The 40,410-nt window shown below is 42.0% G+C and carries 38 protein-coding genes and 4 pseudogenes; 22 read left to right on the forward strand and 20 right to left on the reverse strand.

What is annotated here, in order from left to right; translation table 11 throughout:
- The 3 genes and pseudogenes from MiAbW_RS20205 to MiAbW_RS15355 form a co-directional block, all read right to left on the reverse strand.
- Window positions 1–242, reverse strand: a pseudogene (locus MiAbW_RS20205) (IS1/IS1595 family N-terminal zinc-binding domain-containing protein); the annotation flags it as partial.
- 192 nt (window positions 243–434) lie between these two features.
- A pseudogene (locus tag MiAbW_RS20590) lies at window positions 435–557 on the reverse strand (DUF4926 domain-containing protein); the annotation flags it as partial.
- A gap of 169 nt (window positions 558–726) precedes the next feature.
- On the reverse strand, window positions 727–1,242 hold the full coding sequence (locus tag MiAbW_RS15355; RefSeq protein WP_151696812.1) for a single-stranded DNA-binding protein: 516 nt from the start codon (window positions 1,240–1,242) through the stop codon (window positions 727–729).
- Window positions 1,243–1,327: 85 nt separating this feature from the next.
- On the opposite strand from MiAbW_RS15355, the gene MiAbW_RS15360 reads away from it, so the two are divergent.
- From MiAbW_RS15360 to MiAbW_RS15380, 5 genes are all read left to right on the forward strand, one after another.
- A complete protein-coding gene (locus MiAbW_RS15360) occupies window positions 1,328–2,323 on the forward strand; it encodes an amino acid ABC transporter permease (RefSeq protein WP_151696813.1) in 996 nt (331 codons plus the stop codon).
- A 223-nt stretch (window positions 2,324–2,546) separates the two neighbouring features.
- Complete coding sequence (locus tag MiAbW_RS15365; protein WP_002754350.1) at window positions 2,547–2,924, forward strand: hypothetical protein; 378 nt, start codon at window positions 2,547–2,549, stop codon at window positions 2,922–2,924.
- Window positions 2,925–2,989: 65 nt separating this feature from the next.
- A complete protein-coding gene (locus MiAbW_RS15370; RefSeq protein WP_151696814.1) occupies window positions 2,990–3,850 on the forward strand; it encodes a shikimate dehydrogenase in 861 nt (286 codons plus the stop codon).
- Between the two features lie 29 nt (window positions 3,851–3,879).
- On the forward strand, window positions 3,880–4,923 hold the full coding sequence (locus tag MiAbW_RS15375; protein ID WP_151696815.1) for an AI-2E family transporter: 1,044 nt from the start codon (window positions 3,880–3,882) through the stop codon (window positions 4,921–4,923).
- A gap of 67 nt (window positions 4,924–4,990) precedes the next feature.
- A complete protein-coding gene (locus MiAbW_RS15380) occupies window positions 4,991–5,977 on the forward strand; it encodes a DMT family transporter (RefSeq protein WP_151696816.1) in 987 nt (328 codons plus the stop codon).
- Here MiAbW_RS15380 and MiAbW_RS15385 read toward each other — a convergent pair.
- The gene (locus tag MiAbW_RS15385; RefSeq protein WP_151696817.1) at window positions 5,954–7,183 is read right to left on the reverse strand and encodes a class I SAM-dependent methyltransferase; all 1,230 of its coding nucleotides are present in this window, start codon (window positions 7,181–7,183) and stop codon (window positions 5,954–5,956) included. The genes MiAbW_RS15380 and MiAbW_RS15385 overlap by 24 nt on opposite strands.
- Before the next feature lie 229 nt (window positions 7,184–7,412).
- Between MiAbW_RS15385 and MiAbW_RS15390 the strand changes: the two genes are divergently transcribed.
- A complete protein-coding gene (locus MiAbW_RS15390) occupies window positions 7,413–8,270 on the forward strand; it encodes an MBL fold metallo-hydrolase (RefSeq protein WP_151696818.1) in 858 nt (285 codons plus the stop codon).
- Window positions 8,271–8,563: 293 nt separating this feature from the next.
- Here the strand turns inward: MiAbW_RS15390 and cobM are convergent, their stop codons facing one another.
- The gene (gene cobM, locus MiAbW_RS15400) at window positions 8,564–9,352 is read right to left on the reverse strand and encodes a precorrin-4 C(11)-methyltransferase (RefSeq protein ID WP_151696819.1); all 789 of its coding nucleotides are present in this window, start codon (window positions 9,350–9,352) and stop codon (window positions 8,564–8,566) included.
- Between the two features lie 234 nt (window positions 9,353–9,586).
- Here cobM and MiAbW_RS15405 point away from each other — a divergent pair, with 234 nt between their 5' ends.
- From MiAbW_RS15405 to MiAbW_RS15415, 3 genes are all read left to right on the forward strand, one after another.
- The gene (locus MiAbW_RS15405; RefSeq protein WP_151696820.1) at window positions 9,587–12,205 is read left to right on the forward strand and encodes a replicative DNA helicase; all 2,619 of its coding nucleotides are present in this window, start codon (window positions 9,587–9,589) and stop codon (window positions 12,203–12,205) included.
- Window position 12,206: 1 nt separating this feature from the next.
- Window positions 12,207–13,784, forward strand: coding sequence for a glycosyltransferase family 39 protein (locus MiAbW_RS15410; RefSeq protein ID WP_151696821.1), 1,578 nt, complete (start codon window positions 12,207–12,209; stop codon window positions 13,782–13,784).
- A 182-nt stretch (window positions 13,785–13,966) separates the two neighbouring features.
- Window positions 13,967–15,283 carry a family 10 glycosylhydrolase gene (locus MiAbW_RS15415; RefSeq protein ID WP_151696822.1) on the forward strand — a complete coding sequence of 439 codons (1,317 nt, stop codon included), beginning with the start codon at window positions 13,967–13,969 and terminating at the stop codon, window positions 15,281–15,283.
- Between the two features lie 270 nt (window positions 15,284–15,553).
- On the opposite strand, the gene MiAbW_RS20210 is transcribed toward MiAbW_RS15415, so the two are convergent.
- The 6 genes and pseudogenes from MiAbW_RS20210 to MiAbW_RS15445 all read right to left on the reverse strand — a co-directional run bounded on the left by MiAbW_RS20210 (window position 15,554) and on the right by MiAbW_RS15445 (window position 22,838).
- Window positions 15,554–16,048, reverse strand: a complete 495-nt coding sequence (locus tag MiAbW_RS20210) for a hypothetical protein (protein ID WP_238707307.1) — start codon at window positions 16,046–16,048, stop codon at window positions 15,554–15,556.
- A 363-nt stretch (window positions 16,049–16,411) separates the two neighbouring features.
- Window positions 16,412–17,969: pseudogene (locus MiAbW_RS15425) on the reverse strand (AAA family ATPase).
- A 70-nt stretch (window positions 17,970–18,039) separates the two neighbouring features.
- Window positions 18,040–20,664: an alanine--tRNA ligase gene (alaS, locus tag MiAbW_RS15430; protein ID WP_151696823.1), complete on the reverse strand. Its 2,625-nt coding sequence runs from the start codon at window positions 20,662–20,664 to the stop codon at window positions 18,040–18,042.
- 71 nt (window positions 20,665–20,735) lie between these two features.
- The gene (locus MiAbW_RS15435; protein WP_151696824.1) at window positions 20,736–21,578 is read right to left on the reverse strand and encodes an Rpn family recombination-promoting nuclease/putative transposase; all 843 of its coding nucleotides are present in this window, start codon (window positions 21,576–21,578) and stop codon (window positions 20,736–20,738) included.
- Window positions 21,579–21,754: 176 nt separating this feature from the next.
- Window positions 21,755–21,949, reverse strand: a complete 195-nt coding sequence (locus MiAbW_RS15440) for a DUF2949 domain-containing protein (protein WP_002732568.1) — start codon at window positions 21,947–21,949, stop codon at window positions 21,755–21,757.
- A 367-nt stretch (window positions 21,950–22,316) separates the two neighbouring features.
- Window positions 22,317–22,838 (reverse strand): DUF192 domain-containing protein, encoded by a 522-nt coding sequence (locus MiAbW_RS15445; protein ID WP_151696825.1) that lies wholly within the window; start codon window positions 22,836–22,838, stop codon window positions 22,317–22,319.
- A gap of 293 nt (window positions 22,839–23,131) precedes the next feature.
- On the opposite strand from MiAbW_RS15445, the gene petM reads away from it, so the two are divergent.
- From petM to thyD, 3 genes are all read left to right on the forward strand, one after another.
- Complete coding sequence (gene petM / locus MiAbW_RS15450; protein ID WP_002731506.1) at window positions 23,132–23,245, forward strand: cytochrome b6-f complex subunit PetM; 114 nt, start codon at window positions 23,132–23,134, stop codon at window positions 23,243–23,245.
- A gap of 105 nt (window positions 23,246–23,350) precedes the next feature.
- Window positions 23,351–23,710, forward strand: coding sequence for a photosystem II reaction center protein Psb28 (gene psb28 / locus MiAbW_RS15455; protein ID WP_002753287.1), 360 nt, complete (start codon window positions 23,351–23,353; stop codon window positions 23,708–23,710).
- Between the two features lie 182 nt (window positions 23,711–23,892).
- The gene (gene thyD, locus MiAbW_RS15460) at window positions 23,893–24,816 is read left to right on the forward strand and encodes a thylakoid membrane protein ThyD (protein WP_151696826.1); all 924 of its coding nucleotides are present in this window, start codon (window positions 23,893–23,895) and stop codon (window positions 24,814–24,816) included.
- Window positions 24,817–24,852: 36 nt separating this feature from the next.
- On the opposite strand, the gene MiAbW_RS15465 is transcribed toward thyD, so the two are convergent.
- Window positions 24,853–25,578: a GUN4 domain-containing protein gene (locus MiAbW_RS15465; protein ID WP_151696827.1), complete on the reverse strand. Its 726-nt coding sequence runs from the start codon at window positions 25,576–25,578 to the stop codon at window positions 24,853–24,855.
- Window positions 25,579–25,806: 228 nt separating this feature from the next.
- On the opposite strand from MiAbW_RS15465, the gene lysA reads away from it, so the two are divergent.
- Genes lysA through uppS form a run of 3 tightly spaced genes read left to right on the forward strand, consistent with a single transcriptional unit; the run spans window position 25,807 to window position 28,899 of the window.
- A complete protein-coding gene (lysA, locus tag MiAbW_RS15470; RefSeq protein ID WP_151696828.1) occupies window positions 25,807–27,210 on the forward strand; it encodes a diaminopimelate decarboxylase in 1,404 nt (467 codons plus the stop codon).
- 22 nt (window positions 27,211–27,232) lie between these two features.
- Window positions 27,233–28,153, forward strand: coding sequence for a diadenylate cyclase CdaA (gene cdaA / locus MiAbW_RS15475; protein WP_151696829.1), 921 nt, complete (start codon window positions 27,233–27,235; stop codon window positions 28,151–28,153).
- The gene (gene uppS, locus MiAbW_RS15480) at window positions 28,150–28,899 is read left to right on the forward strand and encodes a polyprenyl diphosphate synthase (protein WP_110579594.1); all 750 of its coding nucleotides are present in this window, start codon (window positions 28,150–28,152) and stop codon (window positions 28,897–28,899) included. Before cdaA ends, uppS begins: the two co-directional genes overlap by 4 nt.
- A gap of 297 nt (window positions 28,900–29,196) precedes the next feature.
- Here uppS and MiAbW_RS15485 read toward each other — a convergent pair whose 3' ends face one another.
- Complete coding sequence (locus MiAbW_RS15485) at window positions 29,197–29,580, reverse strand: PD-(D/E)XK nuclease family protein (protein WP_151696830.1); 384 nt, start codon at window positions 29,578–29,580, stop codon at window positions 29,197–29,199.
- Between the two features lie 39 nt (window positions 29,581–29,619).
- On the opposite strand from MiAbW_RS15485, the gene MiAbW_RS15490 reads away from it, so the two are divergent.
- Both MiAbW_RS15490 and msrB read left to right on the forward strand, forming a co-directional pair.
- On the forward strand, window positions 29,620–30,126 hold the full coding sequence (locus tag MiAbW_RS15490; protein ID WP_151696831.1) for an NACHT C-terminal alpha/beta 1 domain-containing protein: 507 nt from the start codon (window positions 29,620–29,622) through the stop codon (window positions 30,124–30,126).
- Between the two features lie 98 nt (window positions 30,127–30,224).
- A complete protein-coding gene (gene msrB, locus MiAbW_RS15495) occupies window positions 30,225–30,641 on the forward strand; it encodes a peptide-methionine (R)-S-oxide reductase MsrB (protein ID WP_151696832.1) in 417 nt (138 codons plus the stop codon).
- 53 nt (window positions 30,642–30,694) lie between these two features.
- On the opposite strand, the gene MiAbW_RS15500 is transcribed toward msrB, so the two are convergent.
- From MiAbW_RS15500 to ruvA, 4 genes are all read right to left on the reverse strand, one after another.
- Window positions 30,695–30,898 (reverse strand): phycobilisome linker polypeptide, encoded by a 204-nt coding sequence (locus tag MiAbW_RS15500; protein WP_002739162.1) that lies wholly within the window; start codon window positions 30,896–30,898, stop codon window positions 30,695–30,697.
- A 190-nt stretch (window positions 30,899–31,088) separates the two neighbouring features.
- On the reverse strand, window positions 31,089–31,574 hold the full coding sequence (gene apcB, locus MiAbW_RS15505) for an allophycocyanin subunit beta (RefSeq protein ID WP_149106796.1): 486 nt from the start codon (window positions 31,572–31,574) through the stop codon (window positions 31,089–31,091).
- A 79-nt stretch (window positions 31,575–31,653) separates the two neighbouring features.
- Window positions 31,654–32,139: an allophycocyanin subunit alpha gene (locus tag MiAbW_RS15510; RefSeq protein WP_002739012.1), complete on the reverse strand. Its 486-nt coding sequence runs from the start codon at window positions 32,137–32,139 to the stop codon at window positions 31,654–31,656.
- A gap of 288 nt (window positions 32,140–32,427) precedes the next feature.
- Window positions 32,428–33,057, reverse strand: a complete 630-nt coding sequence (ruvA, locus tag MiAbW_RS15515; protein WP_151696833.1) for a Holliday junction branch migration protein RuvA — start codon at window positions 33,055–33,057, stop codon at window positions 32,428–32,430.
- Window positions 33,058–33,120: 63 nt separating this feature from the next.
- On the opposite strand from ruvA, the gene MiAbW_RS15520 reads away from it, so the two are divergent.
- Window positions 33,121–34,350: a site-2 protease family protein gene (locus tag MiAbW_RS15520; protein WP_151696834.1), complete on the forward strand. Its 1,230-nt coding sequence runs from the start codon at window positions 33,121–33,123 to the stop codon at window positions 34,348–34,350.
- Between the two features lie 347 nt (window positions 34,351–34,697).
- On the opposite strand, the gene MiAbW_RS15530 is transcribed toward MiAbW_RS15520, so the two are convergent.
- Entirely contained in the window at window positions 34,698–35,846 is a 1,149-nt protein-coding gene (locus tag MiAbW_RS15530) for a substrate-binding domain-containing protein (protein ID WP_151696836.1), read from the reverse strand.
- A gap of 239 nt (window positions 35,847–36,085) precedes the next feature.
- Between MiAbW_RS15530 and MiAbW_RS15535 the strand changes: the two genes are divergently transcribed.
- The gene (locus tag MiAbW_RS15535) at window positions 36,086–36,688 is read left to right on the forward strand and encodes a chromophore lyase CpcT/CpeT (RefSeq protein ID WP_151696837.1); all 603 of its coding nucleotides are present in this window, start codon (window positions 36,086–36,088) and stop codon (window positions 36,686–36,688) included.
- Between the two features lie 11 nt (window positions 36,689–36,699).
- Here the strand turns inward: MiAbW_RS15535 and MiAbW_RS19635 are convergent, their stop codons facing one another.
- Window positions 36,700–36,873 (reverse strand): hypothetical protein, encoded by a 174-nt coding sequence (locus MiAbW_RS19635; RefSeq protein ID WP_002739017.1) that lies wholly within the window; start codon window positions 36,871–36,873, stop codon window positions 36,700–36,702.
- A 153-nt stretch (window positions 36,874–37,026) separates the two neighbouring features.
- On the opposite strand from MiAbW_RS19635, the gene MiAbW_RS15540 reads away from it, so the two are divergent.
- Window positions 37,027–37,395: a hypothetical protein gene (locus MiAbW_RS15540; RefSeq protein WP_151696838.1), complete on the forward strand. Its 369-nt coding sequence runs from the start codon at window positions 37,027–37,029 to the stop codon at window positions 37,393–37,395.
- Between the two features lie 44 nt (window positions 37,396–37,439).
- A complete protein-coding gene (locus MiAbW_RS15545; RefSeq protein ID WP_151696839.1) occupies window positions 37,440–39,251 on the forward strand; it encodes a sodium:solute symporter family protein in 1,812 nt (603 codons plus the stop codon).
- A gap of 325 nt (window positions 39,252–39,576) precedes the next feature.
- Here the strand turns inward: MiAbW_RS15545 and cynS are convergent, their stop codons facing one another.
- A complete protein-coding gene (gene cynS / locus MiAbW_RS15550; protein WP_151696840.1) occupies window positions 39,577–40,014 on the reverse strand; it encodes a cyanase in 438 nt (145 codons plus the stop codon).
- Window positions 40,015–40,199: 185 nt separating this feature from the next.
- Between cynS and MiAbW_RS15555 the strand changes: the two are divergent.
- Window positions 40,200–40,410: pseudogene (locus tag MiAbW_RS15555) on the forward strand (photosystem II q(b) protein); the annotation flags it as partial.

Consider the following 40,410-nt stretch of genomic DNA (forward strand, 5'->3'; position numbering starts at 1 on the left):
GATTTTACCCAATTAATTACGGTCGTATGATGAACTCCCTTTAGCCTTTCTATCCCTCTAAATCCCATCCCATTAACCTAGGCAGTTAGGCATTCTCGCTTCGTTTTTTCGTCATAGCCTTTCTGTTTTTCCTAGTTATCAATAAATTGACGGCCACAGGTTACACAAATAGGATTTTGTTTACCTTGTTTATTGATGCCATTTTTACGGATATGGGTAGATTTACATTCAGGGCATTGCATTTTGATTTCCTCCATTCATATCTCTATTATGCAACGCCCCTTTTTCATACACCTCAACCACCGTTCCCACCGGGAGCATCTCATTTATACAAGTGAGTAATTATACTTATCCCTAAAGCTGTTTTCTAGCAAGGCTTTCAAAATAGCTTGACATAAAAACCCGATTTAGGGGTTACAAAGGTGAGATTCTCCCGTTCCCACCTGTCCGCTTGGCAAGCTGGGGACAGCTTTATAATCTGGTTCAACTAAAGTCAATCGGTACCGAGGGACGGAGTTAAGGATGGCAACCGTATCTAAGAGTTTGATGTCTTTCATTTGACTTCACTTGATAAAGGCAGAAATTAGGGGAGGGTTGGGATTAATTAAACTGATTTCCCAGATAGTTCGCAGTTGTTTCCCCCCCGTTCTGGTTAAGTATTTCACGATTCCATAAGCAAAAATTATCAGACAAAATCGAGAAGAGCCATTAATTCTGTTGGGGTGATTAGAAAGGAATATCGTCTAAATTTTCCTCCACCGATGTGTCGCTAGGTTGCCAAGCGGAAGGATTAGAAAGTTCATAGGATGCGTCGTATTCAAAGTCCCCGGTGGAGACGGGTGCAACGGGTTTTTCCACCTCGGTTTTATTCGATTTGTGGGTATTGATTGGTACGACTTTTTCTGGAGTCGGGGCCGTCATTTCACCGCTACTCATGCTGCCGTCAAGATGATAGAGATGACTAATGACTAATTCGGCCCGTTTTTCCTTAAAACCTTCGGGACGATCGATCATCTGCATGGAGAGACGACCTTCCAAAATTACCCGATCGCCTTCATTATAATTCTGAGCGACTTCTGAGGCTAAATTTCCCCAAGCTACGACCTTTAAATTAGCTGGGGTTGCCTCGGCACGATTGGGAGAAAACTCGACTAACATTTGAGCGTAGGGAGTTTGATTATCTTGGGTATAACGTAATTCGGGACGACGGACAATTTTAGCCATTAAAATGCAACTGTTCATGGTCGAAAATTAGTCTGAATTTTTCTAATAGCACCATTGTACTGAAAAAGTACAATGATCACCACTGTGGAGGTTAGGGAATTTTATGGGACTCTGGTTAAGAAAAAATCTCTTTAACACTTGGTACAACGTCATCTTAACCCTTGCGGGTCTATTTCTCAGCCTCTGGGGGGGCTTAAGCTTTCTCGATTGGGCGATAAATCGGGCAAAATGGGCTGTGGTGACGGAAAATCTCGGTTTATTTGTGGTCGGTCGTTATCCGGAGCAGTCAATATGGCGAATTTGGCTTATTTTAACGATACTTGCGGCTTTATCGCTGTTTTCTTGGCAATTAACCCGGGGTCGCTTCCCCAATTGCCCCGCTTTTCTGCAACGCTGGTGGGGATTGATGTGGTTATTGACTTTACCTTTAATTGCTTGGTTACTATTGGGAGGCTTATTTTTAAAGACAATTCCCCTCGATGATCTCAGTGGTTTAATCTTAACTTTATTAGTAGCGATCGCCAGTATGATTTTATCTTTCCCCTTGGGGGTATTATTAGCCCTGGGGAGACAGAGTGAATTACCGGCAATTCGTTGGCTATCTATTGGCTATATCGAATTATTGCGCGGTTTACCTTTGTTGGGAATTTTATTCATGGCTCAGGTGATGTTACCCTTAATTTTACCCGCCGGAACCAGACCGGAACGGGTGATCAGAGCGATCGCCGGATTTACCCTTTTTGCGGCAGCCTATCTGGCCGAAAATGTCCGGGGTGGTTTACAAGGGATTCCCAAAGGTCAAATTGAAGCGGCCAAAGCTTTGGGTTTAAAACCGATTTTCGTTTTATTATTGATCGTTCTACCCCAAGCTTTAAAAGCGGTCATTCCCGCTATTGTTGGTCAATTTATCAGTTTATTTAAAGATACTTCCCTACTGGCGATCGTGGGACTGGTGGACCTCTTGGGTATGGCAGGATCGGTTTTAGCTAATCCGAAATTTATCGGCGATTATCCAGAGGTTTATCTATTTTTGGCGTTTATTTACTGGATTTTCTGTTATTCTATGTCCCTAGCCAGTCGTAGGTTAGAACAGCGTTGATTGGGGTGTGGGGTGTGGGGTGTGGGGTGTGGGAAGCTTTTCAGTGATCAGTAAACAGTAAACAGTAATCAGTGAACTGAAAACTCACATCTGATAACTGATAACTGATAACTGATAACTGATAACTGATAGATGGCTACCTGGCTTTTTGTCATAAATATTGATATGATTTAACAATCAGCAGCAATTTATGGTAAATATATTTATTTAGGAGAGCGAGAAAATGGCTGGATTCTTTGGCCTGTTTGGCAATAAGACGAAATACGTCGATGAACCGATGGATATGAGCGCACCGGAACCGAAAGAGGCTTTTTACTTGGAACCCGATGACGCTAAAACTCTCGGTAATATCGACTTTATGCGGACACCGATCACGATCCGACGTACTTTCCCGAAAACTGCCTCGAATAAAAAGGGTGGCGAATCGATTAAACAGATTTCTTCCATGGAAGTCAGCAAAGTCACCGATAACGGTATTGTGGCAAAATCGGCCACTTCCGAGGCTAATAGTAAGGCTAACGCTGCTAATGATAACGTTCGTCGCGCTAACGATGACAATATCAATCCTTTCCTGAAAATGGCCCGCGAAATCAAGAAATAGTATAGTAAGGTGAGCATTGGCCACCCTTGATATCAAACTTTGGTGGGGAAAGCCCACCTTTTTTTATGACCATTATTAACGGAAAAACCAAGTTATTAGGCGTAATCGGCGATCCTATCGGCCATACTCTTTCTCCCCCGATGCACAATGCCGCTATCGATGCCTTGGGGCTAAATTATGTCTATCTTCCCCTCCCGATCGCCCCAGAAAATTTGGCAACTGCGATCGCTGGTTTGGCCGCCATCGATCTACAGGGTTTTAGCGTCACGATTCCCCATAAATTAGCAATTATCCCCTTATTATCGCAAATTACCGATAAAGCAAGGCTAGTAGGCGCAGTTAATACCGTCTGGCGCACGGAAACTGGTTGGCAGGGAACGAATACCGATGTGGATGGCTTTCTCGCCCCCTTGAAATCCCTTGACAAAGATTGGAGTCAGGTGAATCCAGTTATTTTAGGTAATGGCGGCGCGGCCCGGGCGGTAGTGGTGGCTTGCGCCCAGTTGGGCTGTGGCAAAATTCATGTGGTAGGACGCAATCAAAGGAAATTAGACCCTTTTAAAGAAAGTTGGGCGAATACAAGCCTCTATGACCTCGTAGAAGTGCATAGCTGGGACGAATTAGAAGGGCTGCTATCCACCACAGAACTCCTGATTAATTCTACCCCGATCGGAATGTCTCCCCAGGGCGAACAATCCCCAGTAGAGTTAGAATTATTAGACCTTTTACCGCCATCGGCGATCGCCTACGATCTGATTTATAATCCCCGGCCGACCAAATTTCTGCGGTTGGCCCAGACTAGAGGGATAAGAATTATTGATGGGTTAGAAATGTTAGTTAATCAGGGAGCGATCGCACTAGAAATCTGGCTAGGTCAACCCGTCCCCGTCTCGGTCATGCGGGAAGCTTTGTTAAAACAATTCTAAATGCTAAAATCCTATTTCTGGCTTTATTTATGCCCCCTTCTAGCTCCTTTTGGAAAACTCTGAATAACTCGATTCTAGTGCGCTATCTCTTATTATTTGGCTGTGGCTGGAGTCTGATTATCTTAATTAACTATTTCTACGGGATGATCGCTATTTTTACCGGTTCAGCGATTCTGGCCGCCCTATTAAATTATCCTGTGGTTTGGTTATCCCGTTATCTACCGAGAGGACTAGCCATTGCTATTACCACCCTAGCAGCTTTTATCCTCCTATTTGGATTAGTCACAGGCATAGGATTAGAAGCAGTTAATCAGGGGAGAGGACTACTGTTCAATCTTACCGATGCCCTGAGTGAAAAGGATTTTTTACCCTTTCAAGACTTTCTCGATCGATTAGATTTAAATAAAATGGTGGGAAGCTTACAAACTGGTTTAGCCACGGGTTTATCGATCGTACAGGGAGTTTTTTCCAGCGTCTTTACCGGCGTTTTCGGGGCGGTGATCAGTGTTTATATGCTCATCGATGGTGATAAACTTTGGCGAGGTTTTTTGCAACTTCTCCCCCTAGCATATCGGGAGCGTTTTGCCAAGTCTTTTCGACAAAGTTTTCTGGGATTTATTCGCGGACAACTGTTGTTAATGCTCTTTTTATCGGTGACGAGTTTCTTGAGTTTTTCCCTGTTAGGAATCAAATATGGGCTAATTTTAGCCGGTATTCTCGGTGTTATCGATGCTATCCCGGGTATCGGGGCAACCCTAGGCATTTTGTTGGTAACTATCTTGACTTTTACCTCCCAGGGACCCGCAATTGCCGTTAAAGCTTTTATTGTCTGTGTTGTCTTGGTACAAATTCAAGATAATATTATTCGCCCTAAAGTTATGGGCAATGCCCTAGAATTAAACCCGGTAATTTTATTTTTATCCCTCTTTATCGGCGAAAGAATTGCGGGATTATTAGGGGTTTTTCTCTCCATTCCTATCGCCGGAATGATTGCGATCTGGATCGGATCGAGTGAAGAAAAACCAATAACAGCTTTAGAGGAAAATCAGTTAGGAGAAAGTCAAGAGAATTAAGAGCCGATCCCCGGTCTCTACTATACAATTAGAGAAATTTGTTATCGACAACAATCGATCGCTACCTATGGAAAACCTAGATTTAAAGAAATCCTCGCCCCTCTTACTTATCTCACCGTTTTTTCTCTGGGGAACAGCGATGGTAGCGATGAAGGGTGTTATCCCCCACACCACCCCCCTATTTATGGCGGCAATTCGCCTTGTTCCCGCCGGAATGCTAGTTTTAATGGTAGCTTGGTTTTTAGGTCGTCCTCAGCCCAAAACCCTGCAAGCGTGGCTATGGATTGCCCTTTTTGCTCTCATGGATGGCACTCTTTTTCAAGGTTTTCTGGCATTGGGATTAAATCGCACTGGGGCGGGGTTAGGATCGGTAATTATTGACTCCCAACCCCTAGCGGTGGCTTTAATGTCCAGTTGGCTGTTTAAAGAAGTTATCGGTGTCTGGGGATGGTTAGGATTGGGTTTAGGGATTGGGGGAATTAGTTTGATTGGCTTGCCCGATCAATGGTTTTATGACTTTTTTGGACAAAAAGCGGTAAACATTGACTTTAGCTGGCAGGAATTACTAAATAGCGGCGAAATGCTCATGCTTTTGGCTTCTATATCCATGGCGGTGGGAACAGTGTTAATCCGGTTTGTCTGTCGTCATGCGGATCCCGTCAGCGCCACGGGATGGCACATGATTTTAGGGGGATTGCCGCTATTTTTAGCTTCAGGTTTCACCGAATCCCATCAATGGCAGAATATCGATTTAAATGGTTGGTTAGCTTTAAGTTATGCCACGATTTTTGGTAGTGCGATCGCCTATGGAATATTCTTTTATTTAGCCGCCAAGGGCAATTTAACCAGTTTAAGTTCTTTAACTTTTTTAACTCCGGTTTTTGCCCTCACTTTCGGGAATTTGTTCCTCGGTGAGATGTTAAGTATATTGCAATGGGTGGGGGTATCTTTAACCCTTGTTAGTATTTATTTAATCAATCAAAGGGAAAAAATCTCCCCACAAGTGCGGGCAATTTTTGCTAATCTTTCCTCACTTATACCCAAAAGCAACTAACTCAAATTCCGTCCGAATTACCTCAACTCTGGCAAAATTTGCTTCTTGTAATTTCTGGTTGAGATTTTGAGAAGTAAAACCAGTTTTGTGAGCCATATAGGGCATTCCGGGGACTTCTGTTCCCATGCCGTAAAACATCCATAAAGCGCGCACCGGACCACCGGGAGAAATATATAAAGGTTCATTTTCCATATCGCCTCTAGCGACAAATTCGGCGGCGGTTTGCATATCGGGAACCACAATCATTAAAAAGCCTTCAGGTTTAAGAATGCGTTTAAATTCCCCTAGGGCGATGGGAACTTCGTAATGATAAATATGTTCTAGATTATGACTAGAAAAAACCCCATCGACGGAGTTATCGGGAACGGCACTTAAATCGGTAATCGTTCCTAAAATATCGGGGTTAACAGCAGTATTGATATCGAGGCGAATTTCTTGCCAATTGCCATCGCGGAATAGTTGGGGTAAGGCTTCGGGATTATAGGGACCACAACCCACATTTAAAACCAGTTTTTTCGGGGATTTTAGCGCTGTTATCCCCAGGGGAGCATTCCAAGCTAATAAACAAATATTTTTGAAACCAAGCAAACCGTGATTAGCGACTTGATCATCTAAAATTATCTGGGCTTGGGGATGGGTTTTAGTAAAATCTTTTATTGCCTGTTGGAGAGTAGGATGCTGACATTTATTGATGATAATTAAAGCGGAATCAGACCAGAAATTTTTGGCTAAAAGTAAGGAGATCAAGAGAGAGCGATAGTCTTCGGCGGCATCGTAGTAATAAACTCCCAGCTTTTCTTCACTGTTTAATTCTTCCAGATCATCGAAAAAGTTTTCCGTTTCTTGATCGCTTAAAAATATCTGTTCTGATAGTTGAAAATCCTCCAAATCCTCAGATAATATAGTTAGTTTTTCTCCCGATGGATCGTATTTAAAAAAAGCTTCTACACCATAACCGTAGCGATCACTATTATGCCAGAAAGCGGCGACTAAACTACCGCGACGAAAACAACCCACCTGACAGTAAACCTCGTCCGGTTGCAGACAGTCAACGGCTAGATTGAGCAGGGGAAAAAGATTGCGATCGGGATAAGATGCGGTTTTTTGGCTTAAAAGGGTTAATTGCTCGGAAATAGGCGACATTAGAGGCGATCCCCAATCCTGATACTGTTGGGGCAGTTTTTCTAAGAATTTCTGTAAATCCATACCTTGCTTTTCCGAAAACTATAATCCTTTTCCAATATCGTAAATCATCGTGCTTGTCATCAGGCACAGACTTAATTGTGGAAGAGTGCTAATCTGGTCTATAGCGGTTTTCACAGAAGTGAGTCCCGATTGAAACCCTGAAACGCCTATCTATCAAGGGATTTACCATACCTTACTAGACTGAAAACCGCTATATTATCCCATTAGCACCAGTAGAGGAACCTCTGATATGCCCTGCAAATGCTTCCAGATCAAATTTTGGGGAGTACGGGGAAGTGTTCCCTGTCCTGGTTCGGAAACCGTTCGTTATGGTGGTAATACTTCCTGCGTGGAGATGCAAGTCGCTGGAGAAAGATTAATCTTTGACGGTGGTACGGGGTTACGCGCCCTAGGACAGTCTTTGATGGCAGAAAGTCCAGCGAAAGCCTATTTATTTTTCACTCACTCCCATTGGGATCATATTCAGGGTTTTCCTTTTTTTATCCCCGCTTTTATCAGGGGCAATACTTTTAAAATATATGGGGTTTCCTCTGCCAACGGGACAACCATAAAGCAAAGATTAGACGATCAGATGTCACATCCTAATTTTCCCGTGCCTTTGCAGACTATGGGATCCGATTTAGAATTTTATAATCTAGAAATGGGCGAAACCCTCTACTGTGGGGATGTCAGCGTCGAAACCCGTCCTTTAAATCATCTGGGAGAAGCGGTGGGTTATCGGGTAAATTGGCAGGATTTATCGGCAGCTTATATTACCGATACCGAACATTTTTCCGATCGCCTTGATGATAACGTTCTGGCTTTGGCCTGGCAAGCGGATGTCATGATTATTGATGCTACCTACACCGATGAGGAATACAACGATCCTAAGTATTCTAAGGTGGGTTGGGGTCATTCCACTTGGCAGCAGGCAGTCAAAATCGCTAAGACAGCGCAAGTTAAGCAGTTAGTTCTCTTTCATCACGATCCCGCCCATAATGATGATTTTCTCGATCTCATTGGGGAAGAGGCAAGAAAGATTTTCCCTGAAACTATTCTCGCTCAGGAAGGACTCTCGATCGAACTACAAATTCACCATCAGAAGTAGCTAGAAATTTATCCAAACCTAAATCAATCCCTAAGGGATGTCCTTGAAAGAGAACATTAGGGACATTGACCTTTTATGGCATTGAAAGCATCATAAAGTATCCGGATGCTCGCCTGACAATCTGGGCTTATTTAATTTCAAAACCTTACTGCTTATCTTTATTCCCAGGTTATCCACACAGAATATCAAGTTGTATTAGTTGACTCCAGATGGTCGGTTTTATTTATTTGTCACCATTCATCTCTCTAACGGGAGTCCTCTTGCGACCTTAAGATAGATTTACCAGAAAATACCTAAGGATGAGGACGGAAAAGATGGGAATGTTGCGGGTGATAAAGTTGCGATCGAGTTCCTCTAATCTGGTTTAAAGCGGGACTAATTAAATAAAGGGTAGTTCTAGTTAAATTTTCTCGATGGGTTAGTTGGGCCATCTCTGACAGGGGGACAACCCAGATTTTTTCGTCGGGCCAACCGAGACGGAAACAAACGGCCACCTGTTGCTTTGGTGGGTAGTGTTGTAGAAGTTTTTCCTGGGCTTTGTCAATGTGACGGGCGGCTAAATATAGGCATAAACTAGCTTTATGGGCGGCTAAAGAGGCTAATTCTTCACTTTCTGGTATATGAGATGCTTTCCCTTCCACCCGGGTTAGAATAATTGTCTGGACTAATTCCGGAATCGTTAATTCTAGGGCTAATTTGGCCGCTAATCCTTGAAAGGCACTAATGCCGGGGATTAGCTGAAAGGGGATATCTGCTGCTGTCAAAAGATGAATTTGTTCTTGGATGGCACTATAGAGACTTAAATCCCCCGATTGCAGTCGCACCACCGCTAAACCCTGACGCACGCGATCAATCATTAAAGGGATAATTTCCTCCAGGGTGATGCTACTGGTGGGAATTAACTCGGCATCTTTACGGGTATCCTCAAGAATCTGTTTGGGGACGAGGGAATCAGCAAAGAGGATAACATCGGCTTTTTGGAGAATTTTATAGGCTTTTACCGTCAATAATTCCGGATCTCCAGGGCCAGCACCAATAAAGTAAACGGCCGGGGGGAGAGGAGAGGAGTCAATTAAAGTCATACTAAATCCTGTTTAAAAGGGGTGTGGGGTGTGGGGTGTGGGGTGTGGGAATTATGAAGTGGGGAGAAGGGAGAAGGGAGAGGGGAGAGGGGAGAAGGGAGAATAAATAAAAACAATCTCCTGAATACTGAATCCTGTCTCCTGAATACTGAATCCTATCATTAACCTGAACATTTGTATTTAATTAGGGTGAAACTGACTATAATTAATGATAAAGCACGGTCAGCATTGACAATGATTAGCGATCAATCCCTCCCCCCCCAAAATATTGAAGCGGAAGAATCTATCTTAGGTGGTATTTTACTAGACCCAAAAGCGTTAGGTAGAATCAGTGATTTTTTAATTCCAGAAGCTTTCTATGTGAAAACCCATCAAGATATTTATCGTGCGGCACTCGCTTTGCAAGGGAAGGGAAAACCGACGGATTTAATGACGGTTAGCAGTTGGTTACAGGATAATCATCTGTTGGAAGAAATCGGGGGAATGCCGCGATTGTTACAATTAATTGAGCGCACTGTCTCGGCCGCTAACATCGATCGCTATGCTGAATTAGTGATGGATAAATATATGCGTCGTCAGTTAATTTCCACTGGGGGAGAAATTATCGAGTTAGCCAGGGATACGACGCTAGAATTAGAAAATGTTTTCGATGAATCGGAACAAAAGATTTTTCGTCTCACCCAAAAACGACCCCAAGAGGGTTTAATTTTTCTGGGGGATACTTTAATTGAAACTTTTAACGAAATTGAGAAAATGCAAGAGACGACCACTCTACCCGGTATCGAAACTCAATTTTATGATCTCGATGCGATGACCAGTGGTTTACAACCCTCGGATTTAGTTATTATCGCAGGTAGGCCTTCCATGGGAAAAACTTCTTTTGCTCTTAATATTGCCTATAATATCGCTCAACAGAATTTACCTGTGGCTGTCTTTAGTTTGGAGATGTCCAAGGAACAATTAGCCCAACGTTTGTTATCGAATGAGGCTAAAATCGAAAGTAATCGGATTCGATCAGGCCGTTTGGGACAAAATGATTTAGAGAAGGTTCTTGGGGGACTAGAAAAGTTATTAAATTTGCCTATATATATCGATGACAGTGCTAATTTAAGTGTAATTCAAATGCGTTCCCAAGTGCGGCGTTTACAGACAGAAAAAAAGGGACAAATCGGATTAGTTTTAATCGATTATCTGCAATTAATGGAAGGAGGAGGTGATAATCGCGTTCAGGAACTTTCTAAAATTACCCGCAGTCTTAAGGGTTTAGCGAGAGAAATTCATGCTCCAGTAATTGCTCTTTCTCAGTTAAGTCGCGCTGTGGAATCTCGCAATAATAAAAGGCCGATGATGTCCGATTTACGCGAGTCGGGATGTTTAGCAGGTGATAGTTTAGTTGAGTTAGCCGATCCTCGTGCTAAAGTGCCAATTTGTGAGTTAGTGAATTGCTCTAATTTTACGGTTTTTGCTCTTAATGAGGAAACAATGAAATTAGAAAAAGCACTGGTAACTAAGGTCTTTTCCACAGGATTTAAGCCAGTTTTTCGATTAACAACTCGTTTAGGCCGCACGATTAGAGCTACAGCCAATCATCAATTTTTGACTGTTCACGGTTGGCAAAGATTAGATGAATTAAATATCGGTAATTATATCGCTTTACCTCGCTTTTTACCTAGTTCGCAATTACAAACTATGAGTAATACTGAATTAGCCTTATTAGGTCATCTAATTGGTGATGGATGTACCTTACCACGTCATAGTGTTCAATATACGACTAAAGAGTTAGATTTAGCCAATTTAGTTGCTTCTTTAGCGATACAAGTATTTGATAATCGAATTAATCCTCGAATTAGTCCTGAACATCAATGGTATCAGGTTTATTTAGCAGCGAATTATCCCTTAACTCATAATATTAAAAATCCTATTTCTCAATGGTTAGAACGTCTAGGAGTTTGGGGGTTACGTTCGTATGAAAAATTCATTCCTCCTCAAGTTTTTGAGCAAACTCAATCAGCAATAGCCTTATTTTTACGTCATCTTTGGAGTACCGATGGTTCCCTTAAATTGGTTCAAGGAAAATCACCTCGTCCTATCGCTTATTATTCTAGCAGTAGCTTAAGATTAGCTCAGGATGTACAATCGCTTTTACTAAGAGTAGAAATTAATGGAAAGCTATCGAAACACTCACAAACAGGAAAAGGACGAGATCAATACCATGTTACAATAACAGGTAAATCAGACTTGAAGAAATTTACTGAGATTATCGGTGCTGTTGGCAGCTATAAAACCCAGTCTTTACAAGAAATAACTACTTATCTTCAAAATCACCAAGCTAATCCTAATAAGGATATCATTCCTAACGATATCTGGCGACTATATGCTGTACCCGCTATGGAACAAAGTGGTTTAACTACACGACAAATGCAAGCTGCACTTGGTAATCAATATTGTGGGACAAGTTTATACAAATCAAACTTAAGTCGAGAAAGAGCCAATAAATTAGGAGACATTCTTGAATGTTCCCAAATACAGCACTTAGCTGATAGTCATATTTACTGGGATGAAGTTATGGCAATTCAAGCGGATGGAGAGACAGAAGTGTATGATTTAACAGTAGATAAATTGCATAACTTTATTGCCAATAATATCATCGTCCATAATAGTATCGAACAGGATGCGGATTTAATTATGATGTTATACAGAGATGAATATTATAACCCCGACAGTCCCGATCGAGGTGTGGCTGAAGTAATTATTACTAAACACCGTAACGGTCCTACTGGCACAATTAAGCTACTTTTTCAACCAGAATTTACCAAGTTTCTCAATCTTAAACAAAGTCGCTCTAATTATTAAAATGAAAGCAACTATTAATTATAAAAACCCCAATTGGCTCTTAATACTTTTGGCAATTATCCTAACTCTCGGTGTGGTTTTTCGTTTTGCAAATATCGATAAAAAAATCTATTGGCATGATGAATCCTACACCACCATTAGAACCACTGGTTATCAAGCAAATGAAATCGCTGATACTATCTTTCAAAATCGTCTTTTATCTACCACAGAATTAGGAAAATTTCAACAACTGAAACCCGAAAGTAATGTTTTTGATACAATAAAATCTCTCGCTAAAGAAGACCCTCAACACCCACCTTTATACTTTATTATCTCTCGCTATTGGGAAAAACTATTCGGTTTTTCTCCCGTTTCTTCCCGCAGTTTAGCGATTGTTTTTAGTCTTCTATCCCTCCCATTGATTTACCATCTATCCCTAGAATTATTTACATCAAAGTTAACGGCAATTTTAGCAGTAATTTTATTAGCACTCTCTCCAGTTGATATAATATTTGCTCAAATGTCTCGTCAGTATAGTCTTTTGGTTCTATTAACGATATTCAGTCAATTAATGCTGTTAAAATGCCTCAAAAAAAGAACTCTTGTTAATTGGTATTTATACACCTTATCTAATACTCTCGGACTCTACACCCATCTCTTTTTTATTCTCAACTTATTTGCTCAGGCAGCTTTTCTACTTTGGTATCTTGTTATGAAACCAGAGCGAAAAAATAACTTGATATTTTTCCTGTTATCTGGGTTAACAATGATGATTTTATATATACCCTGGTTACAGGTTTTTTTAACTAACTCACAAAGAGCCTTTAACTCCACCAGTTGGGCTGCCGTTAACTATCTCGATTGGGGATTGTTCAGTAAATTATGGATATTAACTTTTACTTCTCTATTTAGCGACAGCGATTTTGGTTTTAATAACATCTTCACCTATATATATAGACTAATTTTTTTAATCTTAATTATCTATGCTTTTAAGCGACTTTATCGCTACAATAACCCCATAGCTTTTACTTTTATGATTACCTCAACCCTAGTACCTTTCCTAGCTTTAGTCATTCCCGATCTAATTTTGACCACCACTAGATCAACTGTCACCCGTTATCTAATTGCGACCTTTCCCACTATCTATATAACTGTAGCTTTTTTCCTGTCACAATTGCTTAATCAAGGTAAAATTTTAGGTAAAATTATCTTGACTTTTTTGTTAACTGCTAGTATAATATCGAACTTTAACAATGCTCTTTCCGAAACCAGTTGGGCAAAAGTTCCTAGTTATTGGAATGGCGAAGTTGCCAGAAAAATCAATGCTGTACCCAATGCCATTATTATCAGCGACGAAGGTAATGACTGGACTAACTTAGGTGATTTGCTTTCTCTTAATTATCGTCTTAATGCTGATGTACAATACTTCCTGACTACCACTAACCCCGATACCGATAAGTTAAAAGAAGTCCTAGAAATTCCCCAGGTCAACTTCTTTCTTTTTCGTCCTTCCAATCGGTTATTACTAGCCCTAGATCAATTCGATATTCGTCTTGATTATTTCTATCCTCAAGGTCAATTGTCGCGAGTCAGGAAATAGGCAAATATTTAAGTAGTAGGACAAAATTAACCTCTTGCTTAGGATAGGCACTCATGCAAGAGATGGTTAGATATGTCTAATTAATTGTGTCTAGCTATATATTTTTGGTGAATCTAGCCTGAAATATTTGAGCAAAGCTGGTATTATAACCAGTTAAAACCGTTAATCGTCACCTTAAAGAAATGACTTTTCTAATTCCGACTAGCGTTTGGCGGCAAATTCTTAAAAAGCTCCCTATACTACTATTCTTAGCATCTTTTCTAATAGTCGTATTCTTAGGCTATTTTTCTGCCGCTTTCTCTCAAAGTCGAGATCCTGATATCCGCGGTGTTTGGATCACCACCAACGATACTGCGATGCTGATGGACAGGGATAAACGACAACAGGCGATCGAGCAATTAGTTAATCTTAATTTTAATGCTATCTATCCCGTGGTCTGGAACTCCGGTTATGCTCTCTATCCCAGTGCGATCGCCCAACGGGAAGGAATACAGCCTTTTGTGCCTACGGGAGCGCAGGGACAAGATATCTTGGCAGAATTGGTGGAACAAACCCGTGGCAGGGGATTATTGGTCATTCCTTGGTTTGAATTCGGATTTATGGCTCCTCCCACCTCAGAATTAGCCTTAAAACATCAGGACTGGTTAACCCAAAAACGTGACGGGGGGACCACTTGGGTGGGGGCAGCCGGTGAGGTGGTGTGGTTGAATCCTTTCCGTCCCGAAGTGCAGAATTTTCTGCGGGAGTTAGTCTTGGAAGTAGTGGGACAATACGATATTAACGGCATCCAATTCGACGATCATCTGAGTTTACCAAACGAATTCGGCTATGATCCCTATACTATCGCTCTTTATCAACAGGAAACCGAAAAAACGCCCCCAGCTAACCCCCGGGATCCCGAATGGACAAAATGGCGGGCCGATAAAATCACTGCTTTTCTGGCTAATCTCAAAGAATCAATTCAGGCAATTAAACCGAATATACTGCTTTCGATCGCCCCTAATCCCTACGAATTCGCCTATAATGGTCATCTACAGGATTGGCTCGGTTGGGTGCGGCAAGGATTAGTCGATGAGTTAATCGTACAGGTTTATCGTCCCGATCTGCCCAGTTTTCTCAAACAATTAGAGCGTCCCGAAATTCAGGAAACCCAGCAAACTATCCCCACCGGTGTGGGAGTTTTAACCGGTTTACGCAATCGACCGATTGCCCTACACTTTATTGAAGAAAAGGTATTGGCTGCTCGTCAACGGGGTTTAGGGGTGATTTTCTTCTTTTATGAAAGTCTCTGGCAGCAAGCTTTGGAACCTCCAGAAACCAGAAAAGCGGCAATTCAAGCGATGTTTTCGCAACCCATCACTCCCCGTCTTCCCGTGCTGGAAAATATTCCTTTGATTAGTACACCTGAACCTATTGACCAGCCAGAACTAACCCCCACACCTCCCCCCTTAGCGCCGGACGGGATCGAAATTCCTGTAATTCCCCCTCCGGGTAGTTAATAGCAATTTTTGCCCATCAAAATTATACTAAATCCTGTGTAAAAGGTATAGGAGAGTGGCGGTTTTTTTTCAGTGATCAGTAAACAGTAAACAGTGAAATAAAAACTCACATCTGATACTAAATCCTGTTATTAAAAACTGATTATTTATTTCCCCTTTTGCCTGTTGCCTTTTGCCTCTCCTCATAACTAGCCTGTACTCAACGGATTTAGTATGATTAAATGCTGACAGCTAAAAAGCTTGTCAAGATTGCAGAGAAGCAGCATTTATTCAGAGTAAATCTTTCAGTCCTACGGTGATATAATTTTGATTTTGATTGGTATTTTTGATAAACTTAACAACGATTTTATCTCGTTCTTCTAATAGGGTTTCTAGGGTTAATAAATTTGATGTTGTAGATTGAGAGAGAATTTTATATAAGGTACTCTCCCCCCGATTATAGTCTGGCTCATTTTCCTTGGCAATATCACTATCTTTAATTTCGTTGCGATTATAAAAAATGATTCCTCTGAAATGCACACATATTTCTGTATCTTGATAGTTTTTCTGGGGATTAGCATGATTATTGAGAGTCAGAAGCATATAGATTCTATTCATCCCGCTTTGAAATTTACCAGCAATCTGCTTTAATGTGCTTTCTTTGTCTTTTTTTGCCTGTAGGGATGCTTTGAGTTCAACTAAACAAATTTGCAGATGATAATTGAGAATTTTACCCCCATCATCGACTTTTCTCTGTAAAACTAATATATAGCGTTTCTGATTCACAAGAGGTACATTTACGATTATGAACAGCTTAATCAGCAAAGATTTAACTGTACCGCACAGATGCGAGAACCGCTATAGCTTTTTCAGGGGTTTTGCCAAAAGCAGAGATACCGGGTAACTTTTCTTCTTCTTTTTCTTCTAAATTGATAACCCAGATTTTATCTACTTCTGTAGATATATTTTTGTCATTTTTAGACGATAACTGTAAGTGATTAATAACTACTTTCTTTAAATCGCTCTTATTTGTTTCTTGAATTTCAATATACGCATCCTGACTAAGGCAGATTTCTTCAATAAAACCCGATTTTTCTAAAGCTTGATGAAACTTTTGTCTAAGGAAAAAAATTTTTTTTTGAGTTAGACTTACTCATTCTCTGTTAAATAGATATGGTTGGTTAAAATTTCTCCAGATTTCTGCACGGAGTTGATAACTTCTTTAAAGTTACGAAAATATAGCGTTTCTTGTTAGTCAGAGGTACATCATCGATGTTGAAAATTTTAATCAGCAAAGGTTTAAGTGTGCCACACAGATGTGAGAACCGCTATAAACACCATATTGACTGGTTCCATAATCAATAATTTTATCACCCGTGAAAAAGTAAACCCCTAAGTCTTCTTTAGCAATTTAAATTTCTGGATTTAAATTTTTTAATTGATTATCCTCAATGATTTTTGTGACATCAACATCATAACTTTTTAGGGTATGAAGATAAACATAATTGTTGAGAATATCAGTTAAAATCGGGCTATGGGTGGTGATCAAAACCCGATTATCATGCTCGGTGACAAATTGAACTAAAATATCCATTAAGCGAATTTGATTTTCGGGATGCAAATTAACCTCTGGTTCATCTATCATTAAAAAATTGTATTTTTCCCTTGCCCAATATTTGAGATAAAGATACAAGATAGTCAACTGATTGACTGAAGATGAAGCTAGATACATGGGTAAATCTTTGCTTTCATCGAATTTAAAAGAAAATTGAATAGGTGCGATCAATTCTAGACTAGAAATCGTGATTTCTCCTCCCATTAATCCGCTCATCTTTTCAATCAGAGAATTATAAACTGAATTAATTTTTTTCTTGGTATTGAGAGAATAAAGCGACTCAATCACTTTATTCATTGGTTCTGTATAAGACCTTTTGGGTAATTGTTCCCGAAGACGTTTGAATATATTTTTATTAGTATCACCATCATCATCAATATTTTCTATTAATTCTAAAAATAGACGGTTAGACTCAATTCTCTTATTTCTTTCTATCTCATAAATGTACTGGTAGAAAACAGGAAAAAAGCTACGACTAGCGGGGATAAAAAAAGTATCTTCTGTCTGAGACAAAAGCACTGTTATTACTGACGAAATAATTACTGATTCCTTGGATGGTTTAGCTCTCTCAAAAAAGTCTCTGGGTATTTTATCAAATACTTTCTCAGGGATATTATTCTCTTTTATATTTATTGTTAGGCTACCTTTGCGCTTGCTAATCTGTAAATACTCCAGATCATTGTCAACAACAAAGGTTAATCTGAAGCTTTTATCTTTAAATTCTTTAATATCCGCTTGAAAAATTAATTTATTGGAACTAATAATCGTTTCTTTAATACTGGCATCAAGATTATAAGTATTAACAACTTCTTTTTCAATAAATCGGCTAAATTTATTGAGAATCTCATTGATTAGTTCTTGATTGATAGTAATTTTTTTAATAGGTTTTTTAGAGTCAATTACTAAAGAATCAATTTGGTTATTTTCGGAAAACTTTCTAATATTGTCATGATTAAAAATTGTCCATAAAAGCTGAGAAACTAGGGTTTTGCCACTATTGTTGTAGCCAATAAAAGTATAAAACTTCTTGGTTAAATCTATAGCTTGATTATTATTTCTAATTGATCCCAAATTCTTGATCAGTAGTTCCATATTATTTTTACCAATCACACCGAGAGGATAACTAACTTTTTAAAGGTGGACAAAATGCCCACCTTTAAAACTATTGTAAACTGCTAGTTAACTGACTTTTGGCCTTAGCTAAAGCTTCGCTTAACTTACTAGCATCCCGTCCCCCAGCTTGAGCTAAATTGGGACGACCACCACCACCACCGGCGCAGATTTGAGCGATCGCACTGATAAATTTACCCGCTTGTAAACCCTTATCTTTAATCACCCGGGAACTAAAAGCGGCCACTAAACTCACTTTATCAGCTGCGGGAGTCGAGGCCAAAACCACTGCCCCTTCCCCTAATTTTTGCTGTAGTCTTTCGGCTGCGGCCATCAAAGCATGAGCATCAATATCGCCCAAAGAAGCGACTAATAGCTTAAATTCGCCGATAGATTCAGCTTGAGATAGCAAAGCATCTGATTTATTTAGTGCTAACTCCTGTTTAACCGCTTCTAACTGCTTTTGTGTCCCCTTTAACTCCGATTGTAGGGCCGTAATGCGATCGGGAATTTCCAGAGGTTTGACCTTAAAGCGATCGCACAGATCCCGCACCACCTGATCCCGTTCATTCAGGTATGCTAACACGGCAGGGCCGGCCACCGCTTCGATGCGACGAATTCCCGCAGCGATTCCCGTCTCAGAGATGATTTTAAATAAACCGATCTCGGCGGTATTTTTAACGTGAGTTCCCCCGCATAATTCCATAGAAACGCTAGGAATATCGATAACTCGCACTTCTGAGCCGTATTTCTCGCCAAACATGGCAATAGCTCCCTTTTGCTTCGCTTCTTCCAATCCCATCACCGCTATCTCGGTGTCATGCGCTTCGGCAATCCAAGTGTTAATCTGTTCTTCCACCTGTTGTAATTCAGAGCTAGTCAGGGGACGAGGACAGTTAAAATCAAAACGGAGGCGATCAAAACTGACGAGGGAACCCGCTTGGGAAATCCCAGCATCGACAAGCTTTTTCAAGGCCGATTGTAGCAGATGGGTGGCGGTATGATTAGCTTGGGCGCGACGACGACAGGAGCGATCGATCTGAGCATTAATTGTATCGCCGGTGGTGACAATTCCCCGCTCAATCCCACCAAAATGGATAAAAATCCCCGATTCTTTCTGCACATCCTCAACGCGGATAAGCAGATTCTCGCCGGTTAAATAACCCTTATCACCGATTTGTCCACCCGATTCGGCATAAAAAGGGGTTCGATCGAGAACTACCTGCACCTCAGTGCCTGCTGCGGCCAATTCCACCGTTTTACCAGCGACTAAAACCGCCGTTACTGTTGCGGTTGCTTGCAAATCCGTATAACCGAGAAATTCCGTCGGGTGAATATGTTCCGCCAGCTTATCTAAACTACCCTGTACCGTCAAATCTATGGTTTCTTGGGCGGCTTTCGATCTTTGCTGCTGTTTTTTCATTTCCTGCTCGAAACCCGCCGTATCGACGCTTAAACCCTGCTCCTCGGCGATTTCTTGAGTGAGTTCCAGGGGGAAGCCATAGGTATCATAAAGGGTAAAGGCATCAACTCCCGAAATCTGGCTTTTTTCTTTTTCTAGAATCGATTCGAGCAGTTTTTCGCCTCTTTCTAGGGTTTCTAAAAATCTCGCTTCCTCTCGCTCTAATTCTGCCTTGATCACCCTTTCTCGTTCCCGAACATTGCCATAGACGGACTCGGAAAGAGCGATCGCAACTTCCGCCACTTTGCTGATAAATTGACCTTCAATACCGATTAAACGCCCGTGCCGTACTACTCTCCGAATCAGACGACGCAGGACGTAACCCCTGTCAGTATTCGATGCTGAGATACCATCCGCTATCATGTGTACTACCGAGCGCACATGATCACCGATGACTTTTAGGGAAACTTTCGTTTTTTCGTCCGCTTTCTGGTAGTCTATGGCTGCTAACCGGGCTGCTTCGGCGACAATCGGGAAAATTAGGTCAGTTTCGTAGTTATTGGCGACTTTTTGCAGGATTTGCGCCATCCGTTCCAAACCCATCCCCGTATCGATATTTTTATTCGCTAGGGGTGTCAGATTGCCGTCTGCGTCGCGGTTATACTGCATGAAGACGAGGTTATAAAACTCGATAAAACGGCTATCATCCTCTAAATCGATGGTTTTATCCCCTAATTCCGGGTGAAAATCGTAGTAAATTTCCGAACAGGGACCACAGGGACCCGTGGGACCTGATACCCAAAAGTTATCCGCTTCGCCCATTTTTTGGATACGATGGGCAGGAATACCGATTTTATCGCGCCAGATAGCGAAAGCTTCCTCATCTTCCCTAAAGACACTAACTACTAATCTTTCGGGGGGAAGGTTAAAAACTTCTGTGGACAATTCCCAGGCCCAGGCGATCGCTTGTTCTTTAAAATAATCACCAAAGCTAAAATTGCCCAACATCTCAAAAAAAGTATGATGTCTGGCAGTCCGGCCGACATTTTCGATATCGTTGGTGCGAATACATTTTTGGGAAGTGGTAGCGCGGGGAAATTCTGGGATCTTTTGCCCTAAGAAAATCGGCTTAAAAGGGAGCATTCCCGCAATAGTCAGCAAAACGGTGGGATCTTCTGGGACTAGGGAGGCACTAGGGAGAATTTTATGGTTTCTGGCCGCAAAAAAGTCTAAAAATCGCTGGCGAATCTCGCTTCCGCTTAGGTGGTTACTCATAGAAGATGTCAGTTAGTCAGAAAATGCCTATTTTATCCATTGTGGCATTTTTGCGTTTTAACTCTCCACCTTTACTCTCGCGCCGCTTGTCGGACTTGTTCTAAGTCTAAATCCAAAGCTTGAGCGATTTGTTCCACACTTAAACCCAAAGCAAGCAAACGGGGAATAGATTCCAGTTTTCCTTCCTGTCGTCCTTCCTGTCGTCCTTCCTGTCGTCCTTCCTGTTTAGTTGCTTCCTTCCATTCCTGATAGGTTTGAGATAAGGTCATAAACACCTCTCTATCTTCAGTTTCTAGGATGTTATTTATTTCCATAGTAACCCGCCAACTAATCAATAATTCCAGTACATTTTCCCGAAAAGCATTACCTTGAGGTAATTCTAACAATTCTCGCACCGCTTGGTTTTGAGTTTTTCCCCGTCCTAATAATCTTATCCAGAGAGTCTCAGCAGTCACAGGCAATTGATTAATAGCGATAATCGCCGTTCGATAAAGCGAGGGAAGAAAATACACTCCTTTCGGCCAATCCTGGTCTAATTTTGCCCCAAATCCTTCTAAAATAGTGATACCAGCCGAAGGGGATAAAATCCACAAACGAGGGGCATTGTCTTCATTGTAGCTCTGATTTTCTCGTTTAGCTTGTCTTTGTAGTTCGGCTAAAATGGTCAAAAGTTTCGCTAGACAATTACGAATCTCGCTACGATTGGGAGGATTGCGATAGGGTTCAATCAGGACAGTATTAAGGACAATTCTGCCTAATAATCCCAGATAATCGGGGTTTGGTTCGGGATTGGGGGAAAAAAATACATCTATCTGTCGAGTTTCATCGCTGACTTCTTTGCTGATTTCGACGATTCCCAGGGGAGAAAGTAATTGTTCAAGGTAATTTTTGGCAAATTGGTCATGGGGTTTCATGGACTGAGCAGTTAATCGATAATTCTCAATTGTATAGTTATTAAAAAAGTGGGTTTAAATAACCCACTTCTAAAGTGATGATTGGTAGTTTTTAGGATAGGAATTTTCAAATTGTGCCAGAAACTATGGGCAGCCATGGCAATTATTCTCCTTGTCAATAGTGAGCAATTGTAAGATTAGACTACCTCTTCGAGAAAATCATAAATTTTGTCTAATTGTTCTAAGGTAACTAAACCGTACTGCCAGAGAATCATCGGTAAATGAATTTTATCAGATTGGATCGATCGCTCGGCCATAGCGATCGATTCTTGGGGAAGGGACAATTCCTCTTGTAGAAATTGTCGGAATTGGGAATAGGCAATCGTGGACATAGGGGTATTTTTTTCCTCAATAGTATATCTCGTAATTTCAATAAAACACCACCTGATCGGTTTCAAGGACAGTTAGTCCTGCGACCATTTTTTCTGTATCTAAGCTATCTAGATGATAGAGAGTGCTTTCCTAAAAATCGCTGGCTCTCTTAAGATAGTCCCGTTATATCCAGTATAATTTTGTCTCTGTTTAATCTATAGCAAGGGGAAAGATTATTCAATCTATCACTTGACAGACTATAAAAATCTTAATCGATATTGTTATATTTTAAACAGTATAAATGCGTAATAGCTTATAACAGCCATACTTATTATATTTCCAGACAAGGGACACTTTCCATAAGAAAGTTAACACCATTTTCAAAAATTAAGGTCTTGAGATAGACTCAATCTTAATTTTATCTCCTGCTTTCACTCCTAATTCTTTGGCTCGACCCCCAGCTAGTTCGATCACTTGATTAACCATGGTGTTTGGCCCATAGACAGGACAAGGATCCACAGCACAAGGAGGGACATTGAGCAAAACTGCTTTTACTATACCATCTTTTAGAAAAATCATGTCTAGAGGAATCGAGACATTTTTCATCCAAAACCGGGCCATCAGAGGTTGTGCAAAGGGAAATAGCATACCACGATTTTTCTCCAAAGACAAGCGATACATTAAACCCTTGGCCTGTTGTTCCTGGGTTTGAGCCACTTCTAACTCAATCATCTCACCATTAATATCTGCTTTGGCCGTGATCGGTAATATTTGCCCTTGATTCTCAGTCGTAATCTGAGCCATCGAACTATTATTACCATTGAGATTAGTCGATTGACAACTCAGCAGCAACAAACCTAAAAATAGTATTAACTTGATCTTGAGCATAAATGATTTTTTACCAGTCATCACCAATAGTTATCAATACTTAATTTTCCCAGTATAAGTGGAGAATTAAGCAGATAAGACACTAACACAAAGTGGCTACGGCAAATATAAAGATAGTATTAAAAATATCTAGCATGGGGGTGAGCATCCTTCCTTGAGGATTGCTAGAACATATATACTAAGAAAGTTATCAAAGTTATTGGCCGATTTTCCCCGTCAATTTTCCCCCAGTCTGGCAGCAGTCGATCGCCTTCGTAGGTTAAAATACCACTTAATCTATATGATCGATTATTGTAGGCTCAGGAGCAATCACCATGACCGCAGAAAGTATGTTATTTAATGGGCCGATCGTGGCGATCGTTCTCGTCCTCGTCGGATTAGCTTGGGGTTTTCTCCTCCTCAAAATCCAAGGTGGAGAAGCGGAATAGCTTGTTTTTCGGTTCATGGTTACTTTATTAGTAACCATGAACTACTTTTTCCTCGTCAAAAGTAATTAAGAGAAAATCAATAACTAAAATTTTATAGCTATACCTATGACCACTCCCACGATCGAGTTTTTTGTCGGTTTATCAGAAGAATTAAGCGGTGTTAGTCTCCGCAAAAATAAAAATACCGGGATTCGCAATGTCCTGATGACTTTTAAAACCCTGAAAGCGATCGAACGTTTCCAAAGTTTCACCACCCGCACCTACGGCGATCTCCGTCTCACCGATGAGGAAGGAGTGATTACAGTTATTCCCAACTCAACCAAGTTTATTTTTGGAGGAGATGAAGGAGATGAAATTCAACGGGTAGAATGTGGTTTTGAAATCACCGATGAACACTGGGAGCGTTTTATGCGCTTTATGAATCGTTACGCGGCAGCTAACGGGATGGGGTATCAGGATAAGTGAAAAGACAGGACTGGGGTGATGGGGTGTGGGGTAATGGGGGAATTGGTAGATAGGGTGATGGGGAGATAGGGTGATGGGGAAATTTCAACTAAAACCCTAAAACCCTAAAACCCCAACTCTCAACTTCTGAATTCTGATAGTTAAAAACCAGCTAAAATAAGGATAAATTTAGTCAAGAAACCATGAAAATAGCGATTACTGGGGCGACGGGATTTGTGGGCAGTCGATTAGTGGTCAAACTCCATGATCGCGGCGATGACATCCTAATTTTGACGCGCAATCCCGATAAAGCCCAGAGAATTTACCCAAAGTCAATCTATCCTAAGATAGAGATTATCCCCTATATCGCCACAGAATCGGGGGATTGGCAAAAAAAGATTTCTGGATGTGATGCGGTGATTAATCTAGCCGGAGAACCGATTTCGGAACGCTGGACTGGTGAAGCAAAACGAGCAATCGTCGCTAGTCGGCAAATCGGCACCGAGAAAATTGTCGAGGCGATCGCACTTGCTGCCCAGAAACCGAAAGTTTTAATTAACTCCTCGGCGATCGGTTACTATGGAACCAGTGAAACCGCTAGTTTTGACGAAAACAGCCCTCCCGGGGGCGATTTTCTGGCAGATGTCTGTAAAAAGTGGGAAACAGCCGCCCAAAAAGTGAAAGATTGCGGCACTCGTTTAGTCATTCTTCGCACGGGTATTGTTTTAGGCAATGGGGGTGCTTTAGGGAAAATGATCCCACCCTTCAAACTTTTTGCCGGCGGACCGATTGGCAGCGGTCGTCAGTGGTTTTCTTGGATTCATCGGGATGATTTAATTAATTTAATTATCTATTGTCTCGATCGCCCTGAAATTAGCGGCACTTTCAACGCTACTGCACCCAATCCCGTGCGGATGAAAGAATTCTGTCAGATATTAGGGGAAGTAATGAAGCGTCCTTCTTGGTTGCCAGTGCCAGATTTTGCCCTGGAAATTCTCTTGGGAGAAGGAGCCAAAATCGTCCTAGAAGGTCAAGAAGTGCTGCCAAAAGCCACCCAAGCGATCGGTTTTGACTATCGTTATCCTAATCTAGAAGCGGCCTTAGAGGAAATTGTCCCGAAAATGTAGAAATCTGATACAATAGCCGGACCTAGTGTTCTCAATCTATTTTTCACTCCAGACGGGATGGGAGAATAAAGAGGCAGCCACTCTCACCCCGCGCAGTTGATTTAACAGGGGTAAATGGCCCACGGGAGCACTTAAATCCCAGATAAATTCTTGGGGGTATTTTGTCCAATTATTGCCATTTTTCCAACCAATTTTCGGCCAGAGTTTCGGGAAATCTTGACCCACACCGATCCATAATTTGCGCTGCACCGACCAACCGAATTTTCCTTCTGAATGAACTAACCAAAGATGATCAATAGTCTGAATGTCAACCTTGGGAAAAGCTTCTACTTCCGTAAAATAGACCCATTTCCTCTGTATTGCTCCTTCTCCTGCTAATTCACAGAGTTTTTGACGGGTGAGACTATCGGCAGTTTGAAAATCCTGTTTAGCCAATAATTCCTGTAAAAGTCGATAATCGATACCTTTAGCACTATCTAGGGGAACAATACCCGTGGGGAAATAATTAGCTAAAAATTCCTTGCTCTGAGTGCTATTATCTTGATAGAGCAATTGATAAGCCTTACCTGTCACCAGATTAACAGGAGTGGGGCGCTGGGCTAATAAAAAATCTCTCAATACGGTTAGGCCACCTTCTCCCTCCCCGGCTAATCGTGTCAGGATCTGTAATTGATTTTTCGGCGACTCGGTGGCTAATTGACTCATCTTACGGGTAATATCCTCGCTCTGTTCTTCTACTAACACGCCATTCTGGTCAGTCATATCATCACTTTTAAGACCACTCCTTCAATACTATTACCACTATTTCGGGGTCGCTGCTCGATTTTTTCCTGACAAAAAAGGGATTTTTAGCGGGTGGTTGATCGTACACTGAAAGAGAGAACTACTTTGGTTATCTAGATCACCGACGGTCAAATTTCCCTTAACTGAATCGGGGATGCGCGGAGATTGTAACAAAAATTATCGATTGCTTGACAAAAAACACCGATTATGCTATCAACCGAACCTAAAATCAGCAATTCCGGACAAAAATATTTAGCCTATCAAGATTGTCTATCCCCGAATCAAACCCTGTTACCCCTGACGGCCAAGGTTAATAACCGCGATTGCCTAGAAATCGGTGGTTGTGATGTGACCACCCTAGTGGAACGTTTCGGTTCACCCTTGTATATTGTCGATGAAGTCACCCTCCGCACTGCCTGTCGTCAATACCTGCAAGGTTTCCAGACTCATTATCCCGGAGAATCTAGGGTAATTTATGCCTCGAAAGCGTGGAATTGCCTGGCCGTATCGGCCGTGGTCGCTAGGGAGGGATTAGGTTTTGATGTGGTGTCGGCCGGAGAAATTCACACGGTGTTAACCGCTTTAGACCAGATCAAGAAAACCGATGTGCCGATATACTTTCATGGTAATAACAAATCGATCGCCGAGTTAGAATATGCGATCGAGCATAACTGCATTATTATCGTTGATAACTGGCTAGAGTTAGAAAATCTGGTTAAATTAGGCGAAAATCGTCCTGATACCCCTATTCCGATCCTGTTGCGGTTAACCCCCGGCATCGAGTGCCACACCCACGAATATATTCGCACGGGTCACTTAGACAGTAAATTTGGTTTTGACCCCCATCAAATCGAATCGGTATTTGACTATGTTTTAGCTCATCCGGTGCTGAATTGTCTGGGTTTACACGCTCACATCGGTTCCCAGATTTTTGAACGTCAACCCCACCAAGACTTAGCCGCTGTGTTGGCAGATTGGTTTAAATTAGGTTTAGAAAGGGGTTTACCCCTACAGCAATTAAACGTCGGTGGTGGTTTAGGAATTCGCTACCTCGAAAGTGATGACCCCCCAAGTATCGAGGAGTGGGTGCAAGCGGTGTCCTTAGCAGTAGCTAAAGCTTGTCAGGAAAGAGGTATCGCTTATCCGCTGCTTATTGCCGAACCGGGACGCTCTCTGATTGCCACCGCTTGCGTCACGGCCTACACAGTGGGTAATCGCAAAGAAATCCCCGAAATCCGCACCTATATCGCCGTTGATGGCGGAATGTCCGATAATCCCCGACCGATTACCTATCAATCGGTTTACCGGGCCGTAATCGCCAATAAAATGAGTCAAGAATGTCAGGAAGTGGTGACAATAGCTGGAAAACACTGTGAATCCGGCGATATTCTAATTAAGGATATTACGCTACCGAAAACCAACCCGGGGGATATTTTAGTGGTTTTAGCCACAGGAGCCTATAACTACAGTATGGCTTCTAATTACAACCGCTTACCCCGTCCGGCGGCGGTAATTGTCCAAAATGGAGAAGCTAATCTGATTCTTGAACGGGAAAATCTGGCGGATCTGCTGCGTCAAGACCGCCTACCCACTCGACTCTCCTTAATATAAACCTCATCGCTATTGTCCCCCCATGTCGGGTTTTTTTCTGGACCCTCGCCGGTTATTGTCCTGGATTCTCAGCCATGGTCTGTCAGTCCTAGACTTTGGGTTAGTTCTCCTGCTTACCTATATGCTGCTGCTAATTATCGGCGAGCGGCGTACCTTTTGGATGGTGCGAGGACTAATCTATTTAATGCTGGCCTCGGTGATTAGCGATGCCCTAGGATTGCGGTTGCTGGGGTTAGTCCTAGAAAAATTGATTTTGGGGGCAGCCGTGGCCATCGCTGTGATTTTTCAGTCGGAATTCCGCCGTTTTTTAGAATTATTGGGCAAAGGTCAAGTGTGGGAATTATTTCGGAAAAGTTCCCCCACTCCCAAAACTGATAATGTCATTGATGAGTTAGTGGACGCGGTGAAGGATCTATCTCAAAATCGCACCGGTGCGCTGATGGTATTAGAAACCAGTGGCAATCTCGATACCAAGGTGTTTGTCAATCCGGGGGTGACGCTAAATGGTCAAGTATCTAAGGAATTAATTCAAACTATTTTTCAAACTAAAACCTTACTACACGATGGGGCCGTATTTATTCGGGGCGATCGAGTGGTGGCCGCTGGTGTTATTCTACCCCTATCGGAGCGCAGTACCTCTAGGCAATTAGGCACCCGTCATCGGGCGGCCATGGGCATTACCGAAAGGCTAGATAATTGTATCTGTATTGTGGTTTCTGAGGAAACTGGCTCGATTTCCCTCGCGTCGGGGGGTAATTTGGATCGGCCTTTAACCAGTAGTAAACTAAAAGAGCTTCTCGAAGCGAAGTTTTCTCCGTCGGGAGAGGGGGAAGTGGTCGCACCGAGTTGGGGACGTTTAGGGCGTACAATTGGCTTAAAAGGTCGTCTAATCTTAGAAAAATTCTCCCGTTCGCCCAGAGCAACCCCCAAAGATAGAAAATGACTGTTAAACCGAGCTTGTCACCAGAATTACCTACGGATTTAGATAAAAACCGTTTACCTCAGCACGTCGCAGTGATTATGGATGGGAACGGTCGTTGGGCGAAAAATCGTGGTTTGCCGCGGATTATGGGCCATCAACGGGGAGTAGATGCACTCAAAGACTTGCTGCGCTGTTGTCGTGACTGGGGAATTCCCGCTCTAACCGCTTATGCTTTTTCGACGGAAAATTGGGGTCGTCCTCTGGAGGAAGTAGAGTTTTTAATGACTCTATTCGAGCGGGTTTTGCGGCGGGAATTAGAAGAAATGATGCAGGAAAATGTCAAAATTCGCTTTATTGGTAATTTATCGGCCTTGCCAGAGTCTTTAAGACGGGAAATTGCTAAATCTCAAGCAGAAACTAGCAAAAATTCTGGTATTCAATTTACGGTGGCTACTAATTATGGTGGCCGAGAGGAGATCGTGCAAGCTTGTCAGGCGATCGCTCGTCAGGTGCAACAGGGTTTAGTCTCCCCAGAAGCGATCGATGAATCTCTCTTTGAACAGTATCTTTATACTGCCGGGATTCCTAACCCAGACCTGTTAATTCGCAGTAGTGGGGAAATGCGAATTAGTAATTTTTTACTCTGGCAAATGGCCTACGCAGAAATCTATGTTACTGACACCCTCTGGCCCGATTTCGATCGAGTGCAATTTCACCGCGCTTTAAAAGATTATCAGGGTCGTCATCGTCGTTTTGGCAAATTATAAGGGCTGCAGCCTAAATTGATCAAAATAGCCACTGTCAGGCAATTATCAGTGTGTTTTGTGGGTGGTATTAGCAGTTCGTACCCCTCTGTGCCATTACTTTTGAAAAATGGTATGACTACAAAAGTTTGAGTGGGTGCATTTCAGTGAAAGCAAAAATACTGAGTCTGGAAAGCTGACAATAGCTAAAATCCTTATCTGTCTGAATTTACAAATGTGAAATGCACCCCAGATCAAGTTTTATCCCTCGGCATCCCCCTTAAAAAGGGGGACTTAAATTGATCATTCGATGTGTAATTTTCACCCGCAAGAATTCGTATAACTTACTCGTTTAAAACTACAGTTTTTTTCGGGTAAACGACAATAATGACATTCCGAGGGGTGGGGTTGCCGAGGGGGAAAATCGGGACGGGGAAGAGAGGAGAGAACTTGATGAAAATAAGTAATAAAATCTCGATCGATCCGTTGATTAGGTATATCGATAATTCGATCGGGATAAATCAAACGTCCGTGGGGAATTTGAACTTTGCAGAGGGATTTTGTTTCCGGTGCGTGAGGGAGTAGAAGCATATAGAGGAGGATTTGGTAAAGATGGGAGGTTTTTTTCCCTCCATTTTTACAGTCCTCCACCACTACCCAATTATCCTTAATTGGGAGGATATCAGGACGACCAGCAATACAGATAGAATAGGTTTTTCCTTTGACTTTTCACCAAAAAAATATTTGACCGAAGCTTATAGCAGTTATGATAGAACAACTTTTGAAAAATCCTATAGATTTTGCTGGTATTGCGCTAAACCGATGACCTATCTCGAATTTTATAAAGCGTGGCACGGTCAAACTGAAAACAATATTCCCGAAGAACTGCAATCGCAAAACTTGAACTATATCATCGAAACAATTAAAACAAATCACCCCAATGTTCGCACTATTGATATTAAAACAATAAACGAAGAGACTAACCTCGATCACCTGGCCAAAGGTATTGGTAATCGTATCTTGACAAAATTAATTTCTCCGATTAATGATATCTATGATTTAGAATGGTGTCTCAAGACCGAAACCCCAAATCTTCCCCTGATTTTTTATGGTGATGATCTCAGGGATTCTTTGCTGCAGCTTTGCCAACTTATCGGTGAATTTGCTTCTATTGCCATAATCACAGATAAACCTATCGAACAGCCAATACAAGGATTTTTACCCAATCAAATTAACCTCGAAAATGCCTGACAAACTTGGCTAGAAAAAATGGTAAAATAAATTATTGATCCGAAAAATTTACCTAAGCATCATTCTCAGGTTAGACTAAAAGGGAAAAATTAATCATAATCGCAGTTATCCTAACTATGGTAGAAAAAGTTCGTAAAACCGAGGCGGAATGGCAGGCCCAGCTAACTCCCGAACAGTTCCAAGTTACTCGCAAAAAGGGAACAGAACGGGCTTTTACGGGTAAATATCACGATAATAAGGAAAAAGGTATTTACAAATGTGTCTGCTGTGGTACGGAGTTATTCACTTCTGATAGCAAGTATGATTCGGGTACTGGTTGGCCGAGTTTCTGGACTGCTGCTAACGAGACTAATATTAAGTACGAACGAGATATTAGTTTTTTCATGGTGCGGACAGAGATTGTTTGTGCCACTTGTGATGCACATCTTGGTCACGTTTTTAATGATGGTCCACCCCCAACGGGAAAACGCTATTGTCTCAATTCTGCCGCTTTGCAGTTTGAAAAAAATCCCTAAAGCAAAAAGAGGTCTTTCCAGACCTCTTTTTTTTAACTTCTAGTGGCAGCCAATTACAGTAAACCTGTATTAGTCCCCGGTTTGCCAGTAGCTAACTGCACTTTGACAATTTTGCCGCCCATTTTCATGATGCGTTGTTGCTCACGAAACCAATTATCGTAGGGAACGAGTTTGGTAAAATAGGTATTTTGTAATTCCCGTTGTGTCCGAATGCGGCTTTGGCTAGGAACACAAGCGGTGATTTTGAACATCCGCATGGATTGAATTCTCCTAATCGCTGAAAAACTTGTCGCTCAAACTAACGAAGGCTTTTTCCTAAAATAACAAAGGTCGGGAGTCAAGGATCAATACTAGCTCGTCAAAACCTATCTTGGACAGATTCAGCCTTTAAAGACCTAGCACTCATCCTCGGCTTCCCGAACCCTATTTTGTCCGAGTTCGTTACTTCTAGCTTAAGCCAGAGCTAATGTAGTCGAAGTAAATCCCCATTTCTTTACCCGCATCAGCACCAACTAAACTAGCGGTGACTTCTTTCATCGCTTGGATAGCTTGAACGGTGGAGGAGATGGGTACACCTAAAGAGTTGTAGGTTTCTTTCAGGCCGTTGAGAACGCGCTCGTCGAGGATAGAAGGATCTCCAGCTAACATAGCGTAGGTAGCATAACGGAGATAGTAGTCGAGGTCACGGATACAAGCGGCGTAACGACGGGTGGTGTACATATTACCACCGGGACGGGTTACGTCAGAGTATAACAGGGACTTAGCTACAGCTTCTTTAACGATACCGGCAGCGTTGGCGCTAATGACACTAGCGGCGCGCACGCGCAGTTCACCGGTGGCGAAGTAGCCTTTCAGTTTGCCGAGAGCAGCAGCGTCAAGGTATTTGCCTTGAACGTCAGCAGAGTTGATAACAGAAGTAATTGCGTCTTGCATGGTGGTTCTTCCTTGGGTTTTGCTTAATCTTAAGAGGTTTACGGGGGGTGTGTCTAGAATGATTCACAAAGGAATTATTCTACGACATAGAGCCGATCACGTAATCGAAGTAGGAAGAAGCTTCAGAAGCATCGTCAGAAGACATAAGACCAGTAGCAACTTCTTTCATTTCTCGAACGCTTTGAGCTACGGCACCGATGTCGGTTCCTAAAGATTTGTACATTTCACGCACACCGACTAAACCGATTTCTTCAATCGGGGTGACATCACCAGCAACTACTCCGTAGGTGATTAAACGCAGGTAGTAGTCCATGTCACGCAGACAGGTAGCGGTCATTTCTTCGCCGTAAGCGTTGCCACCGGGGGAAACGATGTCAGGACGTTTTTGGAATAAGCGATCGCCAGCTTGTTTGACGATGGTTTCGCGAGCGCCGGTCAGGGTTTCAGCGATGCGTAAACGAGCGGCACCACTGCCAACGAAGGCTTTAATTCTGTCTAGTTCGCCGGGGCTGAGGTAACGAGCTTCAGCATCAGCATTCACGATCGATTTCGTGACGATACTCATTGATGGATTCCTCCCAACTAAGTGAGATTAATAAACTTAATCTGACATTTTATAGCAGTTGTGGTCACTACGCTCAAGTTATCTCGTTTCCGCCTCAGCGTCTCAAGACTCCCCTAGCCTAGCGACCTAACGCAATTATTTTGCGGCATCTGGTTCACCTTCTCACTATTTTCTTAATACTTTTTAACATTTGCCCGAAGAAGGGAGCACCGGAGTGGGGAAGTGGGGTGTGGGGAGAATAAATGAAATAGTCTCCTGACTCCTCTCTCCTGACTCCTCTCTCCTGATTTACCCTAACCAATTAATTGCCCCTTTAATCCAGTCTTCTGGCTGAGTATTTTTACTAAATAAAGCATCTTGACTGAGGACTGCTATGGCTCGATCGATCTCCTCTTGGCTGTATCCTAAAGCTAAAAGGGTCATCTGCACATCTTCGAGGATGTCCGCTGCCGGCAGTATTGCCGTGGTTGTCGTCGTCGCTTCTTTTAGCTGTCGCCATGCTGCCAATTTAGTTTTTAACTCTAAAGCGATTCTTTCTGCTGTTTTTAAGCCGACTCCGGGGGTTTTGCTCAAAATTTTGGTATTTCCTGTCACTATCGCCACCACAAGTTCCTCAATCCCCAAGGTATCGATTAAAGCTAGGGCTAATTGCGCCCCAACCCCATTGACGGAAAGCAGTTGACGAAACAGATCTCGCTCTGGGGCGGTGCCGAAACCGTACAATAAAGGCTGGTCTTCGCGAAGGAGTAGGTGAGTAAAAATCTGACAACTATCATTGTTATTGTTGCCGATGTCTAGGGCTAATCGTGAGGGAATTTGGATTTCGTAACCGATCTGGTTTACGTCTAAAATTAAGATCAGTCGGTTATTGGGGGTTTTGATCACCTCGATCGCTTGTCCCCGTAAATAATTAATCATTGATTTAATTCTCCCACGAAAATAACCGAACCACAGCAATGACGGTTTTTACTCCCTGAAGGAATGCCAGGGAGATTTTCATTTTTGTTACAATTATTAACAGAAGTGAATGGCGTAATTGATAACCTAATCTTCTTGGCGTTAGTCCCCCATAATTGGAGAAGATACAAAATGAATGGCAACATTAGAGTCGGGAATCTCTTTGGAATTCCCTTTTATATTAATCCTTCTTGGTTCTTTGTTCTGGGGTTAATTACCTTAACCTATGGGGGAGATTTAAGTCAGTTTCCCCAGTTAACGGGAATCATGCCCTGGCTCTTAGGATTTTTTGCCGCTATCCTCCTATTTGCCTCCGTGGTTGCCCACGAATTAGGCCATAGTTTTGTTGCTATCGCCCAAGGTATTGAAGTCAAATCAATTACCCTCTTTTTATTCGGTGGTTTGGCAACTCTTGGCAGAGAATCGAAAACTCCCCTAGAAGCGTTTCTAGTAGCAATTGCCGGCCCTTTAGTTAGTTTACTGCTCTTCGGTATCTTCCTAATTGTTGGTCTCAATATTAGTTTAAGCGCGCCCCTGGCGGCGATTCTTTCTCTCCTGGCCTATATCAACCTCGCCCTAGGGTTATTTAACCTGATACCCGGTTTACCTTTAGATGGTGGTAATATCCTTAAAGCCGTCGTTTGGCAAGTAACTGGTAATCCCAATAAAGGGGTTTTATTCGCTAGTCGTTTCGGTCAATTTTTTGGTTGGTTAGCGATTGTCATAGGTGCGCTATCAATTCTCGGAATCAGTCAATTTGGTAGTTTTTGGACGCTATTAATTGGCATTTTCCTCCTACAAAATGCTGGCTTTTCCGCCCAATCAGCTAAGGTTCAAGATTTCCTAAGTCGCTACAGTGCTAAAGATGTTATCTCTCCTAATAGTCCTGTAGTTCCGATTAATTTAACCCTGCGCGAGTTTGCTAATAATTATGTTATCGGTAAACAACAATGGTCTAAATTCCTAGTTACCGATAGCGAAGGTAAACTATTAGGAGTGATTAATGTAGAGGACCTGAAAACGATTCCCACTTCCCAATGGACAGAGGTAAATATCGGTCGGTTATTACACACTAGCGAAAGTCTTAAACTGGTTTTGTCTCATACTTCCCTCCTAGATGTGGTAAAAATTTTGGAAGGAGAAAATTTATCTCAAGTGACAGTGGTAGAAGAAAACGGCACAGTTTTGGGGTTAATTGAGAAAGCTTCTATCCTTACTTTTCTCGCCCAAGAAACCCAAAGTCAAACCACTTAATCAGTTATCAGTTATCAGTTATCAGTGAGCAGTTATCAGTTATCAGTTAGGTAAATGTAATTCTCACCTCAATATTGATGAATCAGTCTAATCGCTATCTGCTAGGATTTATCCTTGTTGTCGCCGCTTATATAACTTTAATTGCTCCAGAAGTTAATAACCATATACAAGCAATGCTCGGAGGATCATCATCAAATTTACAAGCAAACAGATATTCTGAATTTCTTAGTCTTGTAATTAATGGGAGTATTTTATATCTTATATACAAATGGTTTTCAGGAAAGTATAATTTATGAGTTATCAGTGTTAAGGTTCCGACTCGCATAATTTTGTTTAGTATCTCCTGACTATACTGACTGTCGCATTGCTTGCCACAATTGCTCGTATTCTTGCTCGGTTGCTGGGGATAAGGGGTCTAAAAAATCGCTTTTTTTGATCGCTTCTGGATTGACAAGTAAAGGATTATTTCTAATATCTGGGGAAATTTGATCGGGATTTTCAGTGAGAATTAGGGGGGATAATCCGGAGGTAAATAAAGAAATTTTATTAGCGGATTCTGGTTGCCAACAAAAATCAATCCATTGCTGGACAAGAGAATTAGGAGTAGTTAAAACTGGTTTTACCCACACATCTGACCAGAGAGAAGTACCGGATTTGGGGACAACAACTTTAATTTTATTATAGCGATCGCTCACTGGTAGAATATCATTAGACCAACCCACAGACAGCCAGACATCACCGAGTATCAGGGGTTGTAAGTAATGTTGAGAACTATAAAATCTTACCTGTTTCTGTAAAGCGAATAGCTGGTCTTTTAGTGCCGTCACTTGTTTTAAATTACTAGAATTATAAGAATAACCCAATTTTTTTAGGGTTAAACCGATGACTTCGCGACGATTATCAATTAGGGCAATTTTACCAGTTAATTCTGGTCGCCATAGATCAGACCAATCCTGTGGTCGCCAGTCAAATTGAGCGAATTTTTCCTCATTATAGGCAATTACTGTCATTCCCCAACGGTAGGGCGCACCCCAGACTTTCCCCTCTGTTTGCAGTTGTCCTTGGCCATTGCGAGTCATGTTTTCTTGCCAACGGGGGGGCAGTTTTGACCAATTAGAGAGTTGAGAAGTATCTAGAGGTTGAATTAAACCGTTAGTAATCGCTTTTCCTAGCCAAGCATCCCCTAGGGTGACTAAATTACCCATAGCCTGGTTTTGTTCCCTAAAAGGGATAGGAATCGGAAATTGTGAGGCTGGTTGATCCTGATTTTTTAACCATTTTTCCAACAATTTTAATAGCTCTTTCAGCTGCCTTTCCGACTGAAAATTGACTTTTTTTTCGGCAATAGTTTTCCGAAAATCTGTTAGTAATCGCGGCGGAATCGAACCGGAGAGGAGAAAAATGCTCGGCTCGCCGCTTCCGGAAGCGCAGCCACTTAAACCCCCCGCTAAGGCGATTGTACCTAATCCTTGCAAAAAAGAACGTCTGTTTAACATATCGCCCGCCGATTCTCAACTTTAACAGTAATAATTGCCAGTTTCTAGCCTTGAATTATTATAGGACGATTTTTAACGGTAAATTTGACCTCAAGCGCTGGCTGGGAATATTGGTACAATCAAGGGGCAATAACCCAGTTTAAGCGGGTTCCGGTGGACTGAAGGTCATTTTTGTTAAAAAAGTTATTTCTCTGGGTGTTATGATTAATTTTGAGGCAATACGGAGAATTTTTTGAGCTATGACCCCTGAATTAATCACTTTCGGTCGGTATCTCGCGGGTGAATTTGAAAATCAACGGCAAGCGCAAGCAGAACCAGTGTGGTACGTTCACCTGCGCTTATGGTTGCGTCCGTTGCCTTTATTTCGGGAAGACAGCATCGCGCTTTTTGCCGAACAGGCCAGTATAATCAATTTAGACCAACCCTACCGACCGCGACTGTGGCGATTAACGCGCTCGGAATCGGCAGGGTTAGAGGTTAGGCATTATATGTTTAATGACCTAAAATCCGTGCAAGGTGCGGGGAAAAATACCGATATTTTGCGAAAAATTAGCTTAGAAGACCTAACTTTCCTGCCTACTTGCACTTTAGCGGTCAAAGTCCATACCCTCGCTGATAATCAATACCAGTTTATCGCCCAACCGCAACCGGAACAGCGCTGTCAATTCACCTATGAGGGGACAACCTATCAGGTGTCTTTAGGTTTCGAGGTGACGAGTCATAGCCTAAAAACCTACGATAAAGGCCTAGATCCCAGCACAGGTAAGGGAATTTGGGGCGCTCTGCTCGGTCCCTATCAATACGAGAAAAAACGGGATTTTTCAGCAGAATTGGAGGTTTGATGAAGATTGCATCACATTAGGTCAAAATGACGGCAGATAACACCGCAAACAGCCGCTAAAGCGGTAATTCCTAAAGCTGTACCGATGTCTTGTCCTTGATTGACGGCAAAAGAAGTGACGATTCCCGCACCTAAACCAGCTGTGATTGCCGCTCCGAGAAAATCTTTATCTGAGTTTTTATACATAGAGATAAGGCCAAATTTCGACAAAATCGTGTTTTTTACCTTATCATCCTCTTTTGAGCAACTAATCACTAGGAGGCGGAATTGCAATTAAGCTTTAGATTTAGCCACGTTTCTTAACATTAAGTCGGGTCAGATATATAGAGGGTAAAATCGATGAAATTAGCTAAAATCTCTTTTTATGGCTTTTTAACGCTGATTATCTCCCTTTTGCTAATACTGAGTTTTGTTAATGCCAGCCAGGCACAATCGGATACGGCGGTAAGATCGGAGTTAATTAGTCTCCGCAATCGAGTCGAGCGCCTTGAAAGTCAGGTCCGAGGAATAACCGTCCGCGGGGAAAATGCCGATCAGATTCCCCAACGGCGATCGGGAACGGGTATAGTCAATGGGGAAGTAGTCGGGGAAACTGACCCACTGTTCCAGCGTTTAGCCACTTTAGTAATTGAATTAAAGGAAGATTTAAAAAAGCTAGAGCAACGGGTGCAAATCTTAGAAAAAGAAACCGTTAGCCAGAAATGGTAGTCAATTGATGCTATAACGATCGAAAGTTAAATTGATCTGAAACTATGCAGTTAATTGATTATGTAATTGTGCTGCTGTATCTGGCAGCAACCCTAATAATCGGGATTATAGCCGAGAAAAAAGCTTCTCAAGGTCTAGAATCCTACTTTTTAGGTAATCGCAATTTGCCTTGGTGGATGTTAGGGGTGTCGGGAATGGCAGCTAACACCGATTTAGCGGGAACTATGGTCATTTCTGCCCTAATTTACGCCGTCGGACCCAAAGGACTATTTATCGAAATCCGCGGCGGTGTTGTCCTAATTATGGCCTTTCTCATGGCTTTTATGGGCAAATGGAATCGCCGCGCCCAAGTTATGACCATGGCGGAATGGATGAAATTTCGCTTTGGAACTGGAAAACAGGGTAATTTTGCCCGAATTATTAGCGCTGTCGCCACTCTCTTATTCTCTATCGGTGCGATGAGTTATTTCTCCGTTGCGGGAGGGAAATTTTTAGGGCAGTTTTTGGGTATGGATGATCGTCTTGCTTCGGTGATATTAATTCTTTTAACGTTAATTTATACGGTGGCCAGTGGTTTTTATGGTGGGGTAATTACCGATTTATTTCAAGGGTTTCTGATTTTTGTGGCGGTAATTTATGTATCGGCAGTGGCCTTTTTTACTGTTAATCTGCCCGATAGTTTCACGGTAGCAATTCCGGGGGCAACGGAGCCAAAAACTTGGAATTTAAGCGACTGGGCTAGTATTTTTCCCTCCCTGACTTTGGATTTACCCGGAGATTATGCCATCTTTAATTTGTTTGGTGGGGTGATTTTCTTTTATTTAGTTAAAACCATCATCGAAGGTTGCAGCGGCAGCGGTGGTTATATGTTACAACGATACCTAGCCGCCAAAAGCGATCGAGATGCCGGTTTATTATCTTTATTCTGGATTGTTCTGCTTTCTTTCCGTTGGCCCCTAGTCACAGCTTTTGCGGTTTTAGGTATTCACTACGGTTTAACTAAAGGTGCGATTACGGATCCGGAAAGAATTCTGGCCACGGTGATTACTCAATACATTCCTGTGGGGATGAAAGGGTTATTAATTGCTGCTTTTTTAGCGGCAGCTATGTCCACTTTTAACGCAGTTATTAACGCTAGTGCTGCCTATTGGGTAAAAGATATATATCAAGCTTTTTTGAAACCGAACGCGGGGGAACAGGAGTTAGTTTTTCAAGGTCGTTTAGCCTCGGTTTTTGTGGTAGTAATTGGCTTAGTTTTGAGTTTTAATATCCAAAATGTCAATGATATTTGGGGTTGGTTAACCACGGGATTAGGGGTAGGATTGGCAGTTCCTCTCCTATTACGTTGGTATTGGTGGCGCTTTAATGGTTATGGTTTTGCCGTGGGAACTTTAGCGGGAATGATTGCGGCTATTGCCTCACAAGCGATAATTTTACCTTTCTTTCGTCACAGTCAATATCAGGAACTTATTCTCTTTCTTGTGCCGAGTTTGTTCGCTTTAGCTGGCTGTATTATCGCTACTTTGTTAACTCCTCCCACCGATAGTTTAGTTATGGAAAATTTCTATAATGTTACCAGACCTTTTGGTTTTTGGGGGGAAGTCCGTCAAAGTGTTAAACCTAACCTACAGGCAAAGATTAAAGCGGAAAATCAACGGGATATCATCGCAGCTTTTCTTACTGTTCCTTGGCAATTAGTCCTGTTTATGATGGGGATTGTTTTAATCATCAAGCAGTGGCAAAGTTTTAAGATTTTGGCTTTGGTTTTTCTTTTGCTTTCTATCGGTCTCTATTTTACTTGGTATCGACATTTATCTAAGGAAATTACTGTCACTAAAGACCGAGATTTAGGTTAGGCAGTTATCAGTTATCAGTTTACTGTCTTCCCACTTCCCAATTCATAATTCCCTCACCGCTCAAGGAATTAGAAGTTTCACAGCATAATTAGGAGTGATCCCTTGACTTTTGCGGTGCCTTTGGTTATGATTTTATTATAATGGGATTGTTGTGTTTATGTATAAGTGCTTAGATTTCTATTATTAGTAAAGTCTTTTAAAAAAATTGTCCCAAAATATGCAAAAAAAAGCAAGCGAAATTTTGCCGTCAATTGTTAAGTTTTGTTAACAAAAATAGCAAGAGCGGCAAGGAATTTATATCCCTTACCGTTGACTTTGGCCAGACTCACCACTTCTTATAGGGTAAAAACTTACCCGACATGGTAATTTTAACGCGATCGCCTTTAGGGTCTTCCTGCTTATCCACGTCGAGGGTAAAATCGATCGCACTCATAATACCATCGCCGAATTTTTCATGAATCACCGATTTTAGGGGCATTCCATACACCTGCATGATTTCATAGAAACGATAGATCAGAGGGTCGGTGGGGACAACCGGACCCAATCCCTTGACAGGATACTCGGTTAAGGATGGGATGATTTCGGTTCCCAGTCCCAAAGCTGCCACAATTTTCGTTGCTTCCTCTGGGGAGGCGCTCGCTTGCCGGTAAAAAACAGCGGCAATCCACACCTCATCTCGTCCTAGAATCGCTTCTAGGTCAGCGAAACTCAGGCCTTTTTCCTTTTTCGCTTCCAATAGTTTTGCGGTAATTTCGGGTATCATTGCTTATTTTTGCAGAATTTGTCTGCTTCTAGTTTACCTGAACATCAATTATATAAGTAAAAGTTATGACATTGATAAAAAAACATTTCTTAAACCCCCTTTACATAACTATAAAAAAACGATAGTATTAACTCATGTCAAACAAAGAACCTTGACAATTCAATACATACAGAAATTATCCAACCATGACCACCACTCTACAACAGCGCGAGAGCGCTTCCCTGTGGGAGCAGTTCTGCCAGTGGATCACCAGCACCAACAACCGTCTTTATGTCGGCTGGTTCGGTGTCATCATGATCCCCACCCTGCTCACCGCCACCACCTGCTTCATCATCGCCTTTATCGCCGCTCCTCCCGTAGACATCGACGGTATTCGCGAGCCTGTAGCCGGTTCCC

Origin of the sequence: Microcystis aeruginosa NIES-4325 (genome assembly GCF_008974145.1) — a bacterium.
Taxonomy (GTDB): Bacteria; Cyanobacteriota; Cyanobacteriia; order Cyanobacteriales; family Microcystaceae; genus Microcystis; species Microcystis aeruginosa_G.

Excerpts from the sequence above, each read along its gene's own strand:
- MiAbW_RS15355 (WP_151696812.1), bottom strand. The coding sequence starts at position 1,242 with ATGAACAGTTGCATTTTAATGGCTAAAATTGTCCGTCGTCCCGAATTA.
- MiAbW_RS15360 (WP_151696813.1), top strand. The coding sequence starts at position 1,328 with ATGGGACTCTGGTTAAGAAAAAATCTCTTTAACACTTGGTACAACGTC.
- MiAbW_RS15365 (WP_002754350.1), top strand. The coding sequence starts at position 2,547 with ATGGCTGGATTCTTTGGCCTGTTTGGCAATAAGACGAAATACGTCGAT.
- MiAbW_RS15370 (WP_151696814.1), top strand. The coding sequence starts at position 2,990 with ATGACCATTATTAACGGAAAAACCAAGTTATTAGGCGTAATCGGCGAT.
- MiAbW_RS15375 (WP_151696815.1), top strand. The coding sequence starts at position 3,880 with ATGCCCCCTTCTAGCTCCTTTTGGAAAACTCTGAATAACTCGATTCTA.
- MiAbW_RS15380 (WP_151696816.1), top strand. The coding sequence starts at position 4,991 with ATGGAAAACCTAGATTTAAAGAAATCCTCGCCCCTCTTACTTATCTCA.
- MiAbW_RS15385 (WP_151696817.1), bottom strand. The coding sequence starts at position 7,183 with ATGGATTTACAGAAATTCTTAGAAAAACTGCCCCAACAGTATCAGGAT.
- MiAbW_RS15390 (WP_151696818.1), top strand. The coding sequence starts at position 7,413 with ATGCCCTGCAAATGCTTCCAGATCAAATTTTGGGGAGTACGGGGAAGT.
- cobM (WP_151696819.1), bottom strand. The coding sequence starts at position 9,352 with ATGACTTTAATTGACTCCTCTCCTCTCCCCCCGGCCGTTTACTTTATT.
- MiAbW_RS15405 (WP_151696820.1), top strand. The coding sequence starts at position 9,587 with ATGATTAGCGATCAATCCCTCCCCCCCCAAAATATTGAAGCGGAAGAA.
- MiAbW_RS15410 (WP_151696821.1), top strand. The coding sequence starts at position 12,207 with ATGAAAGCAACTATTAATTATAAAAACCCCAATTGGCTCTTAATACTT.
- MiAbW_RS15415 (WP_151696822.1), top strand. The coding sequence starts at position 13,967 with ATGACTTTTCTAATTCCGACTAGCGTTTGGCGGCAAATTCTTAAAAAG.
- alaS (WP_151696823.1), bottom strand. The coding sequence starts at position 20,664 with ATGAGTAACCACCTAAGCGGAAGCGAGATTCGCCAGCGATTTTTAGAC.
- MiAbW_RS15435 (WP_151696824.1), bottom strand. The coding sequence starts at position 21,578 with ATGAAACCCCATGACCAATTTGCCAAAAATTACCTTGAACAATTACTT.
- MiAbW_RS15440 (WP_002732568.1), bottom strand. The coding sequence starts at position 21,949 with ATGTCCACGATTGCCTATTCCCAATTCCGACAATTTCTACAAGAGGAA.
- MiAbW_RS15445 (WP_151696825.1), bottom strand. The coding sequence starts at position 22,838 with ATGACTGGTAAAAAATCATTTATGCTCAAGATCAAGTTAATACTATTT.
- petM (WP_002731506.1), top strand. The coding sequence starts at position 23,132 with ATGACCGCAGAAAGTATGTTATTTAATGGGCCGATCGTGGCGATCGTT.
- psb28 (WP_002753287.1), top strand. The coding sequence starts at position 23,351 with ATGACCACTCCCACGATCGAGTTTTTTGTCGGTTTATCAGAAGAATTA.
- thyD (WP_151696826.1), top strand. The coding sequence starts at position 23,893 with ATGAAAATAGCGATTACTGGGGCGACGGGATTTGTGGGCAGTCGATTA.
- MiAbW_RS15465 (WP_151696827.1), bottom strand. The coding sequence starts at position 25,578 with ATGACTGACCAGAATGGCGTGTTAGTAGAAGAACAGAGCGAGGATATT.
- lysA (WP_151696828.1), top strand. The coding sequence starts at position 25,807 with ATGCTATCAACCGAACCTAAAATCAGCAATTCCGGACAAAAATATTTA.
- cdaA (WP_151696829.1), top strand. The coding sequence starts at position 27,233 with ATGTCGGGTTTTTTTCTGGACCCTCGCCGGTTATTGTCCTGGATTCTC.
- uppS (WP_110579594.1), top strand. The coding sequence starts at position 28,150 with ATGACTGTTAAACCGAGCTTGTCACCAGAATTACCTACGGATTTAGAT.
- MiAbW_RS15500 (WP_002739162.1), bottom strand. The coding sequence starts at position 30,898 with ATGCGGATGTTCAAAATCACCGCTTGTGTTCCTAGCCAAAGCCGCATT.
- apcB (WP_149106796.1), bottom strand. The coding sequence starts at position 31,574 with ATGCAAGACGCAATTACTTCTGTTATCAACTCTGCTGACGTTCAAGGC.
- MiAbW_RS15510 (WP_002739012.1), bottom strand. The coding sequence starts at position 32,139 with ATGAGTATCGTCACGAAATCGATCGTGAATGCTGATGCTGAAGCTCGT.
- ruvA (WP_151696833.1), bottom strand. The coding sequence starts at position 33,057 with ATGATTAATTATTTACGGGGACAAGCGATCGAGGTGATCAAAACCCCC.
- MiAbW_RS15520 (WP_151696834.1), top strand. The coding sequence starts at position 33,121 with ATGCCAGGGAGATTTTCATTTTTGTTACAATTATTAACAGAAGTGAAT.
- MiAbW_RS15530 (WP_151696836.1), bottom strand. The coding sequence starts at position 35,846 with ATGTTAAACAGACGTTCTTTTTTGCAAGGATTAGGTACAATCGCCTTA.
- MiAbW_RS15535 (WP_151696837.1), top strand. The coding sequence starts at position 36,086 with ATGACCCCTGAATTAATCACTTTCGGTCGGTATCTCGCGGGTGAATTT.
- MiAbW_RS19635 (WP_002739017.1), bottom strand. The coding sequence starts at position 36,873 with ATGTATAAAAACTCAGATAAAGATTTTCTCGGAGCGGCAATCACAGCT.
- MiAbW_RS15540 (WP_151696838.1), top strand. The coding sequence starts at position 37,027 with ATGAAATTAGCTAAAATCTCTTTTTATGGCTTTTTAACGCTGATTATC.
- MiAbW_RS15545 (WP_151696839.1), top strand. The coding sequence starts at position 37,440 with ATGCAGTTAATTGATTATGTAATTGTGCTGCTGTATCTGGCAGCAACC.
- cynS (WP_151696840.1), bottom strand. The coding sequence starts at position 40,014 with ATGATACCCGAAATTACCGCAAAACTATTGGAAGCGAAAAAGGAAAAA.